Source organism: Micromonospora sp. NPDC049282, from assembly GCF_043197045.1.
Lineage (GTDB): Bacteria > Actinomycetota > Actinomycetes > Mycobacteriales > Micromonosporaceae > Micromonospora.
Genome location: NZ_JBICSL010000031.1, coordinates 1 through 40,681, shown reverse-complemented (window position 1 = coordinate 40,681; position 40,681 = coordinate 1). Strand labels below are relative to the sequence as shown.

38 protein-coding genes and 3 pseudogenes are annotated in these 40,681 nt (G+C 72.5%); 18 read left to right on the top strand and 23 right to left on the bottom strand.

The window, feature by feature from the left end:
• Positions 1-164: 164 nt before the first annotated feature.
• Together ACGFI2_RS30060 and ACGFI2_RS30055 are read right to left on the bottom strand one after the other, a co-directional pair.
• Positions 165-713: a DUF4190 domain-containing protein gene (locus ACGFI2_RS30060; RefSeq protein ID WP_393523430.1), complete on the bottom strand. Its 549-nt coding sequence runs from the start codon at positions 711-713 to the stop codon at positions 165-167.
• Positions 714-747: 34 nt separating this feature from the next.
• Positions 748-1,059: pseudogene (locus ACGFI2_RS30055) on the bottom strand (CD225/dispanin family protein).
• A gap of 180 nt (positions 1,060-1,239) precedes the next feature.
• On the opposite strand from ACGFI2_RS30055, the gene purN reads away from it, so the two are divergent.
• Both purN and purH read left to right on the top strand, forming a co-directional pair.
• Positions 1,240-1,860, top strand: coding sequence for a phosphoribosylglycinamide formyltransferase (gene purN, locus ACGFI2_RS30050; protein WP_393523428.1), 621 nt, complete (start codon positions 1,240-1,242; stop codon positions 1,858-1,860).
• Positions 1,857-3,428, top strand: a complete 1,572-nt coding sequence (purH, locus tag ACGFI2_RS30045) for a bifunctional phosphoribosylaminoimidazolecarboxamide formyltransferase/IMP cyclohydrolase (protein WP_393523425.1) — start codon at positions 1,857-1,859, stop codon at positions 3,426-3,428. The genes purN and purH overlap by 4 nt, the downstream gene beginning before the upstream one ends.
• 77 nt (positions 3,429-3,505) lie before the next feature.
• On the opposite strand, the gene ACGFI2_RS30040 is transcribed toward purH, so the two are convergent.
• The 7 genes from ACGFI2_RS30040 to ACGFI2_RS30010 all read right to left on the bottom strand — a co-directional run bounded on the left by ACGFI2_RS30040 (position 3,506) and on the right by ACGFI2_RS30010 (position 10,124).
• The gene (locus ACGFI2_RS30040) at positions 3,506-3,751 is read right to left on the bottom strand and encodes a hypothetical protein (protein WP_393523422.1); all 246 of its coding nucleotides are present in this window, start codon (positions 3,749-3,751) and stop codon (positions 3,506-3,508) included.
• 577 nt (positions 3,752-4,328) lie between these two features.
• Complete coding sequence (locus tag ACGFI2_RS30035; RefSeq protein WP_393523420.1) at positions 4,329-5,354, bottom strand: ABC transporter ATP-binding protein; 1,026 nt, start codon at positions 5,352-5,354, stop codon at positions 4,329-4,331.
• The gene (locus ACGFI2_RS30030) at positions 5,338-6,357 is read right to left on the bottom strand and encodes an ABC transporter ATP-binding protein (protein ID WP_393523418.1); all 1,020 of its coding nucleotides are present in this window, start codon (positions 6,355-6,357) and stop codon (positions 5,338-5,340) included. The genes ACGFI2_RS30035 and ACGFI2_RS30030 overlap by 17 nt, the downstream gene beginning before the upstream one ends.
• A 5-nt stretch (positions 6,358-6,362) precedes the next feature.
• Positions 6,363-7,319, bottom strand: a complete 957-nt coding sequence (locus ACGFI2_RS30025) for an ABC transporter permease (RefSeq protein ID WP_393523415.1) — start codon at positions 7,317-7,319, stop codon at positions 6,363-6,365.
• A complete protein-coding gene (locus ACGFI2_RS30020; protein WP_393523413.1) occupies positions 7,312-8,250 on the bottom strand; it encodes an ABC transporter permease in 939 nt (312 codons plus the stop codon). The genes ACGFI2_RS30025 and ACGFI2_RS30020 overlap by 8 nt, the downstream gene beginning before the upstream one ends.
• Before the next feature lie 90 nt (positions 8,251-8,340).
• Positions 8,341-9,942 (bottom strand): ABC transporter substrate-binding protein, encoded by a 1,602-nt coding sequence (locus tag ACGFI2_RS30015; RefSeq protein WP_393523410.1) that lies wholly within the window; start codon positions 9,940-9,942, stop codon positions 8,341-8,343.
• A gap of 17 nt (positions 9,943-9,959) precedes the next feature.
• Positions 9,960-10,124 carry a hypothetical protein gene (locus tag ACGFI2_RS30010; RefSeq protein WP_393523408.1) on the bottom strand — a complete coding sequence of 55 codons (165 nt, stop codon included), beginning with the start codon at positions 10,122-10,124 and terminating at the stop codon, positions 9,960-9,962.
• 61 nt (positions 10,125-10,185) lie between these two features.
• On the opposite strand from ACGFI2_RS30010, the gene ACGFI2_RS30005 reads away from it, so the two are divergent.
• Entirely contained in the window at positions 10,186-11,049 is an 864-nt protein-coding gene (locus tag ACGFI2_RS30005; protein ID WP_393523405.1) for a bifunctional methylenetetrahydrofolate dehydrogenase/methenyltetrahydrofolate cyclohydrolase, read from the top strand.
• Between the two features lie 99 nt (positions 11,050-11,148).
• On the top strand, positions 11,149-12,099 hold the full coding sequence (mdh, locus tag ACGFI2_RS30000) for a malate dehydrogenase (protein WP_393523402.1): 951 nt from the start codon (positions 11,149-11,151) through the stop codon (positions 12,097-12,099).
• 125 nt (positions 12,100-12,224) lie between these two features.
• Here mdh and ACGFI2_RS29995 read toward each other — a convergent pair whose 3' ends face one another.
• Entirely contained in the window at positions 12,225-13,022 is a 798-nt protein-coding gene (locus ACGFI2_RS29995; protein ID WP_393523399.1) for an MBL fold metallo-hydrolase, read from the bottom strand.
• Between the two features lie 100 nt (positions 13,023-13,122).
• Between ACGFI2_RS29995 and ACGFI2_RS29990 the strand changes: the two genes are divergently transcribed.
• Entirely contained in the window at positions 13,123-14,340 is a 1,218-nt protein-coding gene (locus ACGFI2_RS29990) for an NADP-dependent isocitrate dehydrogenase (RefSeq protein WP_393523396.1), read from the top strand.
• A 149-nt stretch (positions 14,341-14,489) separates the two neighbouring features.
• Here the strand turns inward: ACGFI2_RS29990 and galT are convergent, their stop codons facing one another.
• The 4 genes and pseudogenes from galT to ACGFI2_RS29970 all read right to left on the bottom strand — a co-directional run.
• Positions 14,490-15,563 carry a galactose-1-phosphate uridylyltransferase gene (galT, locus tag ACGFI2_RS29985; protein WP_393523394.1) on the bottom strand — a complete coding sequence of 358 codons (1,074 nt, stop codon included), beginning with the start codon at positions 15,561-15,563 and terminating at the stop codon, positions 14,490-14,492.
• Entirely contained in the window at positions 15,560-16,348 is a 789-nt protein-coding gene (locus ACGFI2_RS29980) for a DeoR/GlpR family DNA-binding transcription regulator (protein WP_393523392.1), read from the bottom strand. The genes galT and ACGFI2_RS29980 overlap by 4 nt, the downstream gene beginning before the upstream one ends.
• 147 nt (positions 16,349-16,495) lie before the next feature.
• Positions 16,496-18,025: an adenylyl-sulfate kinase gene (cysC, locus tag ACGFI2_RS29975; protein ID WP_393523389.1), complete on the bottom strand. Its 1,530-nt coding sequence runs from the start codon at positions 18,023-18,025 to the stop codon at positions 16,496-16,498.
• A 111-nt stretch (positions 18,026-18,136) separates the two neighbouring features.
• Positions 18,137-18,448: pseudogene (locus tag ACGFI2_RS29970) on the bottom strand (DM13 domain-containing protein); the annotation flags it as partial.
• A 72-nt stretch (positions 18,449-18,520) separates the two neighbouring features.
• On the opposite strand from ACGFI2_RS29970, the gene ACGFI2_RS29965 reads away from it, so the two are divergent.
• From ACGFI2_RS29965 to ACGFI2_RS29945, 5 genes are all read left to right on the top strand, one after another.
• Positions 18,521-19,435 (top strand): ABC transporter ATP-binding protein, encoded by a 915-nt coding sequence (locus ACGFI2_RS29965; protein ID WP_393523386.1) that lies wholly within the window; start codon positions 18,521-18,523, stop codon positions 19,433-19,435.
• Positions 19,428-20,309 (top strand): ABC transporter permease, encoded by an 882-nt coding sequence (locus ACGFI2_RS29960; protein ID WP_393523383.1) that lies wholly within the window; start codon positions 19,428-19,430, stop codon positions 20,307-20,309. The genes ACGFI2_RS29965 and ACGFI2_RS29960 overlap by 8 nt, the downstream gene beginning before the upstream one ends.
• Positions 20,306-21,265 (top strand): ABC transporter ATP-binding protein, encoded by a 960-nt coding sequence (locus ACGFI2_RS29955; RefSeq protein WP_393523380.1) that lies wholly within the window; start codon positions 20,306-20,308, stop codon positions 21,263-21,265. Before ACGFI2_RS29960 ends, ACGFI2_RS29955 begins: the two co-directional genes overlap by 4 nt.
• On the top strand, positions 21,265-21,975 hold the full coding sequence (locus ACGFI2_RS29950) for an ABC transporter permease (protein ID WP_393523377.1): 711 nt from the start codon (positions 21,265-21,267) through the stop codon (positions 21,973-21,975). The genes ACGFI2_RS29955 and ACGFI2_RS29950 overlap by 1 nt, the downstream gene beginning before the upstream one ends.
• A gap of 152 nt (positions 21,976-22,127) precedes the next feature.
• Entirely contained in the window at positions 22,128-22,574 is a 447-nt protein-coding gene (locus ACGFI2_RS29945; protein WP_393523435.1) for a hypothetical protein, read from the top strand.
• Between the two features lie 59 nt (positions 22,575-22,633).
• On the opposite strand, the gene valS is transcribed toward ACGFI2_RS29945, so the two are convergent.
• From valS to ACGFI2_RS29930, 3 genes are read right to left on the bottom strand one after another with little or no spacing between them, the layout of a single operon-like run.
• Positions 22,634-25,198, bottom strand: coding sequence for a valine--tRNA ligase (gene valS, locus ACGFI2_RS29940; protein WP_393523374.1), 2,565 nt, complete (start codon positions 25,196-25,198; stop codon positions 22,634-22,636).
• A 48-nt stretch (positions 25,199-25,246) separates the two neighbouring features.
• Positions 25,247-25,510, bottom strand: a complete 264-nt coding sequence (locus ACGFI2_RS29935) for a hypothetical protein (protein ID WP_393523371.1) — start codon at positions 25,508-25,510, stop codon at positions 25,247-25,249.
• The gene (locus ACGFI2_RS29930; RefSeq protein WP_393523369.1) at positions 25,507-25,800 is read right to left on the bottom strand and encodes a hypothetical protein; all 294 of its coding nucleotides are present in this window, start codon (positions 25,798-25,800) and stop codon (positions 25,507-25,509) included. Before ACGFI2_RS29930 ends, ACGFI2_RS29935 begins: the two co-directional genes overlap by 4 nt.
• A 197-nt stretch (positions 25,801-25,997) precedes the next feature.
• Between ACGFI2_RS29930 and ACGFI2_RS29925 the strand changes: the two genes are divergently transcribed.
• Both ACGFI2_RS29925 and ACGFI2_RS29920 read left to right on the top strand, forming a co-directional pair.
• Positions 25,998-26,765, top strand: coding sequence for a DUF5753 domain-containing protein (locus ACGFI2_RS29925; RefSeq protein ID WP_393523366.1), 768 nt, complete (start codon positions 25,998-26,000; stop codon positions 26,763-26,765).
• Positions 26,762-26,956, top strand: a complete 195-nt coding sequence (locus ACGFI2_RS29920) for a DUF397 domain-containing protein (RefSeq protein WP_393523363.1) — start codon at positions 26,762-26,764, stop codon at positions 26,954-26,956. The genes ACGFI2_RS29925 and ACGFI2_RS29920 overlap by 4 nt, the downstream gene beginning before the upstream one ends.
• A 159-nt stretch (positions 26,957-27,115) precedes the next feature.
• Here the strand turns inward: ACGFI2_RS29920 and ACGFI2_RS29915 are convergent, their stop codons facing one another.
• From ACGFI2_RS29915 to ACGFI2_RS29900, 4 genes are read right to left on the bottom strand one after another with little or no spacing between them, the layout of a single operon-like run.
• Positions 27,116-28,948 (bottom strand): ABC transporter ATP-binding protein, encoded by a 1,833-nt coding sequence (locus ACGFI2_RS29915; protein ID WP_393523433.1) that lies wholly within the window; start codon positions 28,946-28,948, stop codon positions 27,116-27,118.
• Positions 28,949-29,004: 56 nt separating this feature from the next.
• Positions 29,005-30,819 carry an ABC transporter ATP-binding protein gene (locus ACGFI2_RS29910; RefSeq protein ID WP_393523360.1) on the bottom strand — a complete coding sequence of 605 codons (1,815 nt, stop codon included), beginning with the start codon at positions 30,817-30,819 and terminating at the stop codon, positions 29,005-29,007.
• Between the two features lie 36 nt (positions 30,820-30,855).
• Complete coding sequence (locus ACGFI2_RS29905) at positions 30,856-31,368, bottom strand: methylated-DNA--[protein]-cysteine S-methyltransferase (RefSeq protein WP_393523357.1); 513 nt, start codon at positions 31,366-31,368, stop codon at positions 30,856-30,858.
• The gene (locus ACGFI2_RS29900; RefSeq protein WP_393523355.1) at positions 31,365-32,813 is read right to left on the bottom strand and encodes an AlkA N-terminal domain-containing protein; all 1,449 of its coding nucleotides are present in this window, start codon (positions 32,811-32,813) and stop codon (positions 31,365-31,367) included. Before ACGFI2_RS29900 ends, ACGFI2_RS29905 begins: the two co-directional genes overlap by 4 nt.
• Before the next feature lie 243 nt (positions 32,814-33,056).
• Here ACGFI2_RS29900 and ACGFI2_RS29895 point away from each other — a divergent pair, with 243 nt between their 5' ends.
• Positions 33,057-33,521, top strand: coding sequence for a hypothetical protein (locus ACGFI2_RS29895; RefSeq protein ID WP_393523352.1), 465 nt, complete (start codon positions 33,057-33,059; stop codon positions 33,519-33,521).
• Positions 33,522-33,646: 125 nt separating this feature from the next.
• Here the strand turns inward: ACGFI2_RS29895 and ACGFI2_RS29890 are convergent.
• A pseudogene (locus tag ACGFI2_RS29890) lies at positions 33,647-34,465 on the bottom strand (EamA family transporter); the annotation flags it as partial.
• A gap of 93 nt (positions 34,466-34,558) precedes the next feature.
• On the opposite strand from ACGFI2_RS29890, the gene ACGFI2_RS29885 reads away from it, so the two are divergent.
• The 3 genes from ACGFI2_RS29885 to ychF are packed head-to-tail and all read left to right on the top strand — an operon-like array spanning position 34,559 to position 36,978.
• Positions 34,559-35,089, top strand: coding sequence for a MarR family winged helix-turn-helix transcriptional regulator (locus ACGFI2_RS29885; protein ID WP_393523350.1), 531 nt, complete (start codon positions 34,559-34,561; stop codon positions 35,087-35,089).
• Positions 35,090-35,119: 30 nt separating this feature from the next.
• Complete coding sequence (locus tag ACGFI2_RS29880; protein ID WP_393523348.1) at positions 35,120-35,872, top strand: Type 1 glutamine amidotransferase-like domain-containing protein; 753 nt, start codon at positions 35,120-35,122, stop codon at positions 35,870-35,872.
• 20 nt (positions 35,873-35,892) lie between these two features.
• Entirely contained in the window at positions 35,893-36,978 is a 1,086-nt protein-coding gene (gene ychF, locus ACGFI2_RS29875) for a redox-regulated ATPase YchF (protein ID WP_393523346.1), read from the top strand.
• Positions 36,979-37,243: 265 nt separating this feature from the next.
• Here ychF and ACGFI2_RS29870 read toward each other — a convergent pair whose 3' ends face one another.
• Positions 37,244-38,419, bottom strand: a complete 1,176-nt coding sequence (locus ACGFI2_RS29870; protein WP_393523344.1) for an IS110 family transposase — start codon at positions 38,417-38,419, stop codon at positions 37,244-37,246.
• Positions 38,420-38,875: 456 nt separating this feature from the next.
• Here ACGFI2_RS29870 and ACGFI2_RS29865 point away from each other — a divergent pair, with 456 nt between their 5' ends.
• Both ACGFI2_RS29865 and ACGFI2_RS29860 read left to right on the top strand, forming a co-directional pair.
• Positions 38,876-39,373: a SigE family RNA polymerase sigma factor gene (locus ACGFI2_RS29865; RefSeq protein ID WP_393523342.1), complete on the top strand. Its 498-nt coding sequence runs from the start codon at positions 38,876-38,878 to the stop codon at positions 39,371-39,373.
• Complete coding sequence (locus ACGFI2_RS29860; protein WP_393523340.1) at positions 39,370-40,239, top strand: hypothetical protein; 870 nt, start codon at positions 39,370-39,372, stop codon at positions 40,237-40,239. The genes ACGFI2_RS29865 and ACGFI2_RS29860 overlap by 4 nt, the downstream gene beginning before the upstream one ends.
• The last annotated feature ends 442 nt before the right edge of the window (positions 40,240-40,681 follow it).

Below are 40,681 nucleotides of genomic sequence, written 5' to 3'. Positions count from 1 at the left end.
ACCCCCCGACCAGCCCACCAACTACCAGACACCCCACCGTCAACCCCACCCCACCAGCCCAAACAAGATGGAACTACTCCACGGAAAGAGTGGCCGTCCCAGGCGGGATGGCCACTCTTTCCGTGTAAGAGGCGCCCCTGTCAGGCGGTCAGGCGGTCAGGCGGTCAGGAACCGAAGTTGCCCGTGTTGATCAGGGTGCCGGCGATGGCGCTGATGATGCCGACGACCACGCCGACCGCACCGCAGATCAGGGCGGCCTTGGCCTGGCCGGCGTTGCTGGCCTCGCCGGCCTGGACCTTCTTCTGGCCGAGCACGCCGAGCACCACGCCGGCGATGCCGGCCGGGACGCCCAGCAGCGGGCAGCAGAGGCCGAGCACGATCGACACGATGCCGACGATCATGCCGATCAGGCCCAGCGTGTTGTTCTGGCCCCGACCCGCTTCCGGGCCGGCCGGGTAGCCGGCGGCCGGGTACTGCGGCGCGCCGCCGTACGGCTGCTGCTGCGCGTACGGGTCCTGGCCGTAGGGCTGGCCGGAGGTGGGCTGCCCGTAGGGCTGGCCCGAGGTCGGCTCGCCGTAGGGCTGACCGGAGGTCGGCTGCTGCCCGTACTGCGGGGGCTGCGGCGGCTGGCCGTACGGGTCGTGCGGCTGGGCGGTCGGGTCCTGGTTCGGCTGCTGGCCGTACGGGTCCTGGCCGGGGTAACCGGGCTGCATGTCAGGGAACTCCTCAGATTGAGTCGGCTGTCGGTCAGTTCGTGCCGGTGCTGCCGCCGACGAGACCCGCCAGGCCACCGAACAGGCAACACACCACAATGATGCCGATCCAGACCAGGCCGACGATCAGGGCCCACTTGGACCACTTCTTGGACTCGGCGGCGGCGGCCTGGGCGCCGGCGTAGTCGCCCTGCTAAATCAGCGGGTTGACCTTGGACGCGTTGATGATCGCCGGGATCGCGAGCGGCCAGAACAGGAAGATCGCGACGATCGACATCGTCATGTTGTTGTCGATCTGCTGCTGCTGCTGCTGCGGCGGCTGCTGCTGGGGGTAACCGGGCTGCATGGGGGGTGGCTCCTAGGTCCGGCGGCACGGCGAGGTGCCGGGTTCTCTGGGGGACGCGGGTCGGGCGTACGCCGGACACCGGGCGACCGGCAGCGTACCGCGACGGCGCCACCGGGGAGATCACCCGACAGGCCGCCGCCCGACGGCCGGACCGGCCGGCCTGCCCGATAGGGTTGCCGCGTGACCGAGCCCGCGTCCGTCGCCCGCCTCGTCGTCCTCGTCTCCGGCTCCGGCAGCAACCTCCAGGCGCTGCTGGACGCCGCCGCCGACCCCGGTTACGGGGCGCGGGTGGTGGCCGTGGGCGCCGACCGGGACGGGATCGCCGGCCTGGACCGGGCCGCCGCCGCCGGCGTGCCGTCCTTCGTCGAGCGGGTCAAGGACCACCCGACCCGGACCGACTGGGACAAGGCGCTCACCGCCCGGGTGGCCGAGCACCGGCCCGATCTGGTCGTCAGCGCGGGGTTCCTCAAGCTGGTCGGGCCGGAGTTCCTGACCGCGTTCGGCGACCGCTACCTCAACACGCACAACACGCTGCTGCCGGCGTTCCCCGGCATCCACGGCCCCCGCGACGCGCTGGCCTACGGCGTGAAGGTCACCGGGGCCACGCTGTTCTTCGTCGACGCCGGGATGGACACCGGCCCGATCGTCGCCCAGGTCGCCGTTCCGGTGCTCGACGACGACGACGTGGAGACGCTCACCGAGCGCATCAAGTCCGCCGAGCGGCGCCAGCTCGTCGAGCAGGTCGGCCGCCTGGTCCGTCAAGGTTGGACGATCACCGGCAGAAAGGTCAGCATTCCGTGAGCACCACTGAGGAAGGTCGCCGCCCGATCCGGCGCGCGCTGGTCAGCGTCTACGACAAGACCGGCCTGGCCGAGCTTGCCCGGGCCCTGCACGAGGCCGGCGTGGAGATCGTCTCGACCGGCAGCACCGCCTCGACGATCTCCGGGGCCGGGGTTCCGGTCACCTCGGTCGAGCAGGTCACCGGCTTCCCGGAGATCCTCGACGGCCGGGTGAAGACCCTGCACCCGAAGATCCACGGTGGTCTCCTGGCCGACCTGCGCAAGGACGCGCACGCCACCCAGCTCGACGAGCACGGCATCGCCGGGATCGACCTGCTGGTCTCCAACCTCTACCCGTTCCAGGCCACCGTCGCCTCCGGCGCCGACCTCGACGAGTGCGTCGAGCAGATCGACATCGGCGGGCCGGCGATGGTGCGGGCGGCCGCGAAGAACCACGCCTCGGTGGCGGTGGTGACCGACCCGGCCGCGTATCCGGCGGTGGTGTCCGCGCTCGACGGCGGCGGCTTCACCCTGGCCCAGCGGCGTGCGCTCGCGGCCCGGGCGTTCGCCGACATCGCCGACTACGACGTGGCGGTGGCCGACTGGTTCGCCTCGACGGTGGCCCCGGCCGAGGACGGCTGGCCGGAGTTCGGCGGGCTGGCGCTGCGCCGCCAGGCTGTGCTGCGCTACGGCGAGAACCCGCACCAGGCGGCGGCGCTCTACACCGATCCGGGCGCACCGGCCGGTCTGGCCCAGGCCGAGCAGCTGCACGGCAAGGAGATGTCCTACAACAACTACGTCGACGCGGACGCCGCCTGGCGGGCCGCGCACGACTTCCCCGACCAGCCGGCGGTGGCGATCATCAAGCACGCCAACCCGTGCGGCATCGCGGTCGGCGCGGACGTGGCCGAGGCGCACCGCAGGGCGCACGCCTGCGACCCGGTCTCCGCGTTCGGCGGCGTGATCGCGGTGAACCGGCCGGTCAGCGTGGAGCTGGCCGGGCAGGTGGCGGAGATCTTCACCGAGGTGCTGGTGGCGCCCGGCTTCGACGAGGGCGCGCTGGAGCTGCTGCGGGCCAAGAAGAACATCCGGCTGCTGCGGGCGCCCGCGTTCGCGCCGCGGCCGGCGGAGTGGCGGCAGGTCACCGGCGGCGTGCTGGTGCAGGCGCGGGACGCGGTGGACGCCCCCGGCGACGACCCGTCCGGCTGGACCCTGGCCACCGGCGACCCGGCGGACGAGTCGATGCTGCGCGACCTCGCGTTCGCCTGGCGGGCGGTACGCGCGGTGAAGAGCAACGCGATCCTGCTGGCCCGCGACGGCGCCACGGTCGGCGTCGGGATGGGCCAGGTCAACCGGGTCGACTCGGCGCGACTCGCGGTCAGCCGGGCCGGGGACGAGCGGGCCCGTGGCTCGGTCTGCGCCTCGGACGCGTTCTTCCCGTTCGCCGACGGCCCGCAGATCCTCATCGACGCCGGCGTCCGGGCGATCGTGCAGCCCGGCGGCTCGATCCGCGACGAGGAGACCATCGCGGCCTGCAAGGAGGCCGGCGTGACCATGTACCTCACCGGCACCCGGCACTTCTTCCACTGACGCGTCCGTGAACGCCGAGCGCGGCCGCCGGCCGCGCTCGGCGTTCACGGACCGTTGCCCGCCGTCGGAGGCGGTTGCTAGCGTGTGCCCGGCAGCAGCCGATCGACGTCCTCCGTTGTCTGCGAACCCGGCCGACGCGGCTTCCCTCGGGGAGGTGTGCCGATGCGCTCACGCGAGCGGCGCGGCGCCACCACCTCCCGCTCGGGCTTGATCCACTCCACTTCGGCGAGGTGGTGCCAACGGGAGGACCCCGATCCCACCACCTCGCCGAAACGGAGTCGATCAAGGCGGAGCGTGCGCGCGCTGACCGTCGCCGTCGTCACGCTGGCCTTCCTCCTGGCCGGCCCGGTCGTGCCGGCCAGCGCGACACCGCTCGCCGCCGGACCGGTTTCGGCCGACTCCGTGCCCGCCCGTGCCACACCTGCGCCGGCAGGGACACCTGCGCCGGCAGCGACACCTGCGCCGGCAGGGACACCTGCGCCGGCAGCGACACCTGCGCCGGTCGCGCCAGCGCCCGCCACGGCGCCCGCGCCGGCCAGGCACGCGGCCGACCCGGCGTACCCCCGACCGGTTGAACTCTCCGGCGGGCCGTGGGGTGACCAGCGCGGCGGCCTCCCCAACGGCGACGGGCCGGACGACCTGGTCCCGGTCGCGCCCCCGCGGACGGCCGGTCCGGTCGTGCCGGCGCGGCTGGCGCCCGGTCACCGGCCGGCGGTCCGGCCGTTGCCGCCGCGCGGCGTGCTGGCCGCTCGTGCTCCGCCCGCCGCCTGAGCCGCACCGGAATCCGCCGCGTCGACCCGGCGGTTCCGTGGCGCGTCGCCGTCACCCGCGAAGGCGCGCCGCGCTGCCCGAACGCCCGAATCTGAGGCCTCGTCCCCACTTCCTCCGGGGGACGGGGCCTCAGACGTCCCGCACCTCGGCGAAGTGGCAGGCCGACGGGTGCGGGTCGGCCGCGCGGGGCACCGTCTGCGGGTCCTGGACGGCGCAGACCTCCTCCGCCTTCCAGCACCGGGTGCGGAACCGGCAGCCCGACGGCGGGTCGGCCGGGCTGGGCACGTCGCCGGTGAGCCGGATGACGGTCCGCCGGTCGCGGGCCTCCGGGTCGGGCACCGGCACCGCGGAGAGCAACGCCTGGGTGTACGGGTGGGTGGCGCGCTGGTAGATCTGCTCCTCGGTGCCGATCTCCACGATCCGGCCCAGGTACATCACCGCCACCCGGTCGCAGATGTGCCGGACCACCGACAGGTCGTGCGCGATGAAGACGTAGGAGAGCCCGAACTCGTCCTGGAGCTGCTCCAACAGGTTGATCACCTGGGCCTGGATGGAGACGTCCAGGGCCGACACCGGCTCGTCGCAGACGATGATCTCGGGCCGCAGCGCGAGCGCCCGGGCGATGCCGATGCGTTGCCGCTGGCCGCCGGAGAACTGGTGCGGATAGCGGTTGATGTGCTCCGGGTTGAGCCCGACCACGTCCAGCAGCTCCCGCACCCGCTGCCGCCGGCTGCCCTTGGGGGCGGCGTCCGGGTGGATCGCGAACGGCTCGCCGACGATGTCGCCCACCGTCATCCGCGGGTTGAGCGAGGTGTACGGGTCCTGCATCACCATCTGCATGTTCCGCCGCAGCCGCCGCAGCTCCCCGCCGGATGCCTGGAACAGGTCCCGCCCCTCCAGCGTGGCCCGGCCGGAGGTCGGCGTCTCCAGCCGCATGAGCAGCCGGGCCAGCGTGGACTTGCCGCAGCCGGACTCGCCGACCACACCGAGCGTCTCGCCGCGGCGCAGCTCGAAGCTCACCCCGTCGACCGCCCGCACCGCGCCGATCTGCCGCTTGAACAGGACGCCCTGGGTGATCGGAAAGTGCTTGACCAGTTCGTCGACCCCGAGGATGGTCTCGCCCCGGACCTTGGCGGGGCTAGCGGGCACGGTCATCGTGGACCTCCTGCGCGAAGTGGCACGCGCTGGTCCGGCCGTCGCCGAGGACCAGGTCGTGCGGCACCTCGTCCACGCAGACCTGCCGCGCGTACGGGCAGCGGGGGTGGAACGGGCAGCCGGGTGGGATCCGCATCAGGTTCGGCGGCAGCCCTCGGATGGTCGACAGCGCCTGGCCGCGCACGTCGAGCCGGGGGATCGACTCCAGCAACCCCTTGGTGTACGGGTGGGCGGGCGCCCGGTAGAGCGCGCGCACGTCGGCGTGCTCGACGATCCGGCCGGCGTACATGACCGCGATCCGGTCCGCCACGCCGGCCACCACACCGAGGTCGTGGGTGATCAGGACCAGTGCCATGCCGAGGTCCCGGCGCAGGTCGGCCAGGAGGTCCATGATCTGGGCCTGCACGGTCACGTCGAGCGCGGTGGTGGGTTCGTCGGCGATCAGCACCTTCGGGTCCAGCGCCAGCGCCATGGCGATCATGACGCGTTGCCGCATCCCGCCGGAGAACTGGTGCGGATAGTCGCCGAGCCGCTTCGCCGCGGCCGGGATCCGGACCACGTCCATCAGCTCGACGGTGCGCCGGCGCGCGTCGGCCCGGGACAGCCCGGCCCGCTGCCGCAGCGACTCGCCGATCTGCCACCCGACCGGGAAGACCGGGTTCAACGCCGACAGCGCGTCCTGGAAGATCATCGCGATCTCCGCGCCGCGTATCCGCCGGCGCTCCTCCTCCGGCCGGGTGAGCAGGTCCCGCCCCTGGTAGCGGATCTGGCCGGAGCGGACGTACGCGGGCGGGGTGTCCAGGATGCCCATGATCGCCTGGGCGGTGACGGACTTGCCGGAGCCCGACTCGCCGAGCACGGCAAGCGTCTCGCCGGCGTCCAGGTGGTAGCTCACCCCGTTGATCACCCGGGCCACGCCCTCGCCGGTGCGGAACTCGACGTGCAGGTCCCGCACCTCCAGCAGGTGCCCGCCGGGCGGCGTGGGGGTGGCTGGCGTCGGCATCGGTCTCACCGCAGCTTCGGGTCGAAGGCGTCGCGGATCGCGTCGCCGAGCATGATGAAGGCGAGCACGGTCAGCGCGAGGAAGGTCGACGGCACGATCAGCGGTGTCGCCGACTCGCGCATGTGCACCCGACCCGCGTCGATGTCGATGCCCCAGGAGATGGTCGGCGCCTTCAGGCCGATGCCGAGGAAGCTCAGCGTGGCCTCGGCCGCGATGAACGAGCCGAGCGCGATGGTGAGCACCACGATGGCCGGCGCCAGCGCGTTCGGCAGGATGTGCCGCCACATGATCCGGCCGTTGCCGGCGCCGAGCATCCGGGCGGCGGCGACGTAGTCCTGCTCCCGGGCGGTGATGACCGAGGAGCGCACCACCCGGGCCGCGGTGGTCCAGCCGAGCAGCGCCAGCACCAGGATGACCGCGAACAGGCGTACCGTCTCGCCGCTCGTGCTCACCCGCTTGAGCAGCACGATCGCGGCCAGCAGCAGCGGGATGCCGAGCACGATGTCGATCACCCGGGAGAGCACCGCGTCGACCCAGCCGCCGAAGTAGCCGGCGAGCATCCCGACGACCAGCGCGATCACGCCGGTGATCAGCGCCGAGAGCGCGCCGACCAGCAGCGAGGCGCGGGCGCCGTAGACCGCGCGGGCGAACGTGTCGCAGCCCTGGAAGTCGTACCCGAAGATCGCCCCGCCGGACGGCCCGGCGTGCTGCCGGGAGAGCACGCAGTCGCGCGGGTCGTCGGCGGTGAACAGCCCCGGGGCGACGGCCATCGCGGCGACCAGCACGACCAGCAGCAGGCTGAGCCAGAAGACCGGGTTGCGGCGTAGGTCCCGCCAGGCGTCGCCGGCCAGGCTGCGCGGCCGGCGTGGCTCGCCGGCCCGGTCCGGGGTGCCGGGCTCGCCGGAGACCCCCCGCCGCGCCGACTGGTCCTCGGTCGCCGCCACCGTCTCGAAGTCACTCATATCTGATCCTCGGGTCGAGTACGGCGTAGAGCACGTCCACCACCAGGTTGGACAGCAGGTAGACCACGACGAGCACGCTGACGATGCCCACCACCAGCGGGCCGTCCTCGGTGCGGATGCCGCGGAACAGGTTGAAGCCGACGCCGGGGATGTTGAACACGCCCTCGGTGATGATCGCGCCGCTCATCAGGTTGCCGAGTTCGACGCCGAGGAAGGTGACCACCGGGATGAGCGAGTTGCGCAGCACGTGCACGCCGACGATGCGGCGCCGCACCAGGCCCTTCGCGCGGGCGGTCCGCACGTAGTCGGCGCGCAGGTTCTCCGACACCGACGTCCGGGTCAGCCGCAGCGCGGTGGCCAGTGACAACGAGCCGAGCACGAGGCCGGGCAGCAGCAGCGCCCAGAGGGAGGGCTGCGCGCCGGCCGTGGGTGGGAAGATCGGCCAGCGTACGCCGAGGAAGTACTGCGCCAGCGGGGCCAGCACGATGGTCGGGATGCCGAGCACCAGCAGCGTGAGCACGAGCGTCGCGTGGTCGAAGACGCCGGCTCGCCGGATGCCGGCGATCACCCCGGCGGTGACCCCGACGAGGATGGTCACGGCCATCGCGATCACTGCCAGCTTCACGGTGACCGGCCAGGCGGCGGCGAGGATGTCGCCGATCTGCCGGCCGGTGAGCGACTGGCCGAGGTCACCCCGGAGCAGGCCGCCCAGGTAGTTGAGGTAGCGGTAGAAGAACCCGCCGATCCCGGTCGCGTCCAGGTGGTACTTCTCGGTCAGGTAGGCGCGTTGGGCCGCGGTGACCGGTCGTTCCCCGGCGAGCGCCTGGATCGGGTCGCCCTGCCCGGCGAACATCAACGCGTAGACGATCAGCGTGGTCCCGAAGAAGGCGAGGACCATCTGGAGCAGTCGCCGCAGGATGAAGCGGAGCATGCTGGCAAGTCTGCCGAAAGAGGGCGAAATGCGTGCCAATGCCAGGGCCGGGCCACCCGGTGGGGGTGGCCCGGCCCGTGGTCGGTCAGGTCAGGCGACTTCGATCTTCAGCAGGTCCACCCGGTCGAAGAGGTCCACGTGGACGTTCTTGACCTTGGTCGAGTGGCCGAAGTTGTTCTGCCCGTACCGCAGCGGGATCACCGGCATGTCCTGCGCGAGCAGGTCCTCCGCCGCCTGGTACTTCTTGACCGCCTCGTCCTCGGTTGCCGCGCGGGCGCCCTCGGCGAGCAGCTTGTCGAACTGCGGGTTGCTGTAGCCGTAGTAGTTCGACGAGCCGTTGGTGCTGTACAGCGGGCCCAGGTAGTTCTCCATGGACGGGTAGTCCATCACCCAGCCCATCCGGAACAGGCCGACCGGCTGCTTTTGCTTGACCTTGGTCAGCAGGTCCGCGAACTTCGGCTCGGCGGTGCCGACGCAATCCACGCCCAGGTTGGCCTTGAGCTGGTTGCAGGTGGCGTCGATCCAGTCCTTGTGGCCGCCGTCGCCGTTGTAGGACAGCTCGATCTTCTTCGGGCCGCCCGCGGCCTCGTACATGGCCTTGGCCTTGGCCGGGTCGAACGCGCCGGCGGTGCCGATGGTGTTCTCCCGGTAGCCCGCGACCACCGGCGAGACGAACGAGCGGGCCGGCTGCTGGGAGTCCTTGAAGATCGACTTGGTGATCTCGTCCCGGTCGATCGCCATCGAGATGGCCTTGCGCACCTCGGGCTTGCTGAACTCCTTCTGGAACGTCGGGAACGCCAGCACCTGGAGCGACGAGGCCGGGCTCTGCTGGAACCGGTCGCCGAGGTCGGTGGCGGCGGTCGACAGGTTCTCGGTCGGGATCGTCTTGATCACGTCGAGGTTGTCCGACAGCACGTCCGCGTACGCGGCGGTCGGCTGCTGGTAGATCCGGAACTCGACGCCGCCGACCTTGGGCTGCTGGCCCGGGAACGCGTCGTACCTCTCCACCTCGACCTTGGCGTCGTGCTGCCAGTTGCCCTTCATCCGGAACGGGCCCTGGCCGATCGGCGCCTGCTCGTAGCCCTCGGCGAGCACGCCCGGCGCGGAGAAGGCCGCCTTGGGCAGCGGGTAGAAGGCGGTGTAGCCGAGCATGGTCTTGAAGTCCACGTACGGCGCGGTGAGCGTCACGGTGAAGGTCAGGTCGTCGACCTTCTTCAGGCCGCTCAGCGTCTCCGCCTTCGGCTTCTCGCCCTGCAGGTCCTCGTAGCCGGCGATCTTCTCGAAGAAGTAGCTCGAGTTCTGGCCGTTCGGCGCGTACGCGCCGTAGTTCCAGGCGTCGAGGTAGTTGTCGGCGGTGACCTGCTCGCCGTTGTGGAACGTGTAGCCGGGCTTCAGCTTGATCGTCCAGACCTTGTTGTCCGACGACGTCACCGAGTCGGCGGCCACCTCGTGCGGCTTGTTCGCCCCGTCGAAGTCGACGAGCGGGCTGAACAGGGCCGACAGCACCTGCGAGCCACTGGTCTCGTTCGTGTTGGTCGGCACCAGGTGCTGCGGCTCGGCGATCTCGATCCGCACGGCCGCATCGGGGTCGCTTGCGCCGCCGCCGCTGCCGCCGCCCGCGCCACAGGCCGTCAGGCCCAGGGTCACCGCGAGCGGGAGCGCGGTCCAGGCCGCGAGCCTACGAACACGCATGGAGTCTCCTCATCTCCTCACGCTGCGCGGTCGGCCCGACGCTGGGTGACGCTGCGCAACGAGCCGTAACGGTAGGTCGCGGTGCGGAGGATCGACAACGGATGGGTAACGGAGAAGTGACGGAACGTGCCCGGATGTATCGTTTCGGCCCATCGCTGATGACTCTCGGTGACGAAGGCCACGCGCCGACGCATCATCCCCGGGCGTCGCGGCCCGGGGTCGCGGACGTGAGACGATCACGGGGTGACGGCGACCATCCTGGACGGCAAGGCCACGGCGGCGGAGATCAAGGACGAGCTGCGGGCGCGGGTCAAGGCGCTCGCGGAACGCGGCGTCACCCCCGGCCTCGGCACGGTCCTGGTCGGGGAGGACCCCGGCTCCCAGGCGTACGTCAACGGCAAGCACCGCGACTGCGCCGAGGTCGGCATCGCCTCACTGCGGGTGACGCTGCCGGCCGACGCGAGCCAGGAGCAGCTCGACGCGGCGCTCGCCGAGCTGAACGCCGACCCGGCCTGCCACGGCTACATCGTCCAGCTCCCGCTCCCGGCCCACCTGGACACGCAGCGGGCACTGGAGTCCATCGACCCGGACAAGGACGCCGACGGCCTGCACCCGGTCAACCTGGGCCGGCTCGTGCTCGGCTACGACGCCCCGCTGCCCTGCACCCCGCGCGGCATCGTCGAGCTGCTGCGCCGGCACGACGTGCCGCTGCGCGGCGCGAACGTCGCGGTGGTCGGCCGGGGCAACACCGTCGGCCGCCCGCTCGGCCTGCTGCTCACCCGGCGCAGCGAGAACGCCACCGTCACGCTCTGCCACACCGGCACGCTCGACCTCGCCGCGCACACCCGCGCCGCCGAGATCGTCATCGTCGCCGCCGGGGTGCCGGGGCTGCTCACCGCCGACATGGTCACCCCCGGGGCGACCGTGGTGGACGTCGGCATCACCCGGGTGATCGGCGACGACGGCAAGGGGCGCTACACCGGCGACGTCGACCCGGAGGTGGTCGGAGTGGCCGGCAAGGTGGTGCCGATGCCGGGTGGCGTCGGCCCGATGACCCGGGCCATGCTGCTGACAAACGTGGTGGAGCGGGCCGAGCGGGACGCCTGACCACCCAGACAGGTCATAACCGTCCGCCCCTCGCCCGATCGGTGCCAGGATGGCTGATACGGTCCGGGAAACCGACTGGTAGCAGGGAGTGGGACGACCATGGGTAAGAAGGTCACTGTCGTCGGGGCCGGCTTCTACGGCTCCACCACCGCGCAGCGTCTGGCCGAGTACGACATCTTCGACACCGTCGTGATCACCGACATCGTGGAGGGCAAGCCGGCGGGCCTCGCGCTGGACCTCAACCAGTCGCGCGCGGTCGAGGGCTTCGAGACCACTGTCGTCGGCGTCACCACCGGCCCGAACGGCGAGGGTTACGAGGCCATCGAGGGCTCCGACGTGGTCGTCATCACCGCCGGCCTGCCGCGTAAGCCGGGCATGAGCCGGATGGACCTGCTGGAGACGAACGCCAAGATCGTCCGTCAGGTCGCCGAGAACGTCGCCAAGTACGCCCCGAACGCCGTCGTCATCGTGGTGTCGAACCCGCTCGACGAGATGACCGCGCTGGCCCAGCTGGCCACGCAGTTCCCGAAGAACCGGGTGCTCGGCCAGGCCGGCATGCTCGACACCGCCCGGTTCACCAACTTCGTCGCCGAGGCGCTGAGCGTACCGGTGAAGTCGGTGCGGACCCTGACCCTCGGCTCGCACGGCGACACCATGGTCCCGGTCCCGTCCAGGAGCACCGTCAACGGCAAGCCGCTGCGCGACGTCATGCCGGCCGAGCAGATCGAGGAGCTGGTCGTCAAGACCCGCAACGGTGGCGCCGAGGTCGTGGCGCTGCTGAAGACGGGCTCCGCGTACTACGCCCCGTCCGCCGCCGCGGCGCGGATGGCGAAGGCCGTGGCCGAGGACTCCGGCGACGTCATGCCGGTCTGCGCCTGGGTCGACGGCGAGTACGGCATCTCCGGCGTCTACCTGGGCGTGGAGGCCGAGATCGGCGCCCAGGGCGTGAAGCGGGTCGTCGAGACCGAGCTGGACGCCGACGAGCGAGCCGCCCTGAACGAGGCCGCCGAGGCCGTCCGCGCCAAGCAGGCCGACATCTCCTCCCTCTGACCCCAGCACCACCCGCCGAAGGGCGGCCGGCGGGACGCCGGCCGCCCTTCGGCATCCCACCCCCACCCCCGGTGATCAAGGAGTTTGGGTCCGCGCCGAGCCCGATCCAGACACAAACTCCTTGATCAACTCCTGGGTGGGGTGGGGTGGGGGGTGAAGGGGTGGGAGAGGTGGGGGGTGGCCAGGAGGAGGGGGGAGAGGGTCGACAGGACGTGCTCGCGGGTTCGGCGGGCTTCGGACGGGTTCTCCTCGTGGGCGTAGGTAAGCGACGGGTCGACCAACTGGATCGCGTGCACCAGGAGGTCGCCTGTGACAAGGAGGCGGTCGTCGCCCTGCTCGACGAGCACGGACTGGTGGCCGGGGGTGTGGCCGGGCGTGCTCAGCACGCGTACCCCGGGGGTCAGGTCCGTGTCGCCGTCGACCACCCGCAGCCGGCCGGCGGCGCGCAACGGCCCCAGCAGCCGGGCCGGCAGCTCCGGGTGGAACAGCTCCAGCGCGGCCAGCTCCGCGCGCTGGATGAGGTGGTCGGCGTTCGGGAAGAGCGCCCCGGCCCAGCCGACGTGGTCGGTGTGCAGGTGGGTGAGGACGACCGTGCGGACGTCCGCCCGGTCGATGCCGGCGGCGGCCAACTCGTCGGGCAGCCGTCCCGGCACCGGCGCCCAGCTCGCGGCGAGCGCGTCCGCGCCGCCGATGCCGGCGTCGACCAGGGTGACCGGTCCGTCCCCGGTACGCAGCGCGAACGCGCGGAACGGCAGCAGCCAGCCGCCGTCCGGCCCGACGGCTTCCGGGTCCCGGCGGTCCGCCTCGCGCCACTGGGCCTCGACGGCGTCGGGGAACGCCTCCGCCCGGGGCTGGAAGAAGGGGCCCGTGCCGTCGAGCAGCGCGGTGATCGTGACGGACCCGAGCGTGTGCGTCAGCGGCATCCGGGAAGGATGCCACCACGAGGCCGGCTGGGGCGCCCCGGGCGGTTTCCAGTACGCTCGTACTGCTTGAGCACGTGTCCCCCGAGAGGAGCGCCGGCCGATGGCGAAGATCAAGGTAAACAACCCGGTCGTGGAAATCGACGGCGACGAGATGACCCGGATCATCTGGAAGCAGATCCGGGAGCAGCTGATCCTGCCCTACCTCGACGTCGACCTGCACTACTACGACCTGTCGATCCAGTACCGCGACGAGACCGACGACCAGGTCACCGTCGACGCCGCCAACGCCATCAAGGAGCACGGCGTCGGCGTCAAGTGCGCCACCATCACCCCGGACGAGGCCCGGGTGGAGGAGTTCGGCCTGAAGAAGATGTGGCGGTCGCCGAACGGCACCATCCGCAACATCCTCGGCGGCGTGGTCTTCCGCGAGCCGATCATCATGTCGAACGTGCCGCGGCTCGTCCCGGGCTGGACCAAGCCGATCATCATCGGCCGGCACGCGCACGGCGACCAGTACAAGGCCACCGACTTCGTCGTCCCCGGCCCGGGCAAGGTCACCATCACCTACACCCCGACCGACGGTTCCGCGCCGATGGAGATGGAGGTCGCCAACTTCCCGGGCGGCGGCATCGCCATGGGCATGTACAACTTCGACGAGTCGATCCGGGACTTCGCCCGCGCCTCGTTCCGGTACGGCCTGGACCGCAACTACCCGGTCTACATGTCGACCAAGAACACCATCCTCAAGGCGTACGACGGCCGGTTCAAGGACATCTTCGCCGAGGTGTTCGAGGCCGAGTTCAAGGCCGAGTTCGACGCCGCCGGCCTCACCTACGAGCACCGGCTGATCGACGACATGGTCGCCGCCGCGCTCAAGTGGGAGGGCGGGTACGTCTGGGCCTGCAAGAACTACGACGGTGACGTGCAGTCCGACACCGTCGCGCAGGGCTTCGGCTCGCTCGGCCTGATGACCTCGGTGCTGCTCTCCCCGGACGGCCGCACCGTCGAGGCCGAGGCCGCGCACGGCACGGTGACCCGGCACTACCGGCAGTACCAGAAGGGCGAGAAGACCTCGACCAACCCGATCGCCTCGATCTACGCCTGGACCCGGGGCCTGGCCCACCGGGGCAAGCTGGACGGCACCCCGGCGGTCACCGAGTTCGCCAACACGCTGGAGCAGGTCATCGTGGAGACCGTCGAGGGCGGCCAGATGACCAAGGACCTCGCGCTGCTCATCTCGCGGGACGCCCCGTGGCTGACCACCGACGAGTTCATGAACGCGCTCGACGAGAACCTGGCCCGCAAGCTCGCGGCCTGATCACCTCGCCGACCACCACGGAGCCCGCCGGCACCCGCCGGCGGGCTCCGTGGTGTCCCGGCCGGGCCCCCGCGCCCTGTTCCGGGCGGGGATACCGGTCAAGAAGGGGCCCCGCCTCTACCGGAGGCGTTAAGAAGGGGCCCCGCCTTTCACGTGGCGCGTAGGAGTTCGGCGGCGCGCTCCGGGGCGATGTCGTTGATGAACACGCCCATGCCGGACTCCGAACCGGCCAGATACTTCAACTTGTCCTTCGCGCGCCGGACGCTGAACAACTGCAGGTGCAGGTGGCCCAGCTCCCGGTCCACGTGCACCGGCGCCTGGTGCCAGGCCGCGATGTAGGGCATCGGCAGGTCGAAGAGCCCGTCGAAGCGGCGCAGCAGGTCGAGGTAGAGCGGACCGAAGGCGTCCCGCTCGGCGTCGTCGAGCGCCGGGATGTCCGGCACCGGGCGGTGCGGGGCCACGTGCACCTCGAACGGCCAGCGGGCCGCCGCCGGCACGTACGCGGTCCAGTGCTCGTTGCTCGCCACCACCCGGTCGCCGGTGGCCCGCTCGGCGGCCAGCACGTCGGCGTAGAGGTTCCCCCCGGTGCGCTCGGCGTGCCGCCGGGCGGCGGCCAGCAGGCTCCGGGTCCGCGGCGTGACGAACGGGTACGCGTAGATCTGGCCGTGCGGGTGGTGCAACGTCACCCCGATCTCCACCCCGCGGTTCTCGAACGGGAACACCTGCTCCACGCCGGGCAGCTCGTTCAGCGCGGCGGTGCGGTCGGCCAGCGCGTCCAGCACGGTCCGCACCCGCAGCGGGGAGAGGCGGGCGAACGAGGCGTTGTGGTCGTCGGTGAAGCAGACCACCTCGCACCGGCCGAGCCCGGGGCGTACCGGGGTGAACGGCGTGATCTCGGCCGGTTCCTCGGCCACCCGCTGGCTCAGCGACGGGAACCGGTTCTCGAAGACCACCACGTCGTAGTCCGGTGCCGGGATCTCGCTGTGCCGGTCGCCCCGGGACGGGCAGAGCGGGCACTGGTCGGCCGGGGGCAGGAAGGTGCGGGTCTGCCGGTGCACCGCCACCGCCACCCACTCGTCGGTCAGCGGGTCGTACCGCAGTTGCGAGGCCGGTGGCGGCGGGGGCAGGTCCCGCCGGTCCGGCTGGTCGCGCACCGCGTCGTCCCGCTCGTCGAAGTAGATCAACTCGCGGCCGTCGGCCAGCTCGATCTGCGTACGCTTCACTCCGCCCCCTTCGTCGCCGGCACCGTCACCAGCTCACCCACCCTGTCCTCGAGTACCCGCCGTGCGTCGGGTGTCAACCGGTCGTCGGTGACCAGCACGTCCGCCGAATCCAGGCCGACGATGGAGGAGATGCCGACCGTGCCCCACTTGGTGTGGTCGGCGAGCACCACCAGCGCGTCCGCCGCCGCCACCAGCGCCCGGTTCGTGTCCGCCTCCATCAGGTTGGGCGTGGTGAACCCGGCCCGCTCGCTGATCCCGTGCACGCCGAGAAAGAGCAGGTCCAGGTGGAGCGCGGCGATCGCGGCCACGGCCAGCGGGCCGACCAGCGCGTCCGACGGGGTGCGGACCCCGCCGGTGAGCACCACGGTCTGGTCGGGCCGGCCGCCGACGTGCAGGATCTCGGCCACCGGCAGCGAGTTGGTGACCACCGTCAGGCCGGGCACGTCCACCAGGCGGCGGGCCAGCTCGGCGGTGGTGGTGCCGGCGGAGAGGGCGATCGCGGCGCCGGGGCGGACCAGCCGGGCGGCGTGCTCGGCGATGGCCGACTTCTCGGCGGACTGGCGGACGGACTTGGCCCGGAAGCCGGGCTCGTCGGTCGAGCCGGGCCCGGCCAGCGTCGCCCCGCCGTGCACCTTGGCGAGCAGGCCCTGCTCGTGCAGCGTCTCCAGGTCCCGCCGGATGGTCATGTCGGACACGCCGAACTCGGCGGCCAGCTCGGTGACCCGGACCCCGCCGGCGGCGCGGACCCGTTCCAGGATGGCCGTCTGCCGCTGTCGCGCCAGCATCCGTGCCTCGCCTCCCGAGCCTCACCGACCGTGCGAACGCGGTCGAACGTGTTCCAACAAAGCCGAACACTACCGCTCGGCGTGGACGAACGCGACACCGCCGCCGTCCCACGGGTGGGACGACGGCGGTCAAGGGATCCGTGCCGGTCAGGCCGGTTGGAGGCGGGGCTCCACCCAGCCGGTCTCGGCGAGGTGCTCCATCACCCGCTGGACCGCCTCGTCGACGGTCAGGTCCGAGGTGTCCACCACCAGGTCGGCGTCGGTGGGCTCCTCGTACGGGTCGTCGATGCCGGTCATCCCGGTGATCAGGCCGGCCCGGGCGCGGGCGTAGAGACCCTTGCGGTCGCGCTGCTCGCAGACCGCCAGCGGCGTCGCCACGTGCACCAGCAGGAAACCCGCCCCGGCCGCCTGGGCCATCTCCCGGGCGGTCGCCCGGGCGGCCGCGTACGGCGCGATCGGGCAGCAGATGCCGACGCCCCGGTGCTTGGCGATCTCGGCGGCCACCCAGCCGATCCGGCGCACGTTGAGATCGCGGTCGGCCTTGCTGAAGCCCAACCCGGCGGACAACTCCCGCCGCACCACGTCGCCGTCGAGCAGCGTGATGCTCCGGTCGCCCTGCTCGCGCAGCACGTCCGCGAGGCCCCGGGCGATGGTCGACTTGCCCGAGCCGGAGAGACCGGTCAGGAAGATCACCAGACCGCGGTGCCGCCGGGGCGGGCGGGCCCGGGCCAGTTCCCGGGCCACCGCGGGCGGGGTGTGCCACTCGGGCAGCGGGAAGCCGCGGTCGAGCAGGTCCTCGATCTCCTCCTGGCGGAGCGCCAGCCGGCGGTTGCGCGGCGGGATGTCCTCCCGCCAGCGCCACTGCCCGTCCCGGTTGTCGTACGCCAACTCCCGGGGCACCAGCACCCGCAGGCCGGCGCCGGAGAGCATGCCCTCGGTGGAGAGCAGGTGGGTCACGCCGTAGGCGGCGGCGACCCGCGCCCGCAGCAACGCGTCGCTGATCTCGTCGGGCCGGCGGGCCAGCGGCACCGGCACCAGCGTCGCCGGCGGCATCCGGTCGCGGGCCGCGAACACGCTGCGCACCAGCGCCTCGGCCGGCAGGCCGCCGGTCGACTCCTCGCCCACCGGGATCAGCACCAGCAGGTGCGCGCCGAGCGTCCGGGCCGCGTGCGCGATCTGGGCCAGTTGCGGGCGGTGCAGCGGGCGGTCGGCGAAGACGCCGAGCACCCGGCCCGGCGGCAGCAGCCCCCGTACCTCGTCCGGGCCGCGCCGCAGGCGCTGGAACGGCCCGTGGCCGCCGTCGCCCAGCCGGCGTACCGCGCCGCCGACGCCCACCGTGCCCTCGCGGGCCGGCCACACGTCGGTCACGTCCATGGCCGCCACCGGGGCGCCCTCGCCGTCGGTGAGCACCAGCGCCCGGCGGGCCGGGTCGGCCAGCTCCAGGCCGTCGGCGAGCGACGCCGGCACCTGCAGCGTCACCGGCACCGGCCACGGCGTGCCGTCGGCGAGCCGCCCGCGCCGGCCCAGCGAAGCCAGGTCCGCCCGGGTCATGAAGCCGGTCAACGGCGCGTACGCTCCGGTCAGCAACAACTCGAGATCGGCCAGCTCAGCAGGCCTGGGCGCGTACGACGGCGCATCCCGCAGAACATCCTCGGGCAGGATCCACCCGTTGCTCATCGAACCCCCAACTCGCCGGCCGGCACACAGTTTCGCAGCCCACCGGCGATCGGTCGAGAGCGCCACTCCACCTCCCGGCCACCCCGCGGTCGGTCGGGCGTCGGCGACCGCTCAGCCGGTGCGGGCCAGCGCCGCCGCGCCGAACGAGACGGCGAACCGTTCGCACCAGATCGAGACGCTGGTCAGCCCGGTGAGATCGGTCCCGGCGGGAATCGCGTACGCCTGGTCGCCCCGGTTGCCCTTGAGCGGGCCGAGCGCCACGTGCCGGCCGTCGTCGAAGACATGCCACCCGGACGGACCGGTGTGAACCGGCTGGTCGGTCAGCCAGACCTGAAGATCCGGACCGTTGGAGGTGTCCAGCCCGACCAGCTCCAGCCGGTGCCGCCCGTCGGCGGTCCGGACGATCCTGGCGGCGCCGCGCGTCCGGGCGGAATCAGGGACATCCCCGAGCGTTTCCCGGTGCACCGACTGGCCCGCGCTTCCTAGGCTGGCAGCGTGACACTGCTCGCGACCGAGTCGCTGACCAAGACGTACGGAGGCCGGGTCACCGCGTTGGCCGACCTCACCGTGTCGGTCGAGCCGGGGATCATCGGGCTGGTCGGTGCCAACGGCGCCGGCAAGTCCACCCTGATCAAGATCCTGCTGGGTCTGCTCCCGCCGACCACCGGCCGGGTGCAGGTGCTCGGCCTCGACCCCACCACCGACCCGGCCGCGGTCCGCGCCCGGGTCGGCTACATGCCCGAGCACGACGCCCTCCCGCCGGACCTCTCCGCCGCCGAGCTGGTCACCCACCTGGGCCGGATGAGCGGGCTGCCGCGCACGGTCGCCCGGGAGCGGGCCTCCGAGGCGCTGCGCCACGTCGGCCTGCACGAGGAGCGGCACCGCGCCGTCGGCGGCTACTCCACCGGCATGAAGCAGCGGGTCAAGCTCGCTCAGGCGTTGGTGCACGACCCGGACCTGCTGCTGCTCGACGAGCCCACCAACGGCCTCGACCCGGCCGGCCGGGACGCGATGCTCGCCCTGATCCACCGGATCGGCACCGAGTTCGGCATCTCCGTGGTGGTCTGCTCGCACCTGCTCGGCGAGGTGGAACGGATCTGCGACACGCTCATCGCGATCGACGGCGGTCGGCTGCTGCGCGCCGACCGGGTCGCCGCGATGACCACCGCCACCGACGTGCTCGCCGTCGAGGTGAGCGAGGGTACGGAGGAACTCGCCGCCCGCCTGGCCGCGCTCGACCTGCCGGTGTCCCGGGACGGGCGGCTGCTGCTCGTCCCGCTCGCCGACGACCACACCTACGACCTGATCCTCGGCGCGGTCGCCGAGCTGGACCTGCCACTGCACCGGCTGGACCAGCGGCGGCACCGGGTGGCCGAGCTCTTCGCCCCGAGGGAGCCCAGCCATGCCTGAAGCCACCGGCGTCATCCACGACATCGGCTACCAGCGCTACACCGGCCCGCGTCTCGGTCGCCGGCAGGTCTTCGGCGCGCTCTACGGCCACGGTGTGCGTACCGTCTTCGGGCTGGGCCGCAGCGCCAAGTCGAAGATCTTCCCGTGGCTGGTGGTGGCCGTGGTCACCGTGGTCGCCGCCGGGCTGACCGCGGTGCGCAGCCAGACCGGCCAGGTGGTGATGACGTACGCCCAGTTCGCCGACGCGATGAGCTGGCTGGTCATCTTCTTCGCCGCGGTGGCCGCCCCCGAGCTGGTCTCCCGGGACCTGCGCAGCGGCGTGCTGCCGCTCTACTTCTCCCGGCCGCTGCCGCGCGGCGACTACGCCCTGGCCAAGCTGGCGGCGCTGGTCACCGCGCTCTGGCTGCTGCTCGGCGGCCCGCAGCTGGTGATGTTCCTGGGCGCCGCGTTCACCACCTCCCGGGGCGTGCGCGGGGTGTGGGACGAGCTGCTCGACCTGCTGCCCGGGCTGCTCTACGCCGGGCTGTGGGCGGTGGTCTTCGCCTCGATCGCCCTGCTTGTCGCCTCGCTCACCGGCAAGCGCGCGTTCGCCGCCGGCGGCATCGTCGCGATCTTCCTGATGACCACGCCGGTGGTCGGCGTGCTGTCCATCCTGCCCTCCCGGACGGTCAACGAACTGGCCTTCCTCGCCTCCCCGTCGACGCTGGTCGGCGGCGTGGGCACCTGGGCGCTCGGCGACCTGCTGACCCAGGGACAGGGCGGGGGGATGCCGATCGGCGGCTTCGGGCCGGTCTACGCCGTGGTCGCCGTGCTGCTGGTCGCCGCCTGCGTCAGCCTGCTGCTCCTGCGATACCGGAAGGTGGCCGCCCGATGACGGCGCTCAGCACGCAACCGGCGGCCGACGTGCCCGCCGCCACGACCAGCACCCTCGACCTGGCCGGCGTCTCCCGCTGGTACGGCAACGTGGTGGCGGTCAACGACGTCACCATGCGGCTGGGCCCCGGGGTGACCGGCCTGCTCGGCCCGAACGGGGCCGGCAAGACCACGCTGCTGCACATGATGGCCGGGTTCCTCGCCCCGTCCCGGGGCACGGTGACGCTGGACGGCGAGCCGACCTGGCGCAACCCGGGCGTCTACCGGCGGCTCGGCCTGGTCAGCGAGCGGGAGGCGGTGCACACCTTCCTCAGCGCGTACGAGTTCGTGCTGGCCAGCGCGAAGCTGCACCGGCTGCCCGACCCGGAGGCGGCGGCCCGGCGGGCGATCGAGCTGGTCGAGATGGAGAGCGCGCAGGGCCGCCGGATCGGCACCTACTCCAAGGGCATGCGGCAGCGCACCCGGGTGGCCGCCGCGCTGGTGCACGACCCGCAGGTGCTGCTGCTCGACGAGCCGTTCAACGGCATGGACCCCCGGCAGCGGCTGCACATGATGGGGCTGCTGCACCGGCTCGGCGACGCCGGCCGGACCATCCTGTTCAGCTCGCACATCCTGGAGGAGGTCGAACAGGTCTCCGGCACGGTCCAGGTGATGGTCGCCGGCCGGCTGGCCGCCTCCGGCGACTACCGCACCATCCGCCGGCTGATGACCAACCGGCCGCACGTCTTCGCGGTGCGCTCCACCGACGACCGGGCCCTGGCGGTGGCGCTGATGGCCGAGCCCTCGGTCTCCGGCGTCGAGCTGGGCCGCACCGGCCTGACCGTGAAGGCCGGCGACTACGGCGCCTTCACCCGGGCGTTGCCCAGGATCGCACTCCGCCACGGCATCCGGGTCCGGCAGCTGCTGCCGGAGGACGAGTCGCTGGAGAGCGTCTTCTCGTATCTGGTGGAGGCCTGATGTCGACCGTTACCTGGATCACCGCCCGCGGCCTGTTCGGCCGGAGCCGGTTCCTCATGCTGCTGCCGTTGCCGCTGATCCTGATCGGCCTGGCGGTGCTCTGCCGGGCGCTCGGGGTGGACCCGGGCCAGTGGGGCCCGCCGGTGCTGGTCGGCCTCGGCCTGGCCGTGGTGCTGCCGGTGGTCGCCCTGATCGTCGGCACCGGCGTGCTCGGCGCCGAGATCGACGACGGCACCGTGGTGCACATCCTCACCAAGCCGCTGCCCCGCTGGCAGATCGTGCTGCCGAAGCTGGCGGTGGCGGCCTTGGTCAGCGCGGTCACCGCCGGCGTCCCGCTCTACGTCGCGGGCGTGCTCGCCGACTCGGTACGCCTCGGGCTGGCCCTGGTCGCCGCGTCGGCCGCGGGCGCGCTCGCCTACTCGGCGCTGTTCCTGGCGCTCAGCCTGGTGAGCCGGCGGCCGGTGCTGCTCGGCCTGGTCTACGTGCTGATCTGGGAGGGTCTGCTCGGCCGGTTCGTCAACGGCACCAAGGTGCTCTCGATCCAGCAGTGGGTGATCGCGCTGGCCGACCGGATGGCGCCCACCCCGCTGCTCGGCACCACCGTCTCGGTGCCGGTCGCGGCCGTGCTGACCGTCCTGGTGGCGGTCGGCTTCACGGTGCTGGCGATCGACCGTCTCCGGTCGTTCAGCGTGGCCGGCGAGACCAGCTGAGAAACCGGTGGGACCCCGCACCCGCCGCCTGCCGGCGGCGAGAAGGGGTCCCACCGGCCCCTCCCCGTTCTGCTAGGTTGCGGCGGCGACAACACCAGACACGGGGAGACACATTGCGTTCCGCCCGACCCGCCCTGCTGGCTCCGGCCGTGGTGGCGCTGATCATCATGTCCGGCTGCACCCCCGCCGATGACGACACGTCGGCGGCCGAACCCGCCGGGTCGTCCGCGCCGGCCGTGTCCACGCCGGCGGCGGCGTCGGCGTCACCCGCCCCGGCGGGCCTCGACGACGCCACCAGGACCACCTGCACCGCCGCCGAGAAGGACATCAAGAGCGCGCTCAAGGAGGTCGCCAAGGCGGAGAAGATCGGTCCGCCGGCCGGCCACTCCGCGGTGAGCGCGCAATACTCCGCCGGCGCGGCGACGCTCTACACCCACGCGTTCACCAGCAGCGACGAGGTCAACGGCGCGGTGAAGGCGGTCGCGACCGAGATGGGCGACCTCGCCGACACCTGGGCCAAGGCGCCGAAGAAGGTGCCCAGCAAGGCCGACCTCACCGCCGCCCAGGAGAAGCTCAGGACGGCCTGCGCGGCCGGCTAGGCGTCGCACCGCCGAAGGGGGCGGCCGGCCTCGTGCCGGCCGCCCCCTTCCGTGCGTCCCTAGAACGCGCAGGCGATGACCAGCTCGGGGGTGCGGTCGGGCAGCAGGTCGAGCTTCGCGATCCGCCCCGCCGCCCGCAGGTCGCCGGCCACGGTGGTGAGCTGGTCGAGCAGGGCAGCCGGCCCGAGCGCCTCGGCCAGCGGCACGTCCGCCTTCATCGACAGCTTCCGTTCCGACTTGGCCCGGCGGACCTGCCCCAGCGCGTCGGCGGCCAGCCGCAGCAGCTCCGGGTCACCGGGTGCCCGCATCGCGCGGCCCACCTCGTAGGTCGTCGGCCACGTCGACCGGTGCACCGAGCCGTACCGCCACCAGGACCAGACCTCCTCGGTGACGAACGGCAGCACCGGGGCGAACAGCCGCAACTGCACCGACAGCGCGGTCGCCAGCGCCGCCCGGGCGGAGTCGGCCGCCGGACCGGAGCCGTAGGCGCGCTCCTTCACCAGCTCGATGTAGTCGTCGCAGAACCGCCAGAAGAACGCCTCCGTGGCCATCAGGGCGGCCGTGTGGTCGTACCCGTCGAAGGCGGCGGTCGCGGTGGCGACCACGCCGGACAACTCGGCGAGCATCGCGGTGTCCAAGGGCTGGTCGACCGGGGCCCGCAGCGCGTCGGCGGCACCCAGCCCGAGCGCGAACCGGGACGCGTTGAGCAGCTTGGTGGCCAGCCGCCGACCCACCTTGACCTGGGCCGGGTCGAAGGCCAGGTCCATGCCCGGCTTGCCGTTCGCGGCCCAGTAGCGCACCGCGTCGGAGCCGTGCTGCTCCAGCAGGCCCATCGGCGTGACCACGTTCCCCTTGGACTTGGACATCTTCTTCCGGTCCGGGTCGAGGATCCAGCCGGAGAGCACCGCCGTCCGCCAGGGCAGCACGCCGTGCTCCAGATGGGACCGGACCACGGTGGCGAACAGCCAGGTGCGGATGATGTCGTGCCCCTGCGGGCGCAGGTCCATCGGGAAGACCCGGCGGTACAGGTCCGGGTCGGTCTCCCAGCCGCCGACGATCTGCGGGGTCAGCGACGAGGTGGCCCAGGTGTCCAGCACGTCCGGGTCCCCGGTGAAACCGCCCGGCTCGCCGCGCTGCGACTCCTGGTAGCCGGGCGGCGAATCGCTTGTCGGATCGATCGGCAGCGTCGCCTCGTCCGGTATGAGAGGGTGGGTCCAGTCCGGTTCGCCAGCGTCGTCGAGCCGGTACCACACCGGCACCGGCACGCCGAAGAACCGCTGCCGGCTGACCAGCCAGTCACCGGTGAGACCACCCACCCAGTGCTCGTAGCGGTGCCGCATGTGCTCCGGCACCCAGCGCAGCTCCCGCCCCCGGGCCAGCAGTTCCTCGCGCAGGTCGGCGTCCCGGCCGCCGTTGCGCAGATACCACTGCCGGGTCGAGACGATCTCCAGCGGGCGGTCTCCCCGCTCGTAGAACTTCACCGGGTGGGTGATCGGGCGCGGCTCGCCGACCAGGTCACCCGCGTCGCCCAGCAACTCCACAAGCGTCCGCCGGGCGCCGTTGACGGTCTGCCCGGCCAGCGCCGCGTAGGGCTCCGCCGGCACGCCGGCCGGCGGCTCCGGCAGCAGCCGGCCGTCCCGGCCGATCACCACCCGGGTGTCCAGCCGCAGCTCCCGCCACCAGGTCACGTCCGCCAGGTCGCCGAACGTGCACACCATCGCGATGCCCGTGCCCTTGGCCGGGTCCGCCAGCGGGTGCGCGCGCACCGGCACCTCCACCCCGAAGACGGGGGTACGCACGGACGCGCCGACCAGGTCGGCGTACCGGTCGTCGTCGGGGTGGCAGACCAGCGCCACGCAGGCCGGCAGCAGCTCCGGCCGGGTGGTGTCGATCAGCACCTCGCGACCGTCCGGACCGGTGAACCGCAGCCGGTGGTAGGCGCCCGGCCGGTCCCGGTCCTCCAGCTCCGCCTGCGCCACCGCGGTGCCGAAGCCCACGTCCCAGAGCGTCGGCGCCTCCGCCTGGTAGGCCTCGCCCCGGGCCAGGTTGCGCAGGAACGCGCGCTGGCTGGCCGCGCGGGCTGCCCGCCCGATCGTGGTGTAGGTCAGGGACCAGTCCACCGACAGGCCGAGCCGGCGCCACAGCGTCTCGAAGACCTTCTCGTCCTCGACGGTCAGCGTCTCGCACAGCTCGATGAAGTTGCGCCGGGAGATCGCCGTCGGGTTCTTTCGGGCGTCGTCGCCCACCGGCGCGGCCGGCGGTCGCCAGTCCGGGTCGTACGGCAGCGCCGGGTCGGGGCGCACCCCGTAGACGTTCTGCACCCGGCGTTCGGTGGGCAGCCCGTTGTCGTCCCAGCCCATCGGATAGAACACGGTCCGCCCGCGCATCCGCTGGAACCGGGCCACCGTGTCGGTGTGCGTGTAGGAGAAGACGTGCCCCATGTGCAGCTCGCCCGACACGGTCGGCGGCGGGGTGTCGATCGAGTAGACGTCCGAGCGTTCCTTCGAACGGTCGAACGCGTACGTGCCGTCGGACTGCCAGCGGTCGGCCCAGGTCTCCTCGAGCCCTTCCAGGCTGGGGCGCTCGGGAACCCCGGTGCGGGCCGTCCTCGTCGTGTCGGTCATCCGCCGATGGTAGGCAGGCCCGCCGGGCCGCTCCACGCCTTTGGCCGGTCACGGGCAGCGCCACGGCCGTGCCCAGGCGATGAAGCGGGCGAACAGCGCCTGCGGTGACGGTGCGTCGTTCGGGTTGAGGCGGTGCAGATCGGTCGCGGCGTCGTAGAGCTGCCCGCACAGGTAGACCGACAGGCCAACTCGATCATCCGCGTATTCGGCTGCCAGGGCCAGGCGGGCGACCCCGCATGGCCATGGCTGGGCGCAGCACCGACAGAGCCAGATCGGGCGTACGGGTAGATGCGGGCGGCTGGCGCTGCTCATGCCGGCACCGACGCCCTCGCACGGGACGGGCGCCGGTTGGCAGGCGCTGCCGGAGTGGGGGCAGGGAGCCAGCGCAGTCCGTCCGGCTGAACGAACAGCTCCCGCTTGGCTGCTGCCTCGCCCTTGGCGTTCAGCTCGTAAGCCTCGATCCAGGTCCAGCCGTCGTAGCAGTGCCGGTCGATGATCTCGCGGATGACGTGGACGATGATCGGGCGAACGAACTGCACGCTTGCCGAGCGGGTCAGCTGCAGGACATCTCCACCCTTGATCAGGCCAGTGCTTGCCGGCACGCTTCCCCCTCCGTTGCTGGGAAGGGGCCGCCCCTGGTTGCATGCCCCAAGGGGCGACCCCGGGCAGCGCTCCCGCCGGGCATCGGGCCTCCACCGGGTAGCGCCGCTCCTCCGTCACCTTGCCGAGAGCTATGGGACCAGTACACAGCGTTGATGTATGGTGCGATGATGTCCAGGACGTCCATAGGGGAGGCTGGATGAATCACGTACTCCACGCGGCGATGGTGCAGGCTGGGGAGACGGCCGAGAGTCTTGCAGCTCAGACCGGTGTAGACCCGAAGACGGCAGCGCGTTGGATCTCCCCGGGACGTGTGCCGCAACCACGCCGACGCGTGCAGGTGGCCAGACTCCTTGGCCGGGACGTCGAGGATCTATGGCCCGATGTCCTGAAGAGGCGTGAGCCCCAGTGGCTGCGCGAGTGGGTCGACTGGGAGCGGGAAGCGGTAGCGGTCCGGTGGTTCGAGCACTGTTGGATACCTGGCCTGCTTCAGACCGAGGCGTACGCGCGGGCGACGCTTGCCGGTGAGGCGCTCACCCCGGTGGAGGTGGACGACCTGGTCGCCTCACGCATCGAACGGCAAGCCATCCTGCGCCGGGAGCGCCCACCCCTGTTCGTCGCCGTCATCTTCGGCGGAGTGCTGTACCAGTCGGCCTACGGCGACCGTGATCTGATGCGCGAGCAGGTCGAGCACCTTGCCCGCTGCGCGGCTCTCTCTGCGATGCAGGTGCACATCGTGCCGAGGGACGTCGGCATGTATCCGGGGCTCGGCGGAGGCTTCATCATCGCCGAGCTACCCAGCGGCGAGCACGTCGCACACGTCGACAGCCAGGGGCCCGCGCAGATCGTCAATCAGGCTGCGCCCGTTGCTACGCTCAGTCGTAGGTGGGAGCGCATCAGGGGTGAGGCGTTCTCCCGCAACCAGTCCCTCGACCTGATCAGAGAAGCGGCAGGATCATGGACATGACCGGTGCGCAGTGGCGTAAGAGCACGAAGAGCGGCAACAACGGCGGCTCGTGTGTCGAGGTCGCCGACAACCTTCCGGGCGTGGTCCTGGTCCGGGACGCGAAGGACCGTGACGGCGGAACGCTGACCTTCGGGCCGGCGCCCTGGCAGGGTTTCGTCGACCTGGCCAAGAAGATCGGCCCCGTTGGCTGAACTGACGCCAAGCGCAGCCCCGGCATCTCAGGGGCAGGGCAGAAACTGCCATCCACATCTTGGGATCCGTAGGAATCTTGGTAGGAAAGTGCCCCTATGGGGGCCATTTCGTACCAAGATCTACTCGCGCCTCGCGCCTCGCGCCTCGCGCCTCGCGCCTCAGAGCAGCGAGTCGCGCCACTGGCGGTGCAGCGCGGCGTAGCGTCCGCCGGCGGCGGCCAGCTCGGCCGGCGGGCCGTCCTCGACGATCCCACCGGCGTCCAGCACCAGCACCCGGTCGGCGGTCTCCACGGTGGAGAGCCGGTGCGCGATCACCAGCGCGGTGCGGTCGCGCAGCACGCTTCGCAACGCCCGCTGCACCAGGCGTTCCGTGGGCACGTCCAGCGACGAGGTGGCCTCGTCGAGGATCAGGACCCGGGGGTCGGCCAGGAACGCCCGGGCGAACGCGACCAGTTGCCGCTGCCCGGCCGAGAGCCGGCCGCCGCGCCGGTGCACGTCGGTGGCGTACCCGTCGGGCAGCGCGGCGATGAACTCGTGCGCGCCGATGGCCCGCGCGGCGGCGACCACGGCGGCGTCGTCGGCGTCCGGGCGGCCGAACCGGATGTTCTCCGCGACGGACCCGCTGAACAGGTGGGTCTCCTGGGTGACCAGCACCACCGCCCGGCGCAGCTCGACGTCGGCCAGGTCGCGCAGGTCGACCCCGTCCAGGCGGACCGAGCCGGCGTCCGGGTCGTGGAACCGGGCCAGCAGCTTGGCCACCGTGGACTTGCCCGCGCCGGTCGGCCCGATCAGCGCCACCGTCTGCCCCGCCGGCACGGTCAGCTCCAGGCCGGACAGGATCGGCGTCTCCGGCCGGTAGCCGAAGGAGACCGAGCGGAAGGACACCGCGCCGCGCGGTGGCCCGGCCGGCAGCGGCGCCGGCCGGGTCGGCTCGGCCACCGCCGGTCGCTCGTCCAGCACCCCGGCCAGCTTCTCCAGCGCCGCGGTCGCCGACTGGAGCGAGTTGTAGAACTGGCTCAGGTCCTCCATCGGTTCGAAGAACCGCCGCAGGTAGAGCAGGAACGCGGCGAGCACGCCGACCTCGGTGTGGCCGTCCAGCACCCGCCAGCCCCCGTACGCGAGCACCGTCGCGGCGGTGAGGTTGCCGATCAGTCGGATGCCGGGGGAGTAGATCGCGATCAGCCGGAACGCGCGCAGGCTGGCCCGCCGGTAGTCGTCGTTGACCGCGTCGAAGATGCGCTGGTTGCGGGCTTCCCGGCGGAACGCCTGCACCGCCCGGATCCCGCGCAGCGACTCGACGAAGTGCACGATGACCAGCGCCACCGCCTCCCGGGTGCGCCGGTACGCCCCGGCCGAGGCCCGGGCGAACCAGCGGGAGAGCCAGCACAGGAACGGGAAGGCGAGCAGGGTGACCGCGGCCAGCGGCAGGTCCAGCCAGAGCAGGATGCCCGCCACCGACAGCACGGACAGCACGGCCATGACCAGCCGGTCGATCCCGCCGTCGACGAGTTCGCCGATCGACTCCAGGTCGCTGGTCAGCCGGGACACCATCCGGCCGGACGTGTAGCGCTCGTGGAAGCCGACGTCGAGGTGGAGGAAGTGCGCGTACACCCGGCGCCGCAGGTCGAGCAGGACGGCCTGGCCGATCCGGGCGGCGAGGGCGAGGAACGCGCGCCGGGCCGCGTACTCGGTGGCGGTGGCCACGACGAACGCGGCGGCCACCGCGATCAACGGTCCCGCGTCGCCGGTCCGCAGCGGCCCGATGCCCCGGTCGATGCCGAGCATTACCAGGTACGGGCCGGCCATCGCGGCGGCGTTCTGGGCCAGCAGCAACGTGACGGCCAGGCCGAGCGGGCGCCGGTGCGGGCGGAGCAACTGCCGCAGCAGGAGCCGGCTGCGGGCCCGGAGCCGGGTCACCGCCGCCGGTGACGAGTCCTCGGCGCGGCTGCGGTCGGCGTCCGGGTCGGTGGCCCGCCCTCGCCACCGGGACAGGCCGGCGTCCGGGTCGGGCGCGCGACCGGGTGACGGGACCCGGGCGGCGCGCCAGGTCACGAGCGCACCAGGCCGACGCCGCCGGGCCGGCGTTCCGGCTCGGCGGAGAGCACCGCCCGGTAGGCCGGCACCCCGGCCAGCATCTCGGAGTGGGTGCCGGCGGCGACGATCCGGCCGCCCTCCATCAGCGCCACCCGATCGGCCAGCGCCACCGTGGAGGGTCGGTGCACCACCAGCAGTGCCGTGGTGTTCCGCAGCACCCGTCGCAGCGCCGCCTCGACCAGCGCCTCGGTGTGCACGTCCAGCGCGGAGAGCGGGTCGTCGAGCACCAGCAGCGCGGGCCGGCCGAGCACCGCCCGGGCCAGCGCCAACCGCTGCCGCTGGCCGCCGGAGAGCGACAGCCCCTGCTCGCCGATCCGGGTGGCCAGCCCCCACGGCAGGTCGTACGCGAAGTCCGCCTGTGCCAGCGCCAGCGCGGCCCGGACCTCCTCGTCGCCGGCCTCCGGCCGGCCCAGCGTGAGGTTCTCCCGGACCGACATGGAGAACAGGGTCGGCTCCTCGAAGGCCACCCCGACCAGCCGGCGCAGCGAGCCGAGACGCAGGTCGCGCAGGTCGTGCCCGTCGAGCGTGAGCCGGCCGCCGGTCACCTCGTGCAACCGGGGGACCAGCGAGAGAAGCGTGCTCTTGCCGCACCCGGTGGCGCCGACCAGCGCGAGCGTCTGGCCCGGCTCGACGGTGAGGTCCAACTCGTGCAGCACCGGGGTGGGCGCGCCGGGGTAGCGGAAGCTCACCCGCTCGAACCGGAGCCGGCCACGGACCTCGGCGCGGCGCAACGACCGGGCGTGCGGTGCGTCCACGATGGTCGGTGGGGTGTCGAACACCTCCTGGATCCGATCGGCGGCGGTGGCGGCCTCCTGCGCATTCGCGATGATCCAGCCGAGCGACTGCACCGGCCAGATCAACATGAGCTGGAGGCTGACGAAGGCGACCAACTGCCCGATGGTGAGCGCGCCCCCGGCCACGGCGGCGGCGCCGGTCACCAGGACCGCGCCGAGCGTCAGGTTGGGCACCAGGTCGAACAGCGCGGACGTGCGGGCCAACAAGCGGGCCTTGTCGACCCCGGTGTCGTGCAGCCGGTGGGCGCCGGCGGCGAATCGGGCGGCCAGCTCCGGACCTCGTCCGTACGCCCGCATGGTGCGCAGCCCCTGCGCCGTCTCCTCGACCAGCGTGGCGACGTCGCCCTGCTGGTCCTGCATCCGGCGGGAGGCCGAGTGGTAGTGCCGGGCGAAGCGGCGGCTGATCAGGAACAGCGGCACGGCGCTGGCCGCGACCAGCAGCCCCAGCCACGGGTGCAGCCGGATCAGCAGCACCACCACGGCGGCGTAGGTGATCAGGTTGAGCACCAGGAAGAGCAGGCCGAAGGAGAGGAACCGGCGGATCACCGAGAGGTCGCTGGTGATCCGGGAGAGCAGTTGGCCGGACTGCCAGCGGTCGTGGAAGCTGGCCGGGAGCCGTTGCAGGTGCGCGTAGATGTCGGCCCGGATGGCCGCCTCCATGCCGACCGAGGAGGACGACTGCGTCCACCGCCGGATGAAGATCAGCACGGCCTCGGCGAACCCGAGCAGCAGCGCGAGCGCGCCGAGCCGGAGCAGCCCGGCCTCGTCGTGCCGGGCCACCGGCCCGTCCACCACCCGTTGCACCACCAGCGGAACGGCCAGGCTCGCTGCGGTCGCGGCCAGCGCCGCGACCAGCAGCCAGGCGAACTCCGCCGCATACGGGCGCAGGTAGGGCCGCAGCCGCCAGAGGTTGTGCAGCGGCTGGGACCGGGCGTCGGGATGCGCCGCGGGATTGCCGTCGCTGGGCGCGGGCACCAGCCGACGGTAGCGGCCTGGTGCGACGGTGCGGGGTCAGCTAGCTGTCACCCGTCCCTCATGCCCGAGAAGCCACTTCTTCACGTCCAGCCCCCACCGGTAGCCGCCGAGCGCGCCGTCGGTGCGCAGCACCCGGTGGCAGGGGACGAAGAGGGCGGCGGCGTTGCGCGCGCAGGCGGCCGCCGCGGCGCGGACCGCGGCCGGTCGCCCGGCCAGCGCGGCGAAACCGGTGTACGTCACCGGATCGCCCGCTTTGACGTCGCGCAGCACCCGCCACGCGTGCGCCAGGAAGAGCCCGTCGGTGTGCTGCTCCACCTCCACCGCGTCGATCGCGGCCAGGTCACCGTCGAGGTAGGCCCGGACCGCGGCGGTCACCGGACCGAGATCGGCCCGCTCCCGCAGGTCGCCGCGCAGGCTGAGGTGCGTCAGCGGCACCAGCGTCGCCGGGTCGGCGGTGAAGCCGGCTGCGCGTACCGCCCCGCCGGGACCGGCGAGCACGCTCAGCGGGCCGGCGGGGGTGTCGATGACAGTGCTGTCCACAGTGGTCATGCCGCTCTCCAGAGTCGGATCGTCGCGTACGACCGCCAGGGGCGCCAGCGGTCGGCACAGGCGTGCAGGGTCTTCGGGTCGTCGGGCAGGCCGAGCGCGGCTGCGCCGCGGCGTACGCCCAGGTCGGTGGCGAGGATGACGTCGGGGTCGCCGAGCGCGCGCATGGCCAGGTAGCCGGCGGTCCACGGCCCGATGCCGGGCAGCGCGGTCAGTTGCCCGACCGCCTCCTCCCGGTCGCCTCCGGGCTCCAGGTCCAGCTCCCCGCCGGCGACCGCCCGGGCCAGCGCCCGGATCGTCTCCCGCCGGGCCCCCGGCATCCGGAACGCCGGGTCCGGCGCCGCGAGCACCTCGGCCGGGCTGGGGAACGCCCGGAGCGCGCCCGGCGCGCCGTCGGCGACCGCCTGGTCGCGCCGGACGGCGGTGAGCAGGTGGGTGAGCGTGGTCCGGGCCGAGCGGAGCGAGACCTGCTGGGTGGTGACGGCGCGGACGGCCATCTCGAAGCCGTCCACCGCGTGCGGAAGCCGGACCCCGGGCTCGGCGATGACCGCCGGGGTCAGGGCCGGATCGCCGGCCAGGGTGGAATCCACCGCGACCGGGTCCGCGTCGAGGTCGAGCAGGCGGCGGCAACGGGCCACCGCGGGGGCCAGGTCGCGCATGTCGGCCAGCCGCAGCGTGGCGACCACGTGCCCGTCGGCCGGGGTCAGCGCCACCGCGCCGGGCCCGTGCGGCAGCCGCAGGCCCCGGTGGTACGTCCCGTCGCGGACCTCCTCGACGCCGGGCAGCGCGCGCAGCGCGAGGAAATCCAGCAGCGCGCCCGCGTGCAGCGGCGGCCGGTGGGCCAGGCGCAGCGTGATGGTGCCCGCCCCGCCGGCCGCCCGTCGGCTGCTCCGGCCGGCCCGCAGCTCGGACGGGGTGGCGCCGTAGACCTCGCGGACCGTGTCGTTGAACTGCCGCACGCTGCCGAACCCGGCGGCGAAGGCCACCTCGGCGAGGCCGAGCCCGGTGGTCTCGACCAGGATCCGGGCGGTCTGCGCGCGTTGCGCCCGGGCCAGCGCGAGCGGGCCGGCGCCCAGCTCGGCCCGGAGCATCCGGTGCAGGTGCCGCTCGGTGTAGCCCAGCCGGGTGGCCAGCCCGGGCACGCCGTCCCGGTCGACCACGCCGTCGGCGATCAGCCGCATCGCGCGGCCGACCAGGTCGGCCCGGACGTCCCACTGGGGGGAGCCCGGCGCGGCGTCCGGCCGGCACCGGCGGCAGGCGCGCAGCCCGGCGCCCTGCGCGGCGGCGGCCGAGGGGAAGAACCGGACATTCTGCCGCTTCGGTGTCATCGCCGGGCAGGAGGGCCGGCAGTAGATCCCGGTCGAGGTGACACCGGTGTAGAACCAGCCGTCGAACCGCGGGTCGCGGCTGTCGACGGCCCGGTAGCACCGCTCGAAGTCCAGTTCCATGACACCGATCCTGCCTCGCAGGTCGGACGCTCGGCTGGCGGGATTCGGACGTGATGTGCGGCAGTCCCGCAAGCTCGGGGAAGTGGCGGTGTCCCCGGCCCCGGGATGCCGCCTCCTCGGCGAGGTGGCGTGGATCTTGTCGACCCGCCGGGAGAAACTGTCGTAAGTGGTCGGTACCGTCCCGCCACCAACTCAAGAAAAGGTGCGGGGCATGGCGAGCGTGGCCGGGCGGGGTGTCCGCTGATGCGACCGGGGCGGGCACGAATCGACACCGCGGTGGTGCAGGGCTTCTACGACCGGATGCGGGCGGTGGCGCCGGCCGCCTACGGCGCGATCGAGCGGGACCGGGCCGGTGACCCGGGGCGGCCCTTCGCCGACACCGCCTGCGGCCGGCTGGTCGGTTCGCTCGACCCGGCCGGGCTGCGGGCGCTCGGCATGTGGGCGCACCACTGGTGCATGCGCTTCTACGACGACGACACCCGGGTCGGTGTGCGGCTGGTCCGGGAGATCGCCGCCCGGGCCGGCCTCGGCTGGACCGCCGACGAGGTGCGCTGGCTGCTCGACCGGTCCTACGAGGCCGGGCCGGCCGCCGCGCACCGGTTCACCCTGCCGCTGGCCGCGGCGGCGGAGCTGCCGGCCGATGCGTTGCCCGAGGGTGTCCCGGGCGACGCCCTGCCGGCCGACTGGCGCCGGCTCCGGGCCGGCTGACCAGGCCGGGCGCCCACCGCGGCCCGGCCGGGCAGGCCGGCCCGTGCGCCGCCGACGGCCGGCACCGGCCGCTCCTGCCACCCGTCGGTCGCGGCCCGGTCCGGGAGTTGGCCGAGCACCATGGCGGCGACGGCCACCGCGAAGCCGGCGAGCTGGACCGGGCCGAGCGCCTGACCGAGCACCAGCCAGCCGAGCGCCGCAGCGGTCAACGGGCTGAGCGCGCCGAGCATCGACACCTGGGACACCGGCAACCGGGCCGCGCCCCGGAACCACAGCACGTAGGCCAGCGCGGTGCCGACCAGCCCGAGCCACGCGTACCCGAGCAGGGCCGGGCCGTCCGGTGCGGGCGGCGCGCCCTCGACCACGGTGGCGACCGGCACGATCAGCAGACCGCCGGCGACGAGCTGCCAGCTGGTGGCCGCGAGCGTACCCACCCCGGGCGGCCGTCCCCAGCGGCGGGTGAGCACCAGACCGGCGGCCATGGCCGCGGTGCCGGCGAGACCGGCGGCGACGCCGAGCGGGTCGAGCCCGGCGCCCGGCCGCAGCACGACCAGCGCGACGCCGGCCGGGGCGGCCACGGCGGCGAGCAGGGCCGGTCGGCCGGGCCGGTCCCGGAGCAGGGCGACGGTGAGCACGGCGACGAGCAGCGGCTGGGCGGCGCCGAGCACGGCCGCGGTGCCGCCGGGCAGCCGGTAGGCGGCAACGAAGAGCAGCGGGAAGAACGCCCCGATGTTGAGCGTGCCGAGCAGGGCGGCCCGCCCCCACCAGACGCCGTGCGGCCGCCGGCGGGTCAGGGCCAGCAGCAGCAGGCCGGCCGGCAGGGCGCGGATCGCCCCGGCCCAGAGCGGCCGGTCGGCGGGCAGGAGTTCGGCGGTGACCAGGTAGGTGGTGCCCCAGGTGGCGGGCGCGAGCGCGGTGAGCGCGACGTCGGTCCGACGGGTCATCAGGGCCTCTTTTCACGTCGCTAAGTATCTTAGCAATAAGCTACTTGGTGTCGAGTGAAAGCGGAAGTGCGCGGTGCGGCACAATCGACAGCCGTGGCAGCGGACGAGGTCGACGTGATCGTCGAGCAGTGGCGTCGGGAGCGGGCCGGCATGCGGCTAGAGCCGATGGCGGTCTTCGGTCGCATCTACCGGCTGGCCCGGCTGGTCGGCGACCGTCAGGAGAAGGTGTACGCCGGCTGGGGCATCGGGCGCGGCGAGTTCGACGTGCTCGCCGCGCTGCGCCGCGCCGGCCCCCCGTACACCCTGGCGCCGAAGGCGCTCACCGCCGCGCTGATGCTCACCTCGGGCGGGATGACCGGCCGGCTGGACCGGCTGGAGCGGGCCGGGCTGGTGCGCCGCGCGCCCGACCCGGCCGACCGGCGGGCCCTGCGGGTCAGCCTCACCGACGCCGGCCGCCGGGTGGTCGAGGAGTCGGCGGAGGCCGGGCTGGAGGTGCAGCGGCGGATCCTCGACACGCTGCCGCCCGCCGACCGGGACCGGCTGGCCGACCTGCTGCGCGCGCTGCTCGCCGCGGCCGAGGCGCCGGACGAGGCCTCGGCCGGCGCGCCGGACGGGGCACAATGATCTCCATCGCCACCGGCCGGAAGGACCTCCATGCCCGCCTCTGAACCGACCATCGTCGCCACCAGCATGGGCTACTTCAGCCGGCGCCGCGGCCCCTGGGACGCCCGGCCCAGCCAGCTCTTCGACCACATGGCCGAGTTGGCGCAGGCCGGCGACGCGCCCCGGGTCTGCTACCTCGGCCAGGCCGTCGGCGACCAGCCCACCGGCCTCACCGTGTTCTACGGCGCGTTCGCGAACACCCGGTTCCGCCCGTCCCACCTGGCGCTCTACCCGATGCCCAACGTCGACGACATCCGCGCCCACCTGCTCGCCCAGGACATCGTCTGGGTGGGCGGCGGCAGCGTGGCCAACCTGTGCGCGGTGTGGCGGGTGCACGGCCTGCCGGAGATCCTGCACGAGTGCTGGCAGGCGGGCGTGGTGCTCGGCGGCGTCTCCGCCGGATCGATCTGCTGGCACACCGGCGGCGCCACCGACAGCTACGGCCCGGACCTGCGGGCCTTCACCGACGGGCTGGGCTGGCTCCCGTACGGCAACGGGGTGCACTACGACAGCGAGGAGCAGCGCCGACCGCTGATGCATCGGCTGGTCGCCGACGGCACGCTGCCGACCAGCCACTGCACCGACGACGGCGTCGGGCTGATCTACCGGGGCACCCGGCTGGCCGAGGCGGTGGCCGACCGGCCGGACGTGGCCGCGTACGAGCTGGCGCGCGCCGAGGACGGCACGGTGCGGGAGAGCCGGATCGAGCCCCGGCTCCTGCCCGCCGGGCCGGACCGCCGGTAGACCGCGTAAGCTGGCTCGTCGTGAGTCTCACCATCGGCATCGTCGGCCTGCCCAACGTGGGCAAGAGCACCCTGTTCAACGCGCTGACCAAGAACGACGTGCTCGCCGCGAACTACCCGTTCGCCACCATCGAGCCGAACGTCGGCGTGGTCGGGCTCCCCGACGACCGGCTGGGCAAGCTGGCCGAGATCTTCTCCTCGCAGAAGGTGCTGCCGGCGCCGGTCGCGTTCGTCGACATCGCCGGCCTGGTCCGGGGCGCCTCCAAGGGGCAGGGCCGGGGCAACGCGTTCCTGGCCAACATCCGCGACGCCTCGGCCATCTGCCAGGTGGTGCGCGCCTTCTCCGACCCGAACGTGGTGCACGTCGACGGCAAGGTCTCCCCGGCCGACGACATCGAGACGATCAACACCGAGCTGATCCTGGCCGACCTCCAGACGCTGGAGAAGGCGCTGCCCCGGCTGGAGAAGGAGGCCAAGCTCCGCAAGGACCGGGCCGCCGCCGTCGAGGCCGCGAAGAAGGCCGCCGATCTTCTCGACCAGGGCGTCACCCTCTACGCGGGCGCCGCCGCCGCCAAGGTCGAGCTGGAGCACCTGCGTGAGCTGCACCTGCTCACCACCAAGCCGTTCATCTACGTCTTCAACGTCGACGAGGCCGAGCTGGGCAACGCCGAGTTCCTCGACGAGCTGCGCGCCCTGGTCGCGCCCGCCGAGGCGGTGTTCATGGACGCCAAGATCGAGTCGGAGCTGGTGGACCTGCCCGAGGACGAGGCCCGCGAGCTGCTGGAGTCGATCGGGCAGTCCGAGCCGGGCCTGGACCAGCTGGTCCGGGTGGGCTTCCGGACGCTCGGTCTCCAGACGTACCTCACCGCCGGGCCCAAGGAGGCGCGGGCCTGGACCGTCTCGGTCGGGGCGACCGCGCCGGAGGCCGCCGGGGTGATCCACAGCGACTTCCAGCGCGGCTTCATCAAGGCCGAGGTGGTCTCCTACGAAGACCTGGTCGCGGCCGGATCGATGGCGGCGGCGAAGGCCGCCGGCAAGGTCCGGATCGAGGGCAAGGAGTACGTCATGCAGGACGGCGACGTGGTGGAGTTCCGCTTCAACGTCTGAATCCGGCCTGTTTCCGCAGGTCAGGAGGTTGCGCAGGGTCGACGGCGAGAGCACCTTGCCACGGTCGGCCGCCCACGCCTGCACCTCGGAGGGCACGACGGCCGCCAGGCGGCGGGAGCCGAGCGGAGTCGCGGCAATGTGCGTCTCCATCAGGCTGGAGACACGCCGGGCGGTGGTGGGACGGTGAGCGCGGCCGGCAGCCCAGCGCCGGGCGTACTCGACGACGGTCACCCGAGCGGCCGTACTCACATGGCTCCCCTCTGTGTCAAGACACCGCCGGGAGGAGAGTTCTATCCTGGGTCTCGGCGGGTCCGGGAAGTGGCTTCTCCGAAGAGCCGGCTTGGGGATGAGAGTCGGTCACGCTGGAGTCAGTAGTCGTTCCCCGGTGTCCTCCCGGGCCCGCCGCCGTAGCTACCGCGTCGCTGATCATGCACCGGTAGATGATGTCGGACAGGCGTCGTTTGAGGGCGAGCATCGCTTCCATCGATGTCTTACCGCTGGTCTTTTTCCGGTCGAAGTAGGCGCGTCCCACGGTGGGGTTGCGCAGCTGGACGGTGGCCATGATGTGCAGGACCCGGTTGATCTGCCGGTTCCCTGCACGGGAGAGTCGGTGTCGTACTTGCTCGCCGGAGGACGCGTCGATGGGCGCGGTGCCGTTCCAGGAGGCGAAGTGAGCCCGGTTGGGGAACCGGGTGATGCCACCGACCTCGACCAGGAGCCGGGCGGCGCCGGAGGGTCCGATGCCGTGCAGGTCCATCAGCGTGGTGCCGGTGGAGGCGACCAGTTCCTTCAGTTCCTTGTCGGCGCCCTTGGAGCGCCGGTAGACCCGTTCGAGGTCACTGATCAGCTCCGCGGCGACCCGGCGTCGGGCCTTGCCGACCGCGTCACGGGGCCGGACCGCGGCCAGCAGTGCCTTGGCCTGGGCGGCGGACAGGCTCTTCTTCGCGCCACCGGGGATCAGTTCGAGGAGCAGTTGGTGCAGCTGGGACACCATCCGGGTGTGGTCCTCGCCGAGGGAGCGGCGCCGGTCGACCAGGATCCGCAGCAGGGCGAGTTGTTCATCGTTGACGACCGGGCGCAGTCCTGCCATGCGGGTGCCGACTAGCGCGATGGAGTGGGCGTCGGTGGCGTCGGTCTTGCGGCCCTGACCGGTGGCGAACACCCGCGCCCGGGCGGACAACTTCGGTGGGACGTCGACGACTTGTTCGCCGTCGGCCAGTAGCCGGTTGGCGATGTGTCGGCCGATGCCCTGGCAGCCCTCGATCGCCCAGACCCGGTTCGGCCACTGCTTGGCGTACTTCCTCATCGCCGCGTAGCCGTCCCGGCCGGTGTCGAACCGGCCGCCGCCAATGACGGCCTCGTCGCTGGCCATGACCTCGATCGTGGCCGAGCGCTTGTGCGGGTCCATCCCGATGACCACAGGATCTGACGTGCCACTCATCGCGTCCTCCGATGCTCGATCCACCTGGGTTGTCGAGCCGGGAGGGCAACGCTACTTCGAGCCGAGCAAACCCCTCTTGAGCCTCTCCCCGCCTGGGGGCGACGCCCGGATCGCGCAGGCCAAATGAGAGCCACACGACCAGCGTGGGCAGCCGCAATGAGAGCGACAGCCCGGGCGCCTCGACCGAAGCCTGGCCGGGCCACGGTCGTAGGTCAATGAAACAAGTAGCCGAGATGAGCGCGTTCATTCAGCGCTCATCATCGGTCCGGCTGAGATGAGCCCGGTCGCTCACGCCAGCCCTGCCCGGCGTGTCCTTGCGATCATCACTGTGGGCATTCGCTTACACCGCGTTCGTGATCCACGAGAGTTGCCTGGACTTTTCTAAAGCTCGGCTGCGATGCAACCCCGCCGGGAGTGCGCTCCGTCGTGCGAGTGGAAGCGATGGGAAGGAGCAGCGTGAAAAAGTCCGAGGAGGACGATTTCCGGGCGTTCGTCGGTGCTCGCATGAACCGCTGGCGGCGCGCGGCGTACCTGCTGTGTCATGACTGGCACACCGCGGACGACCTGGTATCGATCGTCGTGGGCAAGCTCTACCGGCACTGGCGCAAGGTGACCTCGGCCGACAACCCGGACGCGTACGCCCAGCGGGTGTTGACGAGGTCCTGGCTCGACGAGCGCCGCCGGCCCTGGCGGCGGGAAAAAACGGTGGAGGATCCACCGGAGACCGGCTGGACGCACCCGGACCGGGTCGACGACCGGGATCAGCTGACGGGGTTGCTTGCGCACCTGGCGCCACGGCAGCGCGCAGGCGTTGTGCTGCGCTTTTACCTCGACCACTCGGTCGAGGAGACCGCGGAACTGCTGGGAATCTCCGCGGGAACGGTCAAAAGTCAGTCGGCGCGGGGGCTCGAGACGCTGCGCACCCTGGCGTACTCATCTGGGAGCATTTCATGAATCAGCAGATCTTCGACGAGCACATCGGCACCGCACCGCCGTCGACGGTCGACGTCGACCGGATCATTCAACGCCAGCGGCGCGGAAGGCTGCTGCGCCGCATGGCGGGAGGCGGCTCCGCCTTGGCGGCGACCGGCCTCGCGATCTCGGTCGGCGTCGCCCTGAGCGGTGGCGCCCGGCCTCAGCCTGGGCCGTCGGTGGCGGCTCCCGCCGTATCGGCATCCGCCGTCCCGTCGGCGTCCCCCTCAGCGCCGACCTCGGGTCTACGGCTCGACACCAGCCATCCGAAGGCGATCCAGCAGACCCTCAACCGGTTGCGGGTGGCACTCGAGACGGCAGTCGCCGGGGCAGCGTCCGACGTCCGATGGATCTACATGCCCGACGTCCCAGGTGAGAAGCGCCTCCCGGACGGTCACCCGGCGATGTACGCCGAGCGGGATCCGGTCGGGTTGGCCGCCCGCTCTGGTGTGGCCCGCCACGGCGAGAAAGCCGGCTTGTACATGTGGGTCCGGCCGGACACCTGCAGCTCGCAGGGCGGCGCCGGCCTTGATCCGGACTCCGGCCCGCGCGTTTGCTCGCTCGTGCTCGAGTGCGATCACGGCATGAAAGCCGGCACCTGCCAGGCGTCGACGACGACCGATGGCCTCGAGGTGGTGGAGACGACCGAGACCAGTCCGGCGAAGAACGGCAAGCAGTACCGCTTCTATCAGGTGCAGGTCAAGCTTCCGCAGGGTTACTACCTGCGCTTGTTGGCGGTGAACTACTTCGGGGGCGACGGCAGCGGGGTCACCAGCGAGACGCCGCTGCTGACCAAGGCCGAACTGCGGACGGCCGCGACGGCCATCGCCGCCCAAGTCGTCAGCTGACACCCACACACATGATCCCCGGATGGTGTCCTTTTCCTCGCAGGATTGAGGACACCTTCCGGGATCGCCCCGATGCGACCGGCCCTTGTGATCGAATCCGCACTGCCGGCCCCGCTGACCTAAGCGACGTGGCGGTAGGAACGGAAAAGCGTCGGCTGCGTGTGGGCGGGCAGCGCGACGTTGTCAAGCGTGCTCGGGGTGGCCCGCAACCCGCGGCGCCTGGTGGCGGCACGCGCCGCGTCCAAACCCAACCCCGCCAACAGCAGATCAGCCATCCACAAGTCTTGGCAATTCCTCACCAGTAGCCCAGCCCGAAGCCGTGTATAGGGCTTGGCCTCATGACAGCCCTCAGAGGGCGGTTCGGAGTGTTAGGTCCGTTTCTGGGTGAGGGTGAATACTCCGGGTTCGTCTTCGGTGAGGACGTGGCGGTTGACCATGCGTT

Excerpts from the sequence above, each read along its gene's own strand:
- ACGFI2_RS30060 (WP_393523430.1), bottom strand. The coding sequence starts at position 713 with ATGCAGCCCGGTTACCCCGGCCAGGACCCGTACGGCCAGCAGCCGAAC.
- ACGFI2_RS30035 (WP_393523420.1), bottom strand. The coding sequence starts at position 5,354 with ATGACCGTGCCCGCTAGCCCCGCCAAGGTCCGGGGCGAGACCATCCTC.
- ACGFI2_RS30030 (WP_393523418.1), bottom strand. The coding sequence starts at position 6,357 with ATGCCGACGCCAGCCACCCCCACGCCGCCCGGCGGGCACCTGCTGGAG.
- ACGFI2_RS30025 (WP_393523415.1), bottom strand. The coding sequence starts at position 7,319 with ATGAGTGACTTCGAGACGGTGGCGGCGACCGAGGACCAGTCGGCGCGG.
- ACGFI2_RS30020 (WP_393523413.1), bottom strand. The coding sequence starts at position 8,250 with ATGCTCCGCTTCATCCTGCGGCGACTGCTCCAGATGGTCCTCGCCTTC.
- ACGFI2_RS30015 (WP_393523410.1), bottom strand. The coding sequence starts at position 9,942 with ATGCGTGTTCGTAGGCTCGCGGCCTGGACCGCGCTCCCGCTCGCGGTG.
- mdh (WP_393523402.1), top strand. The coding sequence starts at position 11,149 with ATGGGTAAGAAGGTCACTGTCGTCGGGGCCGGCTTCTACGGCTCCACC.
- ACGFI2_RS29995 (WP_393523399.1), bottom strand. The coding sequence starts at position 13,022 with ATGCCGCTGACGCACACGCTCGGGTCCGTCACGATCACCGCGCTGCTC.
- ACGFI2_RS29990 (WP_393523396.1), top strand. The coding sequence starts at position 13,123 with ATGGCGAAGATCAAGGTAAACAACCCGGTCGTGGAAATCGACGGCGAC.
- ACGFI2_RS29980 (WP_393523392.1), bottom strand. The coding sequence starts at position 16,348 with ATGCTGGCGCGACAGCGGCAGACGGCCATCCTGGAACGGGTCCGCGCC.
- cysC (WP_393523389.1), bottom strand. The coding sequence starts at position 18,025 with ATGAGCAACGGGTGGATCCTGCCCGAGGATGTTCTGCGGGATGCGCCG.
- ACGFI2_RS29960 (WP_393523383.1), top strand. The coding sequence starts at position 19,428 with ATGCCTGAAGCCACCGGCGTCATCCACGACATCGGCTACCAGCGCTAC.
- ACGFI2_RS29955 (WP_393523380.1), top strand. The coding sequence starts at position 20,306 with ATGACGGCGCTCAGCACGCAACCGGCGGCCGACGTGCCCGCCGCCACG.
- ACGFI2_RS29950 (WP_393523377.1), top strand. The coding sequence starts at position 21,265 with ATGTCGACCGTTACCTGGATCACCGCCCGCGGCCTGTTCGGCCGGAGC.
- valS (WP_393523374.1), bottom strand. The coding sequence starts at position 25,198 with ATGACCGACACGACGAGGACGGCCCGCACCGGGGTTCCCGAGCGCCCC.
- ACGFI2_RS29935 (WP_393523371.1), bottom strand. The coding sequence starts at position 25,510 with ATGAGCAGCGCCAGCCGCCCGCATCTACCCGTACGCCCGATCTGGCTC.
- ACGFI2_RS29925 (WP_393523366.1), top strand. The coding sequence starts at position 25,998 with ATGAATCACGTACTCCACGCGGCGATGGTGCAGGCTGGGGAGACGGCC.
- ACGFI2_RS29920 (WP_393523363.1), top strand. The coding sequence starts at position 26,762 with ATGACCGGTGCGCAGTGGCGTAAGAGCACGAAGAGCGGCAACAACGGC.
- ACGFI2_RS29905 (WP_393523357.1), bottom strand. The coding sequence starts at position 31,368 with ATGACCACTGTGGACAGCACTGTCATCGACACCCCCGCCGGCCCGCTG.
- ACGFI2_RS29900 (WP_393523355.1), bottom strand. The coding sequence starts at position 32,813 with ATGGAACTGGACTTCGAGCGGTGCTACCGGGCCGTCGACAGCCGCGAC.
- ACGFI2_RS29895 (WP_393523352.1), top strand. The coding sequence starts at position 33,057 with ATGCGACCGGGGCGGGCACGAATCGACACCGCGGTGGTGCAGGGCTTC.
- ACGFI2_RS29880 (WP_393523348.1), top strand. The coding sequence starts at position 35,120 with ATGCCCGCCTCTGAACCGACCATCGTCGCCACCAGCATGGGCTACTTC.
- ACGFI2_RS29870 (WP_393523344.1), bottom strand. The coding sequence starts at position 38,419 with ATGAGTGGCACGTCAGATCCTGTGGTCATCGGGATGGACCCGCACAAG.
- ACGFI2_RS29860 (WP_393523340.1), top strand. The coding sequence starts at position 39,370 with ATGAATCAGCAGATCTTCGACGAGCACATCGGCACCGCACCGCCGTCG.